50 protein-coding genes, 1 tRNA gene and 1 pseudogene (1 of these 52 only partly in view) are annotated in these 57671 nt (G+C 39.0%); 21 read left to right on the forward strand and 31 right to left on the reverse strand.

Going from position 1 to position 57671, the window contains the following annotated elements; translation table 11 throughout:
- The 4 genes and pseudogenes from B1C82_RS16750 to B1C82_RS16765 all read left to right on the forward strand — a co-directional run.
- Positions 1-710 (forward strand): annotated as a pseudogene (locus tag B1C82_RS16750) (methyl-accepting chemotaxis protein) (its annotated part extends 1972 nt beyond the left edge of the window); the annotation flags it as partial.
- 75 nt (positions 711-785) lie between these two features.
- On the forward strand, positions 786-1295 hold the full coding sequence (locus tag B1C82_RS16755; RefSeq protein WP_086448745.1) for a chemotaxis protein CheW: 510 nt from the start codon (positions 786-788) through the stop codon (positions 1293-1295).
- Position 1296: 1 nt separating this feature from the next.
- Entirely contained in the window at positions 1297-1788 is a 492-nt protein-coding gene (locus B1C82_RS16760; RefSeq protein WP_086448746.1) for a chemotaxis protein CheD, read from the forward strand.
- A gap of 6 nt (positions 1789-1794) precedes the next feature.
- A complete protein-coding gene (locus tag B1C82_RS16765; protein WP_086448747.1) occupies positions 1795-2823 on the forward strand; it encodes a protein-glutamate methylesterase/protein-glutamine glutaminase in 1029 nt (342 codons plus the stop codon).
- A 30-nt stretch (positions 2824-2853) separates the two neighbouring features.
- Here B1C82_RS16765 and B1C82_RS16770 read toward each other — a convergent pair whose 3' ends face one another.
- The 5 genes from B1C82_RS16770 to B1C82_RS16790 form a co-directional block, all read right to left on the reverse strand.
- Entirely contained in the window at positions 2854-5595 is a 2742-nt protein-coding gene (locus B1C82_RS16770) for an ATP-binding protein (RefSeq protein ID WP_086448748.1), read from the reverse strand.
- A 6-nt stretch (positions 5596-5601) separates the two neighbouring features.
- Positions 5602-7254, reverse strand: a complete 1653-nt coding sequence (locus tag B1C82_RS16775) for an acyl-CoA carboxylase subunit beta (protein ID WP_086448749.1) — start codon at positions 7252-7254, stop codon at positions 5602-5604.
- 129 nt (positions 7255-7383) lie between these two features.
- Positions 7384-7713 (reverse strand): STAS domain-containing protein, encoded by a 330-nt coding sequence (locus tag B1C82_RS16780; RefSeq protein ID WP_086448750.1) that lies wholly within the window; start codon positions 7711-7713, stop codon positions 7384-7386.
- Between the two features lie 13 nt (positions 7714-7726).
- Positions 7727-10408: a SpoIIE family protein phosphatase gene (locus B1C82_RS16785; RefSeq protein ID WP_411550335.1), complete on the reverse strand. Its 2682-nt coding sequence runs from the start codon at positions 10406-10408 to the stop codon at positions 7727-7729.
- Between the two features lie 96 nt (positions 10409-10504).
- Entirely contained in the window at positions 10505-10810 is a 306-nt protein-coding gene (locus B1C82_RS16790; protein WP_086448752.1) for a hypothetical protein, read from the reverse strand.
- 62 nt (positions 10811-10872) lie between these two features.
- Between B1C82_RS16790 and B1C82_RS16795 the strand changes: the two genes are divergently transcribed.
- The 4 genes from B1C82_RS16795 to B1C82_RS16810 all read left to right on the forward strand — a co-directional run bounded on the left by B1C82_RS16795 (position 10873) and on the right by B1C82_RS16810 (position 15640).
- Positions 10873-10948: transfer RNA gene (locus tag B1C82_RS16795), tRNA-Ala, on the forward strand.
- Positions 10949-11001: 53 nt separating this feature from the next.
- Complete coding sequence (locus B1C82_RS16800; RefSeq protein ID WP_086448753.1) at positions 11002-11688, forward strand: hypothetical protein; 687 nt, start codon at positions 11002-11004, stop codon at positions 11686-11688.
- 3 nt (positions 11689-11691) lie between these two features.
- A complete protein-coding gene (gene def, locus B1C82_RS16805) occupies positions 11692-12222 on the forward strand; it encodes a peptide deformylase (RefSeq protein ID WP_086448754.1) in 531 nt (176 codons plus the stop codon).
- Between the two features lie 40 nt (positions 12223-12262).
- A complete protein-coding gene (locus tag B1C82_RS16810) occupies positions 12263-15640 on the forward strand; it encodes an efflux RND transporter permease subunit (RefSeq protein WP_086448755.1) in 3378 nt (1125 codons plus the stop codon).
- A 22-nt stretch (positions 15641-15662) separates the two neighbouring features.
- Here B1C82_RS16810 and B1C82_RS16815 read toward each other — a convergent pair whose 3' ends face one another.
- Both B1C82_RS16815 and tyrS read right to left on the reverse strand, forming a co-directional pair.
- Positions 15663-16862, reverse strand: a complete 1200-nt coding sequence (locus tag B1C82_RS16815; RefSeq protein ID WP_086448756.1) for a polysaccharide deacetylase family protein — start codon at positions 16860-16862, stop codon at positions 15663-15665.
- A gap of 13 nt (positions 16863-16875) precedes the next feature.
- Entirely contained in the window at positions 16876-18093 is a 1218-nt protein-coding gene (gene tyrS, locus B1C82_RS16820) for a tyrosine--tRNA ligase (RefSeq protein ID WP_086448757.1), read from the reverse strand.
- A gap of 62 nt (positions 18094-18155) precedes the next feature.
- On the opposite strand from tyrS, the gene B1C82_RS16825 reads away from it, so the two are divergent.
- A complete protein-coding gene (locus B1C82_RS16825) occupies positions 18156-19763 on the forward strand; it encodes a glycerol-3-phosphate dehydrogenase/oxidase (RefSeq protein ID WP_086448758.1) in 1608 nt (535 codons plus the stop codon).
- 136 nt (positions 19764-19899) lie between these two features.
- Here B1C82_RS16825 and rpoD read toward each other — a convergent pair whose 3' ends face one another.
- From rpoD to B1C82_RS16860, 7 genes are all read right to left on the reverse strand, one after another.
- Entirely contained in the window at positions 19900-21666 is a 1767-nt protein-coding gene (gene rpoD, locus B1C82_RS16830) for an RNA polymerase sigma factor RpoD (RefSeq protein WP_086448759.1), read from the reverse strand.
- Positions 21667-21681: 15 nt separating this feature from the next.
- Positions 21682-23472 (reverse strand): DNA primase, encoded by a 1791-nt coding sequence (gene dnaG / locus B1C82_RS16835; protein ID WP_086448760.1) that lies wholly within the window; start codon positions 23470-23472, stop codon positions 21682-21684.
- Positions 23473-23483: 11 nt separating this feature from the next.
- Positions 23484-23933, reverse strand: a complete 450-nt coding sequence (locus B1C82_RS16840) for a GatB/YqeY domain-containing protein (RefSeq protein ID WP_086448761.1) — start codon at positions 23931-23933, stop codon at positions 23484-23486.
- 39 nt (positions 23934-23972) lie between these two features.
- Positions 23973-24182 carry a 30S ribosomal protein S21 gene (gene rpsU, locus B1C82_RS16845; RefSeq protein WP_008591132.1) on the reverse strand — a complete coding sequence of 70 codons (210 nt, stop codon included), beginning with the start codon at positions 24180-24182 and terminating at the stop codon, positions 23973-23975.
- A gap of 201 nt (positions 24183-24383) precedes the next feature.
- Positions 24384-24848, reverse strand: a complete 465-nt coding sequence (locus B1C82_RS16850) for a DUF6789 family protein (RefSeq protein WP_086448762.1) — start codon at positions 24846-24848, stop codon at positions 24384-24386.
- A 67-nt stretch (positions 24849-24915) separates the two neighbouring features.
- Positions 24916-25131, reverse strand: coding sequence for a hypothetical protein (locus tag B1C82_RS16855; protein WP_086449339.1), 216 nt, complete (start codon positions 25129-25131; stop codon positions 24916-24918).
- 263 nt (positions 25132-25394) lie between these two features.
- Complete coding sequence (locus tag B1C82_RS16860) at positions 25395-25817, reverse strand: hypothetical protein (RefSeq protein WP_086448763.1); 423 nt, start codon at positions 25815-25817, stop codon at positions 25395-25397.
- Between the two features lie 117 nt (positions 25818-25934).
- On the opposite strand from B1C82_RS16860, the gene fbp reads away from it, so the two are divergent.
- Together fbp and B1C82_RS16870 are read left to right on the forward strand one after the other, a co-directional pair.
- Entirely contained in the window at positions 25935-26957 is a 1023-nt protein-coding gene (gene fbp / locus B1C82_RS16865; protein ID WP_086448764.1) for a class 1 fructose-bisphosphatase, read from the forward strand.
- Positions 26958-27275: 318 nt separating this feature from the next.
- A complete protein-coding gene (locus B1C82_RS16870; RefSeq protein ID WP_086449340.1) occupies positions 27276-28928 on the forward strand; it encodes a thiol-activated cytolysin family protein in 1653 nt (550 codons plus the stop codon).
- Between the two features lie 56 nt (positions 28929-28984).
- Here the strand turns inward: B1C82_RS16870 and galE are convergent, their stop codons facing one another.
- Together galE and B1C82_RS16880 are read right to left on the reverse strand one after the other, a co-directional pair.
- A complete protein-coding gene (gene galE / locus B1C82_RS16875) occupies positions 28985-29956 on the reverse strand; it encodes a UDP-glucose 4-epimerase GalE (RefSeq protein WP_086448765.1) in 972 nt (323 codons plus the stop codon).
- A 56-nt stretch (positions 29957-30012) separates the two neighbouring features.
- Positions 30013-30573 (reverse strand): ion transporter, encoded by a 561-nt coding sequence (locus tag B1C82_RS16880; RefSeq protein ID WP_086448766.1) that lies wholly within the window; start codon positions 30571-30573, stop codon positions 30013-30015.
- Positions 30574-30704: 131 nt separating this feature from the next.
- On the opposite strand from B1C82_RS16880, the gene B1C82_RS16885 reads away from it, so the two are divergent.
- Together B1C82_RS16885 and B1C82_RS16890 are read left to right on the forward strand one after the other, a co-directional pair.
- Positions 30705-30914, forward strand: coding sequence for a YgaP family membrane protein (locus B1C82_RS16885; protein ID WP_086448767.1), 210 nt, complete (start codon positions 30705-30707; stop codon positions 30912-30914).
- A 71-nt stretch (positions 30915-30985) separates the two neighbouring features.
- A complete protein-coding gene (locus B1C82_RS16890; RefSeq protein WP_086448768.1) occupies positions 30986-33502 on the forward strand; it encodes a cation-translocating P-type ATPase in 2517 nt (838 codons plus the stop codon).
- 23 nt (positions 33503-33525) lie between these two features.
- Here B1C82_RS16890 and B1C82_RS16895 read toward each other — a convergent pair whose 3' ends face one another.
- Entirely contained in the window at positions 33526-34242 is a 717-nt protein-coding gene (locus B1C82_RS16895; protein WP_157894147.1) for an SH3 domain-containing protein, read from the reverse strand.
- 438 nt (positions 34243-34680) lie between these two features.
- On the opposite strand from B1C82_RS16895, the gene B1C82_RS16900 reads away from it, so the two are divergent.
- Both B1C82_RS16900 and B1C82_RS16905 read left to right on the forward strand, forming a co-directional pair.
- Positions 34681-35457: a helix-turn-helix transcriptional regulator gene (locus tag B1C82_RS16900; RefSeq protein ID WP_086448770.1), complete on the forward strand. Its 777-nt coding sequence runs from the start codon at positions 34681-34683 to the stop codon at positions 35455-35457.
- 68 nt (positions 35458-35525) lie between these two features.
- Entirely contained in the window at positions 35526-35840 is a 315-nt protein-coding gene (locus B1C82_RS16905) for an antibiotic biosynthesis monooxygenase family protein (protein ID WP_086448771.1), read from the forward strand.
- A 63-nt stretch (positions 35841-35903) separates the two neighbouring features.
- Here B1C82_RS16905 and B1C82_RS16910 read toward each other — a convergent pair whose 3' ends face one another.
- The 3 genes from B1C82_RS16910 to B1C82_RS16920 all read right to left on the reverse strand — a co-directional run bounded on the left by B1C82_RS16910 (position 35904) and on the right by B1C82_RS16920 (position 38682).
- On the reverse strand, positions 35904-36860 hold the full coding sequence (locus B1C82_RS16910; RefSeq protein WP_086448772.1) for a cytochrome c: 957 nt from the start codon (positions 36858-36860) through the stop codon (positions 35904-35906).
- A gap of 48 nt (positions 36861-36908) precedes the next feature.
- Positions 36909-37883, reverse strand: a complete 975-nt coding sequence (locus tag B1C82_RS16915; protein WP_086448773.1) for an NAD(P)-dependent alcohol dehydrogenase — start codon at positions 37881-37883, stop codon at positions 36909-36911.
- 142 nt (positions 37884-38025) lie between these two features.
- Positions 38026-38682, reverse strand: coding sequence for a hypothetical protein (locus B1C82_RS16920; protein ID WP_234008381.1), 657 nt, complete (start codon positions 38680-38682; stop codon positions 38026-38028).
- 163 nt (positions 38683-38845) lie between these two features.
- Here B1C82_RS16920 and B1C82_RS16925 point away from each other — a divergent pair, with 163 nt between their 5' ends.
- Complete coding sequence (locus B1C82_RS16925; protein WP_086448775.1) at positions 38846-39211, forward strand: TIGR04452 family lipoprotein; 366 nt, start codon at positions 38846-38848, stop codon at positions 39209-39211.
- Positions 39212-39310: 99 nt separating this feature from the next.
- On the opposite strand, the gene B1C82_RS16930 is transcribed toward B1C82_RS16925, so the two are convergent.
- The 6 genes from B1C82_RS16930 to mgtE all read right to left on the reverse strand — a co-directional run bounded on the left by B1C82_RS16930 (position 39311) and on the right by mgtE (position 44141).
- Positions 39311-39781, reverse strand: coding sequence for a hypothetical protein (locus B1C82_RS16930; protein WP_157894148.1), 471 nt, complete (start codon positions 39779-39781; stop codon positions 39311-39313).
- A 235-nt stretch (positions 39782-40016) separates the two neighbouring features.
- Complete coding sequence (locus B1C82_RS16935; protein WP_086448777.1) at positions 40017-40508, reverse strand: hypothetical protein; 492 nt, start codon at positions 40506-40508, stop codon at positions 40017-40019.
- Between the two features lie 372 nt (positions 40509-40880).
- Positions 40881-41060 (reverse strand): hypothetical protein, encoded by a 180-nt coding sequence (locus tag B1C82_RS20600; protein WP_157894149.1) that lies wholly within the window; start codon positions 41058-41060, stop codon positions 40881-40883.
- Positions 41061-41362: 302 nt separating this feature from the next.
- Positions 41363-41899: a hypothetical protein gene (locus B1C82_RS16945; RefSeq protein ID WP_234008380.1), complete on the reverse strand. Its 537-nt coding sequence runs from the start codon at positions 41897-41899 to the stop codon at positions 41363-41365.
- Between the two features lie 156 nt (positions 41900-42055).
- Positions 42056-42697, reverse strand: coding sequence for an LA_2219 family laminin/E-cadherin/plasminogen-binding protein (locus tag B1C82_RS16950; RefSeq protein WP_086448779.1), 642 nt, complete (start codon positions 42695-42697; stop codon positions 42056-42058).
- A 49-nt stretch (positions 42698-42746) separates the two neighbouring features.
- A complete protein-coding gene (mgtE, locus tag B1C82_RS16955; protein WP_086448780.1) occupies positions 42747-44141 on the reverse strand; it encodes a magnesium transporter in 1395 nt (464 codons plus the stop codon).
- Positions 44142-44278: 137 nt separating this feature from the next.
- On the opposite strand from mgtE, the gene B1C82_RS16960 reads away from it, so the two are divergent.
- Positions 44279-45310 carry an OmpA/MotB family protein gene (locus tag B1C82_RS16960; protein ID WP_086448781.1) on the forward strand — a complete coding sequence of 344 codons (1032 nt, stop codon included), beginning with the start codon at positions 44279-44281 and terminating at the stop codon, positions 45308-45310.
- 14 nt (positions 45311-45324) lie between these two features.
- Positions 45325-46338, forward strand: a complete 1014-nt coding sequence (locus B1C82_RS16965) for a cation diffusion facilitator family transporter (protein ID WP_086448782.1) — start codon at positions 45325-45327, stop codon at positions 46336-46338.
- Here B1C82_RS16965 and B1C82_RS16970 read toward each other — a convergent pair.
- Both B1C82_RS16970 and uvrA read right to left on the reverse strand, forming a co-directional pair.
- Positions 46335-47390 carry an acyl-CoA dehydrogenase family protein gene (locus B1C82_RS16970; protein ID WP_086448783.1) on the reverse strand — a complete coding sequence of 352 codons (1056 nt, stop codon included), beginning with the start codon at positions 47388-47390 and terminating at the stop codon, positions 46335-46337. The genes B1C82_RS16965 and B1C82_RS16970 overlap by 4 nt on opposite strands.
- 11 nt (positions 47391-47401) lie before the next feature.
- On the reverse strand, positions 47402-50236 hold the full coding sequence (gene uvrA, locus B1C82_RS16975) for an excinuclease ABC subunit UvrA (RefSeq protein WP_086448784.1): 2835 nt from the start codon (positions 50234-50236) through the stop codon (positions 47402-47404).
- A 128-nt stretch (positions 50237-50364) separates the two neighbouring features.
- Here uvrA and B1C82_RS16980 point away from each other — a divergent pair, with 128 nt between their 5' ends.
- Positions 50365-52077 carry a S49 family peptidase gene (locus B1C82_RS16980; RefSeq protein ID WP_086448785.1) on the forward strand — a complete coding sequence of 571 codons (1713 nt, stop codon included), beginning with the start codon at positions 50365-50367 and terminating at the stop codon, positions 52075-52077.
- A 120-nt stretch (positions 52078-52197) separates the two neighbouring features.
- Here the strand turns inward: B1C82_RS16980 and B1C82_RS16985 are convergent, their stop codons facing one another.
- Both B1C82_RS16985 and B1C82_RS16990 read right to left on the reverse strand, forming a co-directional pair.
- A complete protein-coding gene (locus B1C82_RS16985; protein WP_086448786.1) occupies positions 52198-53133 on the reverse strand; it encodes an L-threonylcarbamoyladenylate synthase in 936 nt (311 codons plus the stop codon).
- Positions 53120-54706, reverse strand: coding sequence for a glycosyl hydrolase family 18 protein (locus B1C82_RS16990; RefSeq protein WP_086448787.1), 1587 nt, complete (start codon positions 54704-54706; stop codon positions 53120-53122). Before B1C82_RS16990 ends, B1C82_RS16985 begins: the two co-directional genes overlap by 14 nt.
- A gap of 152 nt (positions 54707-54858) precedes the next feature.
- On the opposite strand from B1C82_RS16990, the gene B1C82_RS16995 reads away from it, so the two are divergent.
- Positions 54859-55572 carry a queuosine precursor transporter gene (locus tag B1C82_RS16995; protein ID WP_086449341.1) on the forward strand — a complete coding sequence of 238 codons (714 nt, stop codon included), beginning with the start codon at positions 54859-54861 and terminating at the stop codon, positions 55570-55572.
- Between the two features lie 139 nt (positions 55573-55711).
- On the opposite strand, the gene B1C82_RS17000 is transcribed toward B1C82_RS16995, so the two are convergent.
- On the reverse strand, positions 55712-56059 hold the full coding sequence (locus B1C82_RS17000) for a hypothetical protein (protein ID WP_086448788.1): 348 nt from the start codon (positions 56057-56059) through the stop codon (positions 55712-55714).
- Between the two features lie 91 nt (positions 56060-56150).
- Here B1C82_RS17000 and B1C82_RS17005 point away from each other — a divergent pair, with 91 nt between their 5' ends.
- The gene (locus B1C82_RS17005; protein ID WP_086448789.1) at positions 56151-57668 is read left to right on the forward strand and encodes a 2-isopropylmalate synthase; all 1518 of its coding nucleotides are present in this window, start codon (positions 56151-56153) and stop codon (positions 57666-57668) included.
- Positions 57669-57671 lie beyond the last annotated feature (3 nt).

Raw genomic sequence — 57671 nt, forward strand, 5'->3', positions numbered from 1 at the left:
CTGCTGGAGAAGTGTCTTCTACTGCAAATTCACTTAGCCAAGGTGCATCTGAACAAGCTGCTTCCGTGGAAGAGACTACTTCTTCTTTAGAAGAAATGACTGCTTCTATCGATCAAAACGCAAGCAATTCAAAACAGACTGAACAAATAGCTAGCCAATCTTCAAAGGATGCTGAAGAAGGAGGAAAGTCAGTTACAGAAACAGTGACTGCAATGAAACAGATCGCAGAAAAGATCTCGATCATTGAAGACATTGCTTACCAGACTAACCTACTCGCTTTGAACGCTGCGATTGAAGCAGCGAGAGCCGGAGAACATGGAAGAGGATTCGCAGTAGTAGCTTCTGAGGTTAGGAAATTAGCAGAAAGAAGCCAAAAGTCTGCGAATGAAATATCTAGTCTTGCAGTATCTTCCGTAGCAATCGCAGAAAAAGCAGGAAAACTTATCAGCGAGATCGTTCCGAATATCAGAAAAACTGCTGATTTGGTACAAGAGATAACCGCTTCTAGCGAAGAACAAGCCTCCGGTGTAGTTGAGATCAATAAAGCAATGGGACAGTTGGATCAGGTTTCGCAACAAAATGCTTCTGCTTCTGAGGAATTAGCAGCGATTGCAGAAGAGATGAATAGTCAGGCGGAATCTTTAAGAGAATCTGTATTATTCTTCCGATTGAGCAAAGAATCTCAGGTGAGAGAAACTTCAGGCAATGGATCTAAAAGTTTGGCAGCTGTAAGGACAGTAAGTGTTCCTGACAAACCTAAGTTTGAAAAATACTGAGGTTTGACTGTGAGCACTTTCGAAGACAACCAGTATTTGACCTTTAAGATCGGAGAGGAAACTTTCGGAATAGGACTTTTAAACGTAAAAGAGATCTTAGAATATACTCATGTGACGACTGTTCCTATGATGCCCTCTTTTATTCCGGGGGTAATCAACCTAAGAGGAAACGTGGTCCCAGTTTTGGATGTATGCGATAAGTTTTTCAAAAAGAAACATTCGCCGGACAAAAGGACCTGCATCGTGATTGTAGAAGTTCCTGAATCAGTAAACGGGGCGAGAATGGATATAGGTCTGATCGTAGAGGCAGTATATGAAGTTTTGAGCATTCCTTCTTCTGAAATTGAACCTCCTCCTACATTTGGCTCAAGGATCCGTGTGGATTTTTTAGCAGGTATGGCGAGACAATCGAGTGGATTCATTCTTTTACTTAACCTTCTTCGCTTATTAACTGTAGAAGAATTAACGGCAATAGAGGAAACAAGGGATGAAGCGGCTAACGCAGTTACCGCGGGCTAAAATGGAACCTGAGATAGTTAAGGATATTTTTTTACAGCCTGGAGGTTTTTACTGGGGTGAGAATGGAATTCGTATCCGTACTCTTTTGGGCTCCTGTGTTGCATTATGTTTTTGGCATCCTTATTCTAAGGTAGGAGGAATGGCTCATATTATGCTGCCTAAAAGACCTTCTCATATTCCTGAACCTCATCCTAAATATGCGGATGACGCCTTGGAATCTTTTTTACAACAATTTCAGAAATTAGGAGAACGGCCCGGCAGGTTCGTATGTAAAATTTTTGGCGGAGCTTCTATGTTTTCTCCTGAGGAAGATGCATTGGAAGAGGTAAAAAAGATTGTAGAAATAGGCGAAAAGAATGTGGAGTCTGTCTTAGATTTGGTCCGTAAGGCAAATATAGACCTCACTGCTTCCAATACCGGAGGTAAATCCCACCGAAAAATATATTTCTCTCTTTGGGATGGAGAAGTATATATGGAAAATCCAAAAAATTAGTATAACATGATATACGTATATATTATCGACGATTCTGCAGTAGTCCGATCTGTACTCAAGCAGGTTTTGGAAATGAATTCTGATATAAAAGTAATTGGATCTTCTCCTGATCCTGTATTTGCTTTAGAAAAATTGGGAAAGTCAGAAAGGTGGCCAGACGTAATCGTTTTGGATATTGAAATGCCGAGAATGGATGGTATAAGCTTTTTAAAAAAAATCATGCAAACCCACCCCACCCCAGTTTTAATATGTTCCTCTCTTGCAGAAGAATCTTCTGAAACAGCTTGGGTCGCTTTGAAAGAAGGTGCGGTTGGAATCGTAACTAAACCGAAAATTGGTCTAAAAGATTTTTTAGAAGATTCTTCAGTTTATTTGGGAGAATGTATTCGTTCTGCATCCATTTCGAAATTAAAACATCAGATTTCTTCACCTTCTCCGAAAACAAACGGACTTGATTTTACGAAAATTGCAACTACGGATAGGATCGTTGCAATCGGGACCTCAACCGGCGGAACGATCGCGTTGGAGGATATTCTCACATCTCTTCCTGCAAATAGTCCTGGCATAGTAATTGTTCAGCATATGCCTGAAAAATTTACAGAAGCTTTTGCAAATCGTTTAGATAAGATGTGTAAGATCACTGTAAAAGAAGCTAAAGATGGAGATAGAATCCAAGAAGGGATAGCACTCATTGCTCCAGGAAATAAACATATGGAAGTCGTGGGAAGTGGAGCCCAATTTATCGTTAGAATTACAGATGGACCACTCGTAAATCGTCATAGACCTTCGGTAGACGTATTATTCCATTCTGTAGCGAAACATGTGGGACGTAATGCAAAAGCATTCTTGCTTACAGGTATGGGAGCGGATGGAGCTGCAGGTCTTCTGGAAATCAGACAAGCAGGCGGAAGAACAATTGCACAAGATGAAGCTAGTTCCGTTGTATTTGGAATGCCAAGAGAAGCGATAGAGAGAGGAGCAGCGGAAAAAATACTTTCCTTAGGAGATGTTCCTTCAGAGATTCTCGCCGGTTAAGTTCCAACGAGAATCTTAGAAGTTTTGAATTTATAGAAGTGAAAAAGTTACCTTATTCTTTCTATCCTGGATCTCTTCCGGTGTTTCGATCTTAACGACCTCATCCGGAACGATCTTAAAGATTGTCTGACCTTTTTGGATGATCTTTCCATCACTGTCTTGCAAAACTACATTCTTGATAGTTCCAGAGAATGGAGCAGTGATCTTATTGAACATCTTCATTACTTCTACAATGAATAAAGGTTGGCCTGCTTTAAAATGTTCGCCTTCTTGTACCATTGGAGGAAGATCAGGAGCTTCCTTAGAGTAGAACATTCCGCCCATTGGAGAAACAATCTCGTCTGAACTTGCCTTAGGAGCAGGTGCCAAAAATTTAATGAACGCATCTCTTGTTTCTGCTTTCTTAAATTCCTCAGGAATCACTGGCTCTAAGTTCTCGTCTACTCCCAGTTTATAGAAACCGGATTTATTTCCAAGATTCGGAATAATTTTAAGTAATTCTAATCCGATCTGGAATCCTTTATGAGAAGAGATCGCATTTGCCCAAACACCCGCATCTACACCTGCAGGAGCTTTACCTGCAAATACAGAATCCCAGTCAGCAGAATCCGCTTTTTTACCGGTCAGCTTCTCAAGTTCTTTATAAAATGCTAATGCAGATTGTAAAACTTGCTGGTCATGATCCCAAATCTGTTCAGAAGGAGATTGGTGTAATTCACCTTCCATATGCAGATAATAATAAAGATCATAAAGAATATGAATTGGATTTCGTACCCAAACCACCTGGTCTTTTTCGATCTTCCAGGAAACATTCTCGTGATAACCTAAGAATCCTGCCAAAACGTGAGCATCAGCAAGTAGTTCACCAAGAGGTCTTGTAATTAAGGTAAGTTTGCGAGAAAGAACTTTTTTTCCTTCTGCAGGAGCATTAGATAGGACCTTTGTCCAAGCAACTTCAAGATCAATATCCTTGCCTAGACTTTCTAATGCGCCTACTGCAGCAAGATAAGAGATCATAAATGCTGTAGAAGGTTTGAATAATGGATCTTTTCCTAGGATCCAATGGATCAAACCATAATGAACAAGCAAATTAGTCTGTAGATCTTGACCTCTAAGCTCTGTCTTTCTTAAGATATTACCTAATTTACGAAGGTTATCTTCTCTACTGGTTCCGTAAGTGATTAAAAGTGCGATGTTGGAATCATAAGCACCAGCTACTTTATAATGTACGAACAGACCAGTATCCGGATTCGTAACAGAAATCCCTTGGTCGTCTCTGATCTCTTCCGGTAAAGGTTTCGACCAACTTAAAATTACACCACCAGCGTGAGGTTGGATTGCTTTATTGGTAGCATTGATCCGGACTTCTGCTCCAGAAATATTTCTAACAACACGTTCCGGTTTAGGTAATCTTTTCCCGTGAAGAGCAATAAGTGCCATCGCTTCGATCAGGCTGTCTACGATAAAGAATTCTGATTTGTTCTCAGGATTGGTAAACTTCAAAGAGTAAACCATCTCAGTAACTCTATGTTCTACCTGGATCCTGGTGTTCATCTCCATAAAGAAGTGATTGGTCCCTTCTACAATCAACTCGAAGGTAGAAACACTATTTAATGCAACAGCTTGACCAAATCTTTCGGACTGTTCTTCCATTTCTTTCAGAACTTGAAGGTCTGCCTTCATGATCTCGGCTTTTTTAGGAGAAGTTTTTTCTAAAATCGCGATCTCATTTTGTAAAAGTTCCTGAGTAAGAGAGATCTCCAAAAGTTTCTGTTCGTGCATCTGAACGGAACAGTCCCTTCCACCTAAAGCCAAACACCATTCTCCGTTGCCGATCAACTGGATCTCGTTATGTCTGGTCTTTTCGATATTTAATTCTATCAAAAAGTTTCTGTTAGAACCTGGAGCTGTTACTTTAGATTCTGATAATATTTCTTGTACTGCAGTCTTTACCTCATCCGGTTTGGAAACTACCCTCTGGCCTTTTCCACCGCCACCGCCCACGTATTTGAAACGAATACGATTGCTTGGGTATTTTTTCCAGATCTCTGCAGTTTCAATTTCAGCTTGAGCCTGTAATTCAGGAATAGTAACTAACTCTACAATTTTCTCGTAACCAGCATATAATAATGCTTCCGCGTTTTCTTCTATAGATATGGAAGAATCGTAAGTGTAGTTTAATCCTTTTTCTTTCGCAAGAGCAACTAATGCTTTTTCGTCTTTTGCTTTTTTAAGAAGACAAGTTGCGGAGATCGTATCCACACCTGGGGTTACGGAAACATTCAATTTACGAGCAAGTTTTTTTGCCTCGTCTTTAGAACCTGCTTGGTGAGCTACATGAGAAGAAGGTCCCATGAAAGTAATTCCGCTCTCTTCGATTGCCTCGATAAACTCGGCATCTTCCGCCATAAATCCGTAACCTGCAAAGATATGAGTGTACCCGTTATCTTTTGCGATTTGGATGATCTGTTTGATCCTTGCAGCCTTTTCTTCTGCGCCAGCTCCCATATAATCTGGAACGCGGTGGATATTAGATGGGAATCTGAAATCTCTAAGTTCCGGAGCGAGTGCCATCGGATAAACAACTGAATCTTTTTCTGAAAGTAAGATACCGTATTCTCTGATCCCAATCTGGTCGAAAATTTCCATTGCCTCTTTTCGAACTGGTCCTCTACAAACGATCAAACATTTGATCGTTTCTAAGGAGAAAGAATGGATCCAAGGAGATGTAGATTCGCGAAATGTAATGCGCCGATTTTGGTAGTCGATCATCTGTGTTTACTCGAATTCCCTTTGAGGTCCGGACATTGGTCCAGGTTTGTAGTGTCGGATTAAATAATCTAGATTTTTGAAGAGTATGTTTCTGGTTGTTCCAGGGAGAACGATCCTTGAAACGGAACCTAAAGACAATGCTTCCTTAGGGTTCATGAGTTCCTTCTCATATTTCTGAGAGAGAAGCTGTAGTTTTTTGTCCCTGGTCGCAGCTGCATCCTTTTCAGATGCACCATTCTTCAGATTTTCCTTATATTCTTTTTGGATAGCGTTGATTTCGTCTTTGTAAACGTAATCCTTACCAGCAGGTCCCATTACCGCAATCCTTGCAGTCGGAAGTGCAAAAACCATATCCGCACCAGTATGGTAAGAGTTAAAACTTGCGTAAGCTCCACCGAATGCGTTTCTGATAATTAGAGTTAATCTTGGAGTGCGAATATCGATGATCGCATCCAGAAGTTTTCTTCCTTCGAGTACGATACCGTGTTGTTCCTGTTCTTTTCCTGGTAAAAAACCAGTGGTATCTTCTAAGAAAATTAAAGGAATATTATATACGTTACAGAAACGGATAAATCTGGTCCCTTTTCTTGCTGCGCCTATATCGATCTGACCGGAAGAAACCGCAGAGTTATTCGCAACAAATCCTACCACATGTCCTCCCAATCTACCGAATGCGGTGACTAGGTTTCTGGATCTTTGAGGTTGGATCTCGAAGTATTGTCCATGATCACAAATATTCTGGATATATAATGTGATATCGAATGGAGTATTCATCCCCGTAGGAGAATTGAAAGTCTTTTTGAATAAGATCTCTTCTTCGTAGATGAATCTATCTGTAGGATCGGAAGTTGGATGGAAAGGTGCAGCACTTGCATTATTATCAGGAATATAAGATAAAAGTCTGAGTGCTGTTCTTAAAGCTCCTAACTCATCGTTAGTTACTAAGTCAACTACCCCGCTTTGTCCGTGAACCTTTGGTCCGCCCAGATCGTCCGCGCTGATGTCCTCGCCCAAAACTGATTTAACAACTCCTGGTCCTGTCAATCCGAAGAATGTATTCTCCGGTTGGATCATGAAGGAACCTTGTCTTGGAAGATAAGCTCCACCACCTGCGTTAAATCCGAACATGAGCATTAAGCTTGGAACCACACCACTGATCTTTCTGAGTGCGGTGAATGCTTCGGAATATCCGTCCAGTCCACCTACTCCTGCAGGAACATATGCACCTGCTGAGTCATTCATTCCGATCAGAGGGATACCATGTTCCCCTGCCATATAGATAAGTCTTGCGAGTTTGTTTCCGTTAGTAGCATCCATGGACCCCGCTCTGAGAGTGAAGTCATGTCCGTAGATTGCTACGTCCCTTCCGTTGATGTTTAAAATACCTGTGATTAAGGAAGCCCCATCTAAGTTTTTTCCCCAGTTTTGGTAGAGAATATTGGGCTCTGAATTGGTAAGGACTTTGATCCTTTCCCAAACAGTCATTCTTCCTTTAGAATGTTGTACTAGGATCCTATCCGTTCCACCTCCTTGCAGAGGTTTTTCCAATAACTCTTTGCCCATTGCATTGGCATCGTCGTAAATACTGGAAACGGGTTGGGATTCCGATGGATCAGAAGATTGAAACGGATTATTTATAGAGTACGCTTGTTCCGACATACGGTACACAGTTTTTAGAGAAAGGCCAGGGAGGAAAGCTTAAAAATATTGAAAGAAGAAGGAAAGGAAATCGAAAACGAGGACCCCGCCGAGTTAATAGATTAAAAAACGGCGGTTAGGTAAACGGGCTTATTGGAGGCTAGAATCTACAGTATCATAGATCTTAAAAAGTGAATCCATATCTATAATCTCGAAAACCTTACGAACGGCCGGGCGTAAAGCAGCAAGTTTGAGTTGGATCTCTCTTTCTTTACAGACTCTTAAGGAACCAACAATGACTCTTAAACCTGCGGAAGAAACGAATTCCACGTTGGACATATCTAAGACGATATTGGGCTCTGTAGCTTTGCGGATATGATCCATGAACGCCTGTTCTATCCGATGAGTGTTATGAACATCCATATTACCTATAAGATGGATCACTCTAGAGTTCCCTTTTATTTCTACCGTCAGTTCCATTTTGCCCCCATCGTCAGCGGAAAAATTTTTGGAGAGTGAGTATGTTTCTTCCCTCTTCCATTTTGTAATCCACCACGTCCATCAATGTCTCTATCAGATACACACCGAATCCGCCTTTTCTTTTTCCGGAGAGATTTTCCTCTATGGACGGGTCTTTCACATTCGTTCTGTCGAATCCTTTTCCGGAATCAGTCAGCACGATCGTGATAGAATCTTCAGTGAACCGAATTTTACAATCGAATTTCGGATTTCTGAGCAGAGTATCTTTGTAACCGTGCATTACGATATTCGTAGCCGCCTCATCCCCCGCTAAAAGAATATCATCTCTTAAAAAATCTGGCAGATTTCTGACTTTGATCGCATCATATATAAATTCTCGGAAGATAGGAATTTGACCTGTATTCGCATCAAAAGTCCTGAAAAATTGAAAATCGTTATTGTACTTCAATAGAAGTACAGTGAAATCGTCAAAAGGTTCCTTTCCTAAAGAGAAGGAACGAATAGTCGCATACAATTCTTCCACTATTTTTTGTGCAGGAAGATGCCTTCTGGATTTGATCTCTTCTATCATTCTTTCCAGACCGAATTCATTTCCTTGAGCGTCTTTTTCTTCTACAGCTCCGTCGGTATAGAGAACAAAAATATCTCCCGGTTTGACTGTGAAATTTCCACCCTTGTATTTTGCAGTCGGGATTACACCAAGTGGTGGTCCTTGCCCTTTTAATAATTCGTATGAGCCATCTTCTTTGATCCATACCTGGTCATTATGACCAGCGGATGCATATTCAATCGTAAACAAGGAAGGATTATAATGAATAAAGAATGCGGTGACGAACATTCCAAAATGAGAATCTTCGAAAATTAACTCGTTTCCTTGTCTTAAAATTTCTTCCGGACTTAGATCATGGTTTCTAGCAAGGGTTCGGATGATAGAAGAGCTCATAGCCATAAATAGAGCAGCAGGCAGACTTTTTCCGGAAACATCTGCGATCAAAAATGAATATTGGCCATCGCTGTATTGGTAATAATCGTAAAAATCCCCAGATACATCTTTAGCTGGAACAGAAAGAATCCCCAGATCAAAATTGGAATGAAATACTTTTTCTGAAGGAAGAATATTCTGTTGGATCTTCCGAGTAATTTCCATCTCCTGTTGGATCGCTTTTTTCTCCAACATCTCGTTTCTCAAACGGAAAGCTTCGAATCCCTTTGTAAATTGGGAAGCCATTGTCTGCAATAATCGGAAATCTGAATCCTGATACGAAAGTTTATCCTTTCTATCAGCAACAGTCAAGGCCCCGTATGGTTCTCCGCTGGATAAGAATAATGGAACAATAATATATGAACCTTTTAAATATCTCCTATCCAATTCATGAGGGAATGGTTGATCCAAAATATCCCTCTTTAGAACAGGAAGACCTTCTTTGATACTAGAAAGGACTTGGGTTCCTAAAATTTCTTCTTCTAATACCCTATCGATCTTTTCCGCTTTTCCATCATAATAAGCACAGTTGATGAAATTTTCTTTGGTAAGGCTATATAAGAAGATCCCTGCCACACTAGCATCCAGTTCTCTGATGATGAGTCGGATGGATTTTCGAACTAGACCTAATCTGTTTGTAGAGAGACTAACTGCTTGGGATAGATCAAATAAAGACTCTAATTCGGATACTTTTTTGCGAAGATCCTTGTTTGCATTCTCTAGGTTTTGAAGAAGTCCAGTCTTTTGGATCGCTAACGCAGAAGTTCCTGAAAAACTTAAAAAAAGTTCCAGATCTTCTCCGGTAAACTTCTCTCTGTCAACTGTATTAATCGCTTCAATTACACCTATGACTTCGTCGTTTGCAACTAAGGGAGCCGCCATAATATTTCGAGTTGTGAATTGAGAAGCCTTATCCACTTCTTTATAAACTCGATCATCATTTTGAGCGTCATTGATGATCATCGGTTTACGTTCTCGAACTACTAGACCTGCCACTCCCTTTCCAACAGGAACTTGCATCTTAGTGACAGCTTCGCTTTTTTCTCCCAGCACTGTGTGGAAGTAGAGATATTCCTTTGATTCATCCAATAGAAGAACACTACATGCTTCCGTTCTAAATACAGTCTTAGACGAAAGCATGATCGCTTCTAATAATTGAGAAAGATCTAACGAAGAATTGATTAATCCAGAAACACGAATCACTTCAGTAAGTAGGAAGTCGAAACGTTCCGATTGTCTTTTTGCTTGTGCAGCTTCTAATACTAACTGGGTTGTTGCGAGTAAGGAAAGAGTGACTAAGGAAGCGTCACCGGAGACATGAGATTCTTTTAATAATCTCCCCACTGTTTTGCATGTTGTACGAAGAAGTTCAAAATCAGTTTTAGAAAAACGATCTGCAGTTGTCTTTCCCTGCAATACTAATACTGCATAACTTGCTCGTTTAGCTTGGACACTCGAATCCAGATCATCTACCTTTAATCGAACAACTAAAAGCGGATAATTGCTGGGAGATTTTGCCCAAGGAGGTGTCTTACCCCTTTCTAAAAGTAGATCTTTTCCGGATTGTGAAAAAGCCCAATGAGCAGCTTCGATCAATTCTTTTTCGTTACGACCTGAGATTTGCCGAATATTCGCAGACTCTGTTGTGGAAAATATACCTCCCAGATCAGCATGAGTGAGTGCAATCGCCTCTCTCAAAAAACTATCAAAGATAGAGGAGACCCCTAAACCTTCTTCTAAAAAGAAGGAACCGTCACTTCGACTTCTGAGTAGGGTCTCCTGTTTTTTTATCTGGGTCAAGGTCGGAAATTAGGATTGGAATTTAAGGGATTCTTCCCTTAATCTTTTATTCGCGTGTTCAAGTTCTTTGATACGGTTCATTGCAGAAATTAATTCATCTCTGGATAAGTTAGTCACGATTGAAGTAGCATCGAAAGCTTCTTTAACATCTTTTAATTCTTGTCCTGAGTATTGAATGATTGTTTCGTACATACGAATGATCTCATCCGCATTTTCTAATTCTTGCTCGTTCAATCTCAAAACTTTTTCATAACCTTTGATGATATCGTTTTGGATTTTTATTTTTTTCTGTAGCTCCTCGACGGAATCGCTCATCCGATTGCTCCTAAAATAATATATATTGACAGCATGCCCAAAGACCCCAACTTGGAATCAGAGGGGATGTAGCTCAGTTGGGAGAGCATTTGAATGGCATTCAAAAGGTCGGGGGTTCGATTCCCCTCGTCTCCACCACACCATCGCCGAACCTAATAGATAGTTTCTTTTCCTAATCACTGTCAAGACTAATGCGAGAGAATCATTGGACTTTTACCAGCCGGGGAAATCCCAAAAAAGACGAGGTGCTTTGGCTCCGGGACCCCTTACATTCTTTTGATAGGTCCTTTACCCCGGAACTTTCTTCCGATTATTATCTAACTGTGGCAGAAGGTCCTGAAAAGTTCTCAGGATTTTCGAACGAAGATATTCTGGAATTTCTTAGAAGAAGAAAGAAGAAACAAATTCTAATTGCGGAAGGATTTTCCGCGAGATTGATCTGGCCTCTTCTAACCCAACCTAATGAGAAAATAGTTTCTGCATTTCTGATTTTTCCAAATCCGTTGCCTGTGTCTGGATTTTCAGCTTCTATCTTAGAAAAAACGGATTGGTTTTTAAGGAATTTGACCCAGATCCCAAAATTCTTTTTCGATCCATTCGGTTTCGAAAAGCTTTGGAATGGACTAGAAAAAGAGGATCTCTATTCTCAAAAGGCAAAATGTCCTCTTGGAATCCTTCTTCCTAGAACTGTAGGCCCCTTAGAAACCCAGGCGGAAGTATTACAAAACATTTCCGTTGGAACTTCGGTGTTTAGATGGGAAGCTCAAAATCCAAGATTTTCAGAACCGACCACTGGAATGCTGTCTAAAATCCTAGAACCATTCTTAAAATCTGGTGGGCAAAAACCGGTGAAGGATAGCTCTAGGACAAGGTTCTGAAAAATGTCAGTACGTAAAATTCTCAAAATCGGCGATCCACTACTAAGAAAAACCAGTGATGATGTTCATCCTGACGAGCTGGGAACCAAAGAGTTCAAAAAACTGATCAGGGATATGTTTGATACAATGCGACATGCAGACGGCGTGGGCCTTGCTGCACCTCAGATCGGTATCATGAAGAAGATTGTGGTAGTCGGTTCCGACCCCGAAGATGACAGCCCATCTAGAGTTCCTGAAAGGATACTTATCAATCCTGAGATCAAACCAATCACTGACTCAGTCGACGGTAACTGGGAAGGTTGTCTTTCTGTTCCGGGTATGAGGGGTTATGTAGAAAGACCCAATAAGATCCAACTGAAATGGATGGATGAAAAAGGAAATACCCACGATGAAACAATCGAGGGATATTCCGCAATCGTATACCAACATGAATGCGATCACCTGCACGGAGTTTTGTACGTTGATAGATTAAAAAGTACAAAAATGTTCGGGTTCAACGACTCCATGGAACTAAGCGGTCCTATTCTGGACTAAGTAAAACTTCTCCCCTAAACCTTTTAAGCAGAATATCCTTATGAAAAGTATCATCGAATATTTCCTCTCGAAAAGTATCTTCGTAAACCTACTCACAGCAATTATCATTTTATGGGGAGGCTGTAAAGCGATTGAAATGAATCGCGAAGCTTTTCCAAACATTAATTTTGATATTGTATCTGTTTCCACTATATACTTAGGCGCTTCTCCTCAAGAGGTAGAAAAGTTAGTCACGAATCCTTTAGAAAAAGCGATTAAAGAAGTGGATGGAATCAAAGAATATAGATCCGCATCTATCGAGGGTAGATCAGGGATTGTAATTACTTTGGATCCCGACACAAAGGATACCCAAAAAGTGGTGGATGATATCAAATCCGCCATAGACCGAGTGGAAGATCTTCCGGAAGAAGCAGAGGATCCTGTAGTAACGGAGATCACGACTGCGAGGACTCCAGTGATTGAAGTTTCTATCACACTGAAAGATGATGATGGATCAGTCGAGGCGGAGAAGAAGTTACGCGCTCAGGCGAAAATAGTAGAACAAGCCCTTTTAGATATTTCAGGAGTAGCAAAGGTTTCTCGTAGAGGTTGGAGAGAAACCGAAATGCAAGTAGATATTCTTCCGGATAAACTATTTGGATTCTATCTCACAGGCCAGGATGTAATTGGCGCATTAAGAAATCGTAACGTAAATGTTCCAGGCGGTAATGTTACAGGTTTAGATAAAGAGATTATTCTTAGAACGATTGGCGAATTTGACAGCCCTGAAGAGATTTCCAAGGTTCATGTTAGAGGAAATGAGATAGGGAACGCGATTCGTGTCCAAGATATTGCCAGAGTATCTGAAGGTTTAAGAGAAGCGGATTATATTGAGAATGTAAACGGCACTAAAACTGTAGCGCTTACCGTTTTAAAGCGCCAAAGTGCAGATGCGATTAAGATAGTAGACAATGTAAAATCTACCGTCGAAAAATTCCGTAAAGGGTCTCCTGAATTCCAATACGCATTCGTAAATGATCTTTCTAAGTATATTCGACGTAGATTAAACGTTTTAATTTCTAACGCTGCATTCGGGATGATTTTAGTTACAGGATCTCTCTTCTTCTTTTTAGGATGGAGAGTCGCACTCATGACTGCTCTTGGGATTCCTGTTTCTTTCGGTGCTACATTCATTCTCATGAACCAATTTGGGATGACCTTAAATCTGATCTCTATGTTCGGATTGGTTTTGGTTGTGGGTATCCTTGTAGATGATGCGATCATTATCTGTGAAAACGTATATAGATATATTGAAGAAGGACTTCCTCCTTACGAAGCGACATTAAAGGGGACCTTGGAAGTGGTTTCTCCAGTGACTGCAACTGTTACTACAACGATTGCAGCGTTTGCCCCTCTTCTGTTTATGCCTGGAATTTTTGGTAAGTTCGTATTTAGCATTCCACTCGTAGTGATTATCGCGCTTTGCGCCTCTCTCGCAGAAGCATTCTTTATTCTTCCAAACCATTTATATGATATCAATAAAGGTGGAGTAAAATCTGGAGAAATTAAAGAAGAATCAGGATGGTTTGCTAAATTTAGGAACACCAAGTATGTTCCTGCACTTCGATTCGCTTTAAACAATCCTTGGAAGATGACCGTAGGTATCGTTTTTTTACTGATCGCAAGCTTTATTATCCAATTTTTATTCTCTAAGTTTAAGTTATTTCCAGGTTCAGTAGACCAATTCTACGTAAAGGTAACAGCTAAAACAGGAGCAAGTTTAAATGAAACATATCGTTATCTCGAGGTAATAGAAAGAGAGCTCGCGAAAGTACCTCCGGAAGATATAGAAAATTATGCAACTCGTGTAGGCATTATCCAAGCAAATCCAAATGATCCTTTTACTAAAAGGGGAAAACATTACGGAATGGCGATGGCTTATTTAACAGCGGAAGAGAACCGGAAAAAATGCCATAAAACAGACGATATCATCCAGAAACTCAGGAGAAAAACTCTTTGGTTACTCAATGAAACTTCTCGCAAAATAGAAGAAGAAAAGATCCAAAAAGAAGCGGATGAAGCCAAAAATCCATGTGATATTCCTGAGCCGGTGGTCATCCCCGAAGAATTTGAATCTCTTAGAGGGAAGCTTGTTTCATTAGAATATGAAAAGGTTTCTGGAGGGCCTCCTGTAGGAAAACCTGTTGCGATTGAGATCAGAGGTGATAGTTATGAAACTCTCCTCAAAATTGCATCTGAATACAAATCAGTACTTGGAAAAGTAAAAGGAGTCACTGATATTGCTGACGACTTCAATGAAGGTAAAGACGAAGTTCGAATTCGAGTCAGCGAATCATTAGCTTCGACTGCTGGAGTTTCCGTATTTAGAGTTGCACAGGCAATCAATACCGCATTCCAAGGAACAGTTTCGACAAAAATTAAAAGAACGGACGAAGAAGTAGAAGTAAAGGTTCGCTTTCCTGAATCTTACAGAAAATCAGTAGATAGTTTAAACCATGTCTATGTTTCAAATTCAATTGGTAAAATGATCCCTGTATCTCGCTTGGTAACCATGCAAAAACTTCCAGGCGTTTCTAATATCAATCATTTGGATGGAAAACGTTTAGTGACTGTTACCGCAAACTTAGCGGGAGGAAAACAAGCAAACTCCAGAGAAGCAAATTCTTCAGCCAAAACATTAGCAGAACAAGAAAAGATCATAGATAAGTATCCAGGTTATATGGTCCGTTTCGGCGGTGAAAATAAGGACACGGAAGAATCAATGGGTTCCCTTGGCGGGAAATTCGGATTGGCTTTGCTTATCATGTATGTCATCATTGCTTCTCAATTTGGATCGATCCTTCAACCATTTGTGATAGGAAGTGCCATCCCCTTTTCCTTTATAGGAGTGATCTTGGCATTTGTGACTCACGGTGAATCTTTCGGATTTTTAGCAATGCTTGGAATTGTTGGCCTTGCGGGAGTAGTAGTAAATGACTCAATTGTACTTGTGGATTTCGCAAACACTTTACGCAAAGAAAATCCAAATAAAGACATTAAAGAAATCTTAATTGATACAGGAAACTTAAGACTAAGAGCAGTAACCTTAACGACTGTAACCACGGTACTAGGACTTTTACCGACTGCTTATGGTATTGGTGGTTACGATCCTTTCTTAGTTCCTATGGCATTGGCTTTCGGTTGGGGACTAGCTTTTGCAAGTATAATCACCCTGATCATGGTACCGGTCTTCTATTTGCATATGTATCATTTCCAAAACTGGCTTTCAGTTAAATGGAAAAACTTTAAAGCTTGGATAGGCCGAACCTTTGCTCGTAAAAAAAGTCTTCAGGCAGGAACAGTATATTTCCCAAGCTCTGAATATTTAAGTGAGCCTGGACCAGCTCCAACAAATAATAAAGGTAAAAATAAGAAGTAAGATCAAAACGAAAGGCGGGAAATTAATCCTGCTTTTCGTTCAATACTTCCGGAACGGTTACGAATTTATAACCTTTGTTTAACATTGCCTGTATAAAATCAGGAAGAATATAAATCAATTTTTCAGATTGTCTAGGCGAACCTAAGTGCATCAAAATAATTGCACCATTCATTCCATTTTTGTCTGCAGCTTCCCAGCGATATAAAAAATCCAACATCTCTTCTTTGGTTTTATAATGTGGGTTCTGTACTAGTTTAGTTTTTCCAGTCGCGGTATCTTTTTTGGTGATGTACTTCTTATAGACAAAGTCAGGAACATCTAAAGAACCTACGGTATTATTACTCCAGAAAATATGATTCTCATAACCTTGGGTTGCATACACATCCAAGATGATCGGATCCACTGCTCCATACGGTAATCTATAATATTTAGTAAGATTAAGTCCTGTAATAGTTTTAAATTTATCCTCAACAGAGGTTAATTCTTCCAAAAGGAGATTGAAATCCGGGATCTCGTCAGCCACATAGCTCAAGAGCGCTCTTTTTCTAAGAGAGGATTCCTTTAAGCTTCTAGGTAAATTAAAATGACTCCAGGTGTGATTTCCGAAAACTACCCTTCCATCCAATGCGGCCAATTTTTTAAGATAAACCAAATTAGTTTTCGAGAATAAAGATCCGCCTTTTTTAGCTGGATTCTCATTCGAAACGAATAAGGTTACCTTGATCGGGAATCGCATCATAAATTCATAAAGTATTTGTAGATCTTCCCCAGTTCCTAAATCGAAGGTAAGAGAGATTTCCTTAAAATTCGGATTTCCTCTACTGATATTCTTACCGGTTCCCGGATTAGGAATGATAGCTTGGAGAGAACTTAGATTTTTATTTACTTCTTCACTTAAATCACCGTCCGGAACGTCATCCAAGATTGACGACTTGAAACGAAGAACTTCTTCTTCTCTTTGTTGTTCTTCTAATCTTAAACTTGTAATGTCTTCCGAAAGTACAGAGATGACCTCATTCTGTTTTTGGACGGTATTCTGAAGAGAATCTAATCTTCTTGCTAAAGCAAAAACAGTGGTGATGCTTAAGATAAGAAAGAAGAATACAGAAGAACCGATGCGGATCTGACGAAATTTTTTTTCCAGGACTTCGGATTCTACTTCGTTGTCCTGGATCTCTTTGATCGTCTTGGATAATACTGTCGATTCTTCTTCGCTGAGCATGTTCTGATTTCGGTCAACTGACCAGACGGATGAATTTTCCTTTTTTGCCTTGGCGAATCAAGTATTCTGCGTTTTTACTTACAGTAAATTTTTCATCCGAAAGTTTCTCCTCGTTGACATAAATCCCCCCGGACTTGATTAACCTTCTCGCTTCCGAGGTAGAAGGAACAAATCCCAGTTTGGCGAGGACCCAGATGAGCTGAGGAGTTTCGGATTCTTGGAAAAACTCGGGACCTAATTTTGTCTCCGGAATATTCTCCGGGATAGCTCTGGCCTTAGGATTATGGACCTTGTTCCATTCTTCAATCGCTTCCGAATTTGCATCCGAAGATGAAAATTGATCCATAATCAATTTTGCAAGTTCTGTTTTAACTTCTTTAGGATGAAGTCCTCCTGACTCGATTCCCTTTTTACGCTCAGAAACTGATTCCATAGGGAGATCGGTAAGTAATTCAAAATAATTCCACATCAGTTCGTCTGAGATCGACATTAGTTTGCCGAACATGTCGATTGGCTCTTCTGTAATACCTACGTAATTTCCAAGCGACTTGGACATTTTTTTGACCCCGTCCAGACCAACAAGAAGTGGCAGAGTGATCACACATTGGGCCTCTTTTCCGTATTCTCGCTGTAATTCTCTACCTACTAATAGGTTGAATTTTTGGTCTGTTCCACCAAGTTCAACGTCTGCTTCCATTTCTACGGAATCGTAACCTTGGACAAGTGGGTAAAGGAACTCAATCAGGGAGATTGGCTGCCCTCCCTTATATCTTTTGCTGAAATCATCTCTTTCTAAAATTTGGGCTACGCTATATTTAGAAGTAAGGACAAGAACGTCTTCGAAATTCATCCCCGAACACCAGCGGGAATTATATACAATCTTGGTCTTCTCTTTATCCAAAACCTTAAAAACTTGGCTTTGGTAGGTTTCTGAGTTTTTGAGAACTTCTTCTTTGGAGAGTCTTTTTCTGGTTTCTGATTTTCCTGTAGGATCTCCGATCATAGCTGTAAAATCCCCTAGAAGGAAATTCACCTCGTGTCCTAGGTCCTGGAAATGCCTCAATTTTCTAAGTAAAACGAAATGCCCCAGATGAAGGTCTGGAGCTGTTGGGTCGAAACCGGCTTTGATTTTTAAGGACTTTTTTTTAGTAAGTTTGGAGGTAAGTTCCGCTTCGCTGATCAGATCGACTGTCCCGCGTCGTATCAATTCGATTTGTTTTTTAGGTTCCATTTGGCTCTTTTATTGCAATTTCACCCGGCGAAATCAGCCTGTAAAGCAGGAAGACCTTGTACATGCAAAAACACGATCGTAAAAGCCGGTTTGAAAAATTAAAAGAAGAGCAATTCGACCTTCTGATTTTGGGGGGTGGAGCCACTGGAGCCGGAGCCGCCCTGGATGCTAGCCTTAGAGGACTCAAAGTTGCACTTTTAGAAAAATCTGATTTTTCTTCTGGAACTTCTTCTCGTTCCACGAAACTAATTCACGGCGGGGTGCGTTACCTCGCCCAATTCCATTTCAAATTGATCCACGAGGCTTTGACTGAAAGACAAAGGCTTCTGGAAAACGCGCCTCACCTGGTCAAACCTCTTCCGTTCATACTTCCTACATACAAACTTTACGAAAAACCGTATTATAGTATTGGAATGACAATGTACGATATCCTAGCTTGGAAAGGAAATCTGCCTTCTCACAAAAGAGTTTCCAAAGAAGAAGTAGAAAAAGATTTTCCAGCTCTCCAAACCAAAGGACTAACCGGTGGGATCTTGTATTATGATTCTCAATTCAATGATGCAAGACTGAACGTAAATCTGGCACGCGCCGCATCCAAAGAAGGGGCACTCGTCCTAAATCAAACTGAACTACTATCTTTCCAGAAGAAGGACGGAAAAATTACAGGCGGGAAAGTAAAAGATCTACTTAGCGGAGAAATTTATAACGTAAAGGCAAAAGTTGTAGTGAACGCAACGGGACCTTGGGTGGATGATGTCCGTTTAAAAGACGATCCAAGAACATACCGCGTACTTTCTCCAAGCCAAGGTATCCATTTGGTTTTTAAAAAGGAAACCATTCCATGTAATACTGCACTCATCATTCCTAAAACAAAAGACGGACGAGTCGTATTCATCATTCCTTGGGAAGAACATGTTATCTTAGGAACTACAGATACTCCTATTCACGAAGTAAGCCAAGATCCACTTCCATTGGAATCTGAAGTTGAGTTCCTTCTACAAACAGGTTCAGACTATTTAACCTCGCCACTACAAAGAAAAGATATTATTTCAGTATTCTCCGGGATCAGACCTCTTATTTCTCCGGAAGGAAACCAAGATACAAAAAGTATCTCCAGAGAAGAAGTAATCTTAGTTTCTTCTTCAGGACTTATAACCATGGGTGGGGGGAAATGGTCCACTTATAGAAAGATGGCGGAAGATCTGATCGATAGAGTCTTGAAAGAAGGCGGATTAGAAGAATTCGGCACAAGCAGAACTGCAAAATACGCTTTCCCAGGAAAAGTAGGATACTCTGAAGACTTGTACAAAGAGATCCAAAAAATGTATAAGGTAAGTGAAGTTTCCGCAAAACGACTCCAAAACTTTTATGGGGGAGAAGTTTTTATCATCCTTGGGAAAAAGCCAACTCTTCTCATAAAAGGTCTCGAGTATTTCCAAGAAGAAGTAGAATGGTTTGCAAAAGAAGAATTTGCACTAACGGTTACGGACGTTCTTGCGAGAAGATTCAGAATTCAATTTTTGGATTTGAAATTAGCTGCAAAACTAGCTACACCGGTTTCTCAAATCTTAGCTAAACAGCTTGGCTGGAAAGAAGCGGTAAGGAAAGAAAAAGAAGCAGAGGCTTTGGGGTTAATAGAATCTCTAAGAGCTACTTACAACGGTAAATAAGAGACGCGAAGATAAAAGAGGCGCAGCGCTTTTTATCCACGCAGAGGCACGGAGGCGCAGAGTTTATTTATTTTGCTAAATTCTCTCTGCGGCTCTGCGTGCAAAAACCTTTGCGTCTCTCTAAACTCTGCGGCTCTTAATCGATGTAATCTCTTAACTTCTTAGAACGAGATGGGTGTCTTAGCCTTCGAAGTGCTTTTGCTTCGATCTGGCGAATCCTTTCCCTGGTTACCTTAAACTGATAACCAACCTCTTCTAAGGTTTGAGGATAACCATCATCCAAACCAAATCGCATACGAATTACTTTCTGTTCCCTTGCAGGAAGAGTATGTAAAACCTGACGGATCTGTTCTGCTAAGATACTGGAAGCTGCGGAATTCACAGGAGATTCCACATCTTTGTCCTCGATGAAGTCACCGAGTTCAGAATCTTCTTCGGAACCAACTGGGATTTCTAGAGAGATTGGCTCTCTTGCGACGTTTTTAACTGCTTTTACTTTTTGAACAGGCCAGCCTAAACGTTCTGCAATTTCTTCATTGGAAGGATCGCGACCAAATTCTTGTACGAATAAACGAGTCTCACGGATTACCTTATTCACTTGTTCAATCATGTGAACAGGAACACGGATCGTTCTTGCTTGGTCGGAAATTGCACGAGTGATCGCCTGACGGATCCACCAAGTAGCATAAGTGGAGAATTTATATCCTTTCTTATACTCGAATTTATCTACTGCTTTTATAAGACCGATATTTCCTTCTTGGATTAAATCGAAGAAATGCATTCCTCGGTTTGCATAACGTTTAGCAATGGAAACCACAAGTCTTAGGTTTGCTTTTACAAGTTCCTTTTTGGCTTGAGCGATCTCTCTCTCACCTTTAATGATCTTTTCGCCCCAGTCCTTAATCTCTTGGACAGAAGAACCTGCTTCCTGTTCCATACGACGAAGTTTACGCTCGTTATTACGAATATCTTTGATAACTTCTCGAACCTCGTCTATAGAGACCCCCATCATCTTTTCGATATCTTCTAACTTTTCATTCTTCTCGATAAAACGGTTGAACGCTTTAATATCTTTTACGTCGTAACCGTATTGAGCTTTGATTTTTAAGAAATGACGATCGATCTCCTTGATCCGGAAGACCATAGACTTGATCTTTTGAGAGATTTTCTGGATCTCTTTTTGAGAAACACCAAGTTCACGAACTGCTGTATCAATGATACCTTTGGAGATATCAATTTTCTCTTTGAACTCTTTGAACTTTTTAGAGTTCTCTGAGTATTTGCGGATCCTAGATTGAGCTTCTTGTAAAACTTTTTCTTGTTCTTGGATAACGGAGATGTTTTTGAAGAAAAGTTCTTCTAACTTCTTCGCTTCTTCCGCGTTCATCGCGTACATCTTGTCTACTCGAACAAGATCATACACCTTAGTCTTTTTACTGCGGATCTTAGGAAGAAGTTTGATGAAGTTCGCTCTAAGGATAGAAGAGCCTAAGATAGTTTCTTCTATGATCTTCTCGCCTTTCTCTATCTTTTTCGCGAGGAATACTTCCGTTTCTCCGGAGATCAAATTTACTTTTCCGATCTCTTTTAAGTAAAGACGGATTGGGTCTTCGGAACCACCTGCTGAAGATGCTGTTTCTTTCTTTTTACGAGCAGGTTTTACCGGAAGAGCCGGATCATCTTTAGGCAGGATAGAAGTAGCCGGCTCCAAAGATTTTCTAGTATATTCTTCTACGATCTCTATTCCCATCTCATGAAGAAGAGTGAATACATCGTCAATCTTCTCTGAGTTTAAGATCTTATCCGGAAGTATCTCATTGATCTCATCGTAGGAAATTTCGCTATTAGCTTTTCCTATCGCGATGATCTTCTGCACTTCCGGCATGCTTTGTAGATTTTCCATTCTGCGGTCCCCTATCTATCTTACGCCCGAGTTTTCATTACGGATAAATTCCAATAATTTTGATTTCTCGGTCTTATAATATGCCAGTTTAGTAAAATGTTCGGGATCATCCAAAGGTGAACCCGAATCCAACTCTTCCATTCTCTTATCGATCACGAAAAGTTTCTGTTGATTTAATAATCCTTTAAACACCTTTACGGAATCTTCAGGACTCATATCCGCTTCTGAGATCAGAAAAGGAGCTATGGATTCTTTAAATTCGTTTGGGATCTCTGAAGAAATAACGGAAGCGGGAGAAACTTCTTCTTCGCTTGCGTATCTCGTATATATAAAGTCCCATAAAAACGCACTTTTAGAGTCCAAGAATTCCAACCCGGATAATTCTTCGGAAAAACGGAATAAATGATTAGCCTTCACGAGTAAGGCAATGATCTCTCTTTCACATTTTTCGGCAGGATTTGGGCCTGATACACGTTTAGCGGATTTATCCTTATTATTATCGGACCCTGGAGAGGCAAACTTGGCTCCTCCGCCCTTATAATCTCGCAAAACTGCGTCCATACTGATCCCGAGCCTTCTCGCCCCGAGACCCAAAAAAAACTCCTTGTCGGAGTCCCGATTGAACCCTTTCAAAAATTGGTAAAGATTGTCCAAAGCCCTTCTTTTCTTTTCAGGAAGAGCACGAGAATCCGCCTTATCCAAAAGTTCTTCCACCACAAAGGAAGAAGCAGGGATTTGATTTTCCAAAAGTTTATGCAATTCTTGGCGGTTCAATTCCTTAGAAAGATCGAAAGGATCCTTTCCTTCTGGCAATAATATAACAAAACAATCCAGACCTTCTTTCAGGCAAAGTTCAGCTGCATGAAGCGCTCCCTTTCTACCCGCAGAGTCCCCGTCCAAAACCAGAAGAAATTTGTCAGAGAACTTCTTCATGGTACGGATATGATTTTCAGTCACAGCTGTTCCCATACACGCGACAGTATTTTCGAGACCCTTATCTACGAGACCGATCACATCCAAATATCCCTCCACTAAAATTGAGGTTCTGGATTTTTGGATGGATTCTTTTGCCTGGTGAAGATGATAAAACGTTCTTCCCTTATCAAATATAGAAGAAGCAGGACTATTTACATATTTAGACTCTTTTCCTGGGCCTAAAATTCTTCCTGAAAATGCGATTACTCTGCCAGAAAGGTCAAAAACAGGGAACATGATCCGGTCTCTGAAAAAATCGTAAGGCTCCTTACCTTTCTCTGATTCACGGATGAGGCCTACTTCTAAAGCGGCCTTGATCTCTTCTTTTGTATTAAAAACTTTTCCGGATAAATGGTTAAAGCCGCCTGGAGCATAACCAAGCTGAAATGATTTTTGGATCTCTTCTCCAAGTCCTCTGGAGTTTAAATAATCTCTTGCAGCGAGCCCTTGCGGTCCGCGCAGATTTTCTTGGAAAAAATTAAGAGCCTTCTTATTTACTTTGTATAGAAGTTCAGTTCTTTCTACTTCTTCCTTTGCTTTTTCCTGGATAGGAATGCCTGAATACTCAGAAAGAATTTCTTTTGCTCTTTGGAAATCTACTCTTTCGTAACTCATTACGAATTGGAATAGATCTCCAGATGCTTTACATCCGAAACAATGATAGAATTGTTTATCTATGGAAACATTAAAAGAAGGAGATTTTTCTTGGTGGAATGGACATAGGCCCACCATGTTTCTCCCTCTTTTTTGTAAGGGTACAAATCGACTAATAAAACTTTCGATGGGAACTTCCCTACGAATACGGTCGATAAATTCCCTTTGGAACTGCAAGGTATACCCGCTTAGGAAAGTTTAGATTTTACGATCGCAGAAACCTTTGATCCGTCTATGTTCGCGCCTTTAAACTCCGCCATAACTTTTCCCATAACCTTTCCTATGTCTTTGGGTCCGGAAGCTCCGAGTTCTACGACGAATTTTTCTACAGCGGCAATGATTTGATCTTCAGGCACATCAGGTGGAAGATATGATTTTAAAACTTCAGCTTCACCCTTTTCTTTATCCGCTAGATCATTACGATTCGCTTTTTCGTACATCTGGATTGCATCAGTACGTTTTACATACCCACGTTTGATCAAGACAATGACTTGTTCATCGCTTAATTCTTGGGCTCCGTTTTTCGTAAGCTCGTATTGGATATCAGCCTTGAGTAGGCGTAAGGTGGAGAGAAGAGGCTCCTGTTTTGCTTTCATAGCCTCTTTCAGGTCGGTATTAATTTTTAATTGCAGGGACATGCCCGTTCCCTTATTCTCTTAAGAACCTAAGACCGGGGATTAACCGCGGTCTTTACGGGAGAAGAGACGTTTTTTCTTTTCTAATTTGCGTTTTGCGGATTCTAAAGCCTTTTTCTTTTTGATGCTCGGCTTTTCGTAGAATTCACGTCTTTTGATCTCGCTCATGATTCCGGCATTAGCACAATCTCTCTTAAAACGTTTGAGAGCGGATTCGATGGACTCGCCTTCCTTTACAATGATTCCTACCATTCGGTGGAGTTCTCCTGTTTGGATTGTTTTAGGACCGGATAAACAATATCGCGAAAAAACGATACCGACCACTGAAATAAACAGAGGTCCGGAGTCTGGGGACAAAGTACCCCGTATTTACTAATTTCTGTTGACCGGGTGGGAAGTCAAGGTCATTTGGCCAGTTTTCTGTCTCAAAACCTATAAAACCCTAAAATGACCTTATATGGTCAAAATGGAAGTCCAGTTATACCCATACAAACCAAGTATGACTCCAAGCCCCACTCCGTAAACCAAATGCCCGAATACGTGAGCTGCTGCAACGCTGATCCCTGCTTCTCTAAACTGTTCTAAAGGGTGATTCCTGGCCACTAGTACCACTAAAAGGAAACCTACCAGGTAACCATGGAAGAATCCTACTGCTCCCCCTGTTACAATAGAAGCGATCAGAATATGAGGAGCCAAACTGATCAGAAATGCATAAGGAAATGCAAATATAAGCCCTACGAGAATATGAGTAATTATCCCAGGAACTAATGCCTTACTCATATCTCTAGTAAAAAAACTTCCTACGGCTCGGATCATATCTGCATTTACAGATCCTGCGTAATGAATGGACCACATAGAAAGGGACATACAAATGGTTCCGATAAATCCGGCCACGAAGATCAATCCTATTGCTTCCATAATTCCTCCGCTCGCGGGGAAGAATTGTAATCTAAAAAATTAGGCCGGACAAGAACTAAAGAATGGTTTAAGCAGCAAAAAAATCTGCTTTTTGGATGGAAGAAATTTCGATTTCTGCTTCTATTCCGAAGTCACCGTTTTTAATCACCACATCGCCATTCATTTTTCTATTTTTATCTAACTCGATCACGGTTCCGTCTTTTAAGGTGAGAATGATATCTATTCCGCGGTAATTGATATAACGTTCCAGAGTCGCCTTAAATTGTTTCGCTCTATCTTTCATCTTCTCCCCCATAACGTTTTAATTTACGGTACAACCGTTCATTTTCACGAGAGAGTTTTTTATTCGCACCGAATTAATTTTTCACGCAGAGGACTGGGGTAAAAAAGAAGAAGGTACACAAGCGAGTAGTACTTCCTCTGTGTCTTCGCGACTCTGCGTGCCAATTTTAATATTTTAATATCACGCAGAGCCGCAAAGACGCAGAGAACTTATTTAGCATAACTGGCTTTATACTCCGTGTGAAAAAGCTTTGCGTGGAAGGTTTAGAAATGTGCCTTGAGAAGTCTTTCGTAGACTGGTTGAAAAGAATCTAGAGGTTCTGTGATCTCTAAAAAACGGATCTCATAGTCGATGATCAGATGGTTTACTTGAAAAATGACTTCGTCAAACCTACTCTTTACAATATCCAATCTGCAATCAGGGCAAAAAGTTAAGAAGGATCTCGAATTCAAAACGTACAATTTATCGTATGGACGAAGATGTGCCTGGATGACTGATTTTAATTCTTCTAAAATTTCTCCAGACTTTTGTTCTCCAAGTAGTTTGAAATATTGAGATAAGTCTTGGAAATAAAAATGGGTCAGAACCATTTCTGTGCTAAGTGAATTTTTAACATCACGCAAAAACTGGTTCGTAAATTCTTCGAACACGTCCGGAATAGGCTCTCTTTGGTTCGTTGTTTCCATCTCTTTTAGGAATATCGACCGGATAACCTATGAAAAATCCAATTTTTTCAGGCTTGTCAACCTGCCTAGGAGCGATTTTATATCCGGTATAGCTAAAAAGCATAAGGAGAAACCGCTGTGAGCGCCCACCCTACCCAATTAATGAGTCTTTCCCAATATTTAATCGAGGAACAACTCAAACTTCCCCAAGCAACTGGGGATTTCACTGCACTCATGAGCCATCTCGTATACGCCGCAAAAGTTGTTTCTAGAGAAGTAAGAAAAGCTGGTCTTTTAGAAAATATTTTAGGGGCAACAGAACAAACGAATGTCCAGGGCGAAACAGTCATGAAACTGGACGAATACGCGGATAAAATTTTTACTCATACACTCACCCGTTGTGGACACTTATGTGTAATGGGAAGCGAAGAACAAGAGGATGTAATTACGATCCCAACAGGATATAAGATCGGAAAATATACGATCGCTATAGATCCTTTAGATGGTTCTTCTAATATTGATGCGAATGTTTCTATAGGTACTATTTTTTCAGTTCATTTGAGAACTTCTCCTCAGGGAACTCCTGGAACGAAGGAAGATCTTTTACAAAAAGGATCTAAACAAAGAGCAGCAGGATATATCGTTTACGGATCTTCTACAATGTTAGTACTTTGTGTTGGAAAGGGAGTCTCCGGTTTTACATTAGATCCATCCTGCGGAGAATTTATATTATCTCACCCTGAGATGAAAATGCCTGAATCTGGCGGAATCTACTCCATCAATGAAGGGAACTACGATTATTGGTCGGACGAAGTTAAGAATTATATCCGAAACATCAAATCTATCGAGGGCGGGCGTAAACCTCAGTCACTCCGTTATATTGGTTCTCTTGTGGCTGACTTCCACAGAAACCTTTTAAAAGGTGGAATCTTCTTATACCCGAACGATACTAAATCTTCTAAATATCCAAAAGGCAAACTTAGACTTCTTTATGAAGTTGCTCCTATGGCATTGATCGCAGAACAAGCAGGTGGAATGGCAGTTACTGTTGAAGGTAAAAGAATTCTAGATCTGGAGCCGGAAAAACTTCACGAAAGAACTACATTCGTAGTTGGTTCCAAAAATGAAGTGGAGCATTTCTTAACCTTTATAAAAAAATAATATACCGTCGCGGATCTTCTTATTCTGCTTCGCAGGCAGAAGGTCCGCTAACAGTTCATCTTCTAAGCTTTTAAAACTCTCCTTTTAATCTAATTTTCCCTTAAAGATTGTGCTAAAAATAAGCGCTTAAATCCTACTTATATTTTTAACCATCTCTTACTTTGCACCAAGAAGACTTACATCTCACTTGGAATTCTTCTTATATATTATGTTTTAATAATAAATAAAAATCTCATGATTTTATTTTAGCGCTTGCTACAATAATTTGGGCAGATAAATCTGTGGGCATTGAAATAGAAACAAGGTATTTTGAAAGAAATGAAGATAGTGAAAAATTGGATCAAACCTTCTGTAGCCGTGGTTTTAACTGCAGGATACTTAATGAGTTGTTCCCCAAACAAATCCAACTTAAGCGGACTATTGGGCCTTTTAGGAGGCTCAGGCTCTTCTAAACATGTCGAGGAAACTGGCCCTGGAGCGGTTAAAATCGCAGATGCGGGCTCATTACATACAGAGCAGTCATATGGGCAGGCCCTCTCTTCTTCCAGCAAAGAGGCGATTACTCCTTTTCCTGCGGGTATCCCGGTCCCGGATTCTAAGACTGGGCATTATTCCTGTACCACTACAAAGTGGGGAGCTTCTGAAGTAAGAAGTCTAGTAGATAGAGCAATTTTGAACCAAGGTTCTGAGGTTCTTTATCCTGGTGCCGTATTGCAAGGTAAGTTTTTGGAAGCGGGAGGTTATACTCCAGTTACCATTCCAAGATCAGGTGGTAAAATTTTCCTTACCGGTTTGAAACTTTCTCCTAACGCAATCTATTCTAAAGAATTAGCACAAATCAGCGCATCAAATATCCAACAAGGTATTCAGGACATTCTATCTACAGATGTTGTAGGAACTGCAGCAGATGCTTCTTTCAGCGTTGAGCAAGTTTATAACGAAAATCATCTTCTATTCAATCTTGGATTGGATGCTCGTTTTTCAGATGTTGGCCTAAAAGTTAGCCTTGGAATCGATAATTTGGGTAAAAAGAACTATATTCTGATGAAGTTTACTCAGAAGTTCTACGACGTAAATTTCGAAGATCCTACTCTTTCTACCTCGGTTTTCAGAGATGGTGCTAATTTCCAAGATCCGGAAGGACAGATCGCTGCAAACAACCCTCCATTATATGTTTCTAAAGTTTCTTACGGAAGAGCTGTTTATTTCCTTTTGGAATCTGAATACACTGCTCTCCAAGTTAAAACAGCATTAGAAGTTGCTTGGGATCCGGGAATTCTTTCTGCTGTCTCGCCTGTTCCTCCAATCGGCGGAGAAGTTTCCGTAACTCATGAGCAGGTATTAGACAGGACCAGGATCGCATATTTTGTAAGAGGTGGAAATGCTGGTTTAGCTTTGGCTCCGATCAGCGCCGCTGATTCGGCTACCCCTGGAAGTATGTATCAGGCGATCCGTAATTTCTTAGCAAACCCGGAAGCTGCAAATTACTCTGCGGCTAACCCTGGAGTTCCGATTGCTTATACTTTAAACTATCTTAAGGACAGATCTGTTGCTAAGATGAGTTATACTACTGTGTATGACCAAAGAGATTGTGAAGCTACTTATTCTGAAAATCCTCAGGTGTTCACTGCAAAACTTGGAAAAGTGGACGACAAGGTTCGTTTCCTCATGGACGGACAAGAGTTTTTCTCCACGAATCCAGAAGCTGATGTTTATACAGGACCTGAGATCAATTTGAATAATGCAATGAGTGTTGGTTCAGAGCATGAATTTACTGTGGAACTGATCAACTCAAACTGTTTTGGAACTGCTTTAGATATAGAACTGAAGTTAAATGGAACAGTATTAAGAACCCGTAATCTAAATAGAAGTATAAGCACCTGCGGAAAGCAGTTAACTTATAAATATAAATTGAATAAGATTACTGGAGCTTGGTCCATTATCGAAGAGAACGAAACGGCAGAAATGTAATCACTATTACCGATCTTTCTGGCTTCTTCTCTTTTCGGGGAAGAAGCCTTTTCTTTTTAATGGGAATGGTTTTTATGAAATTCCCAGGCGCTGGAAACTATATCCTCTATTTTTGCAAATTTAGGTTCCCAACCTAAAATCTTTTTCGCTTTTGTATTATCCGCGATAAGTTTAGCAGGGTCCCCTTCTCTTCTCGGGCCAATTTTGTAAGGAATCTCTACCCCTGAAACCTTCTCCACTGTTTTGATAATTTCTAAGATGGAGAACCCTTGTCCTGTTCCCAGATTGAAAAAGTCAGATACCCCACCTTTTTTTAGATATTCCAATCCAAGATGATGTGCCTGAGCAAGATCCATCACATGGATATAATCTCTAACTGCAGTCCCGTCATTGGTATCGTAGTCATTTCCATTCACTGTGAGAGACTCTCTTTTTCCTAAAGCTTTTTCGATTACGATAGGAAGTAAATGAGTTTCTGGATCATGCTCTTCTCCGATATCAAGATCTGATCCGGAGGCATTAAAATATCTAAGTGCTACAAACTTTAGGTCGTAAGCATGAGAATAGTCCGTTAAAATTTTTTCGATCATCAGTTTGGATTGTCCATATGGATTGATCGGGTCTTGAGGTGTGGTTTCCATAATTGGAACTTCTGTAACAGCACCATAAGTAGCACAGGTAGAAGAAAATATGAAATATTTGACTCCATGATTCTTCATTGCTTCCAAAAGCTGGAGAGTTCCCATCACATTATTAATATAATATTTTTGTGGATCAGTAACTGATTCTCCTACATACGCTAACGCAGCAAAATGAATGACAGCTTCGAATTCGTGTTCTGAAAACACACGATCCAAGTCCGCTTTATTTAATAGATCTCCCTTGAAAAACTTTCCCCATTTGACTGCTTTCTCATGACCGTTGGAAAGATTATCGAATACAACAGTTTCCACGCCTAATTTGTGGAGATATTTATTCATATGGGAGCCAATATATCCAGCTCCACCAGTAATCAGGATTTTTTTCATAAAGCTTTTACATGTATTTCAAAAGGATCGAAATTGTAAAAGGGAATTTGAGCTCTTCAAGTATCGTCTCCCTTCTTAAATGAGGAGCCAGTTAAGGATTCCTTCAGACTTATAAAGTCAGAAAGAATAAAGATGATCGTGATGAAGGATAAAATTGCTTCGAAAATGACTAAGATCTCCGCCTCAGTACTTTCCGGGATAATTTTTATTATTCCGATATTCGTGAAGATCATAAGGCTAAAATAAAAAAATTTGAAAAATAAAGCAGGATAATCCAAGTTTTGCGGAATTCCTGAAAAGGAACTTATATCCATTTTATAGACACAAAGAAAATCAAACCCGAAAGACAGAACGATTACGCTGATATTGAAAGCAATAAATACCAGAAATTCATAATATTTCAGATCCAAATTGGAAAATTCGGAAATCCTTCTGAATCCCTTAATAAAGAAGTAACAAGATTTAAAACCAGCAAGGATCAATATCAGATATTTGATTTCTAATCCCGAAAATTCGATTTCGTCCAGATAGATCAGGGATATTCCTAAGGATAAAATCAATATATACTCTATGGATGTCTTTAATATAGTTTTTATAATATAACGATCGATTTTCATAATACTCCCGATTTTAGAGACTTTTTGATATTTATCAGCATACCAGAACGGGTATATATACGTCCAATTATTGACAAAGACTTAAAAGGGTAGAATATTTCTACAAAAGAAATGGTCAATAGGTGTTCGATATGAGATTCATAAATTCAAACTTTTGGGACAGGGCATTTAGAGTGATCGTAGGTACATCATTGATTACCTGGGCATTCTACATTGAAGAAATGTATAAGATCGGGATTTTTGCAGTCGGCTTCGTGATTTTAGCTACCGGGATCGTCGGATGGTGTCCTATTTATACGTTATTTGGATGGAACACTCGTACACATTCCCATAAATCCTAGGAGATTCCTTTATTCTATTTCGGTAAGAAAAATCTTGTCATAAACAATCGGATCATAGTTATTTTATATCTATGCCCCATACCAAAGAGATTGTTTATAAAGGTCTAAGTTCCCAGGAAGCTTCCGAACTTCTTCTTAAGTTTGGACCAAACGAATCCAAACTTAAGAAAACATCTTTTTGGAGGATCAGTCTTTCTATCCTCGCAGAGCCTATGCTCGCCCTATTATTGGCCTGCGGTTTTATTTACGCGTTATTAGGTGATTTAGAAGAAGCCGTCACTCTTTCTATCGCAGTGGTCGCTGTTATTTCCCTTACCATCTACCAAAAGAACAAATCCGAAAAAGCTTTGGAGTCTCTTCGGAAACTTTCCCCTTTGAGAGCCAAGGTAATCCGAGAGGGAAAAAAAATTGAAATAGATTCTTCGTTCATAGTACCTGGAGATCTGGTTTTTCTATCAGAAGGAGATAAGGTCCCTGCTGACGGTTACATATTAGATGGATTAAATCTACACTCTGACGAGTCCCTTTTTACTGGTGAATCCGTTCCAGTTTTAAAAGTAGAAACAGATCCAAATAATCCGGGACCATATTCAGACTCTCAAAAAGTATATTCCGGAACAAAGATAGTCTCCGGAGAAGCTATCATTAAAGTATTATTCACCGGAGACTCCACTTCTATAGGCGCCATTGGAAAGGAAATGAGTGAAATTTCCGAATCCGAAAGTCCTCTCCAAAAGGAAGCCAAAAGATTCACTACATTCTTCTTTTTAGGAGCCTTAGTAGTATCTGTTTTTCTAATTTATGGACTTGGGACACGAAATGGAAATTGGATACAGGCAGTTTTAGCTGCACTTACATTCTTAATGGCAGTATTGCCTGAAGAAATACCAGTTGTTCTAAGCATTTTCTTCTCTTTAGGGGCCTGGAGAATTTCCAAAAGTGGAGTTTTGACAAGAAAGCTAAATTCGATTGAGTCATTGGGAGCTGCCACAGTCTTATGCGTCGATAAAACAGGAACCTTAACTGAAAACCAAATGAAAGTTCGAGGTTTAGTTTCTTCCGTGGAGAATTCCTTATTTGAATTTAAATCTCTCGAAGTGGCGGAAGAATTTCATCTGCTCTTGGAATTTTCGATTCTTGCTTCTAAAAAAGATCCTTTTGATCCAATGGAGAAAGCAATCCAAGAATTAGGAATAAAACTTCTTTATGATACAGAACATCTTCATTCCGATTGGAGATTAGAAAAAGAATATCCACTTTCTCCTAAATTACTCGCGCTAAGTTACGCATGGAATTCAGAAGAGCCTGGGACATTTGTGATCGGGACCAAGGGTGCTCCAGAAGCGATATTCGATCTTTGTCATTTTTCAGAAGAGAAAACCACTCATTGGGAGAGGATCACCGAAAATTACTCATTGCAAGGATATAGAGCAATCGGGGTCGCAAGGTCAAGGATCGTAAATTCTTCTCTCCCAGAAAATCAACACGATCTTGAATTCGAATTTTTAGGTCTGATTCTACTGGAAGATCCTATTAGAGAGACTGTGCCTTCTTCCGTTTCTGAATGTATTCAAGCTGGAATCAGAGTAATAATTATCACTGGAGACCACGCAGGAACAGCAAAAGCAGTAGCTTCCAAGATCGGATTGGCAGATCATAATGAAAGTATAACGGGCGACGAATTAGAAAAACTTACTGAAGAAGAGTTAAATTCTAAATTAGATACAGTTGGAATTTTTTCCAGGATCAAGCCTGCACAAAAATTGAAAATTGTCAGAGCATTCCAGAAAAAAGGTGAAATAGTAGCGATGACTGGAGACGGGGTAAACGATGCTCTAGCTCTCCAAGCAGCACATATTGGGATCTCAATGGGGAAACGAGGAACGGATGTAGCAAGAGAAGCCTCAGACCTTGTATTATTAGATGATAATTTTTCCTCCATAGTGAAGTCCGTATTCTTAGGACGGAGGATCTACGAAAATATACAAAAAAGTATCTCTTATATTATAGCAGTTCATATTCCGATTATAGGAATGTCCCTATTGCCTGCTTTTACGGGGGATCCTATCTTCTTCTTTCCTGCACATATTTTAGTCTTAGAGTTGATTATAGATCCTACATGTTCGATTGTTTTTGAGTCTTTGGATTTGGAAAAAGGAGATCGCTATTCTAGTCCCAGAAGACAGAATTCTAGTCTAATGACCTTTTCTCGTTTCTTTCTTTCATTTATGCAGGGAGCAATCGTTCTGATTACTTTATTCGCATTGTATTTCTGGATGAAAGAGAAAGGAATCAGCGAAGACCAAATCAGATCCTTCGGTTTTATCTTTTTAGTTGTATCCAATTTCAGTTTAATGCTTACGAATTTGACTCATAAAGGTGGAATTATTTCCATCCTAAGATCCCTACATTCAAACGTATTTTGGATCTTCTCTTTTGCTACTTTGGCATTGATAGCAAGTTTCCAATTCGAATTCAGTCTTAGATTATTCGGATTTCAGAAAATACCTACCGATTGGGTGTTCTTCTCAATCGGATTAGGACTTATCTCCGGCCTCGTTTGGGAAATTAGAAAGATCCGATCATAAAAGTTTGGAAATTTTTACCTGACTTATATTTTACAATCTAGATCGGTTTTTAAGTTTCCGGATCCCGAATTTTCCGTATATGCGGCTTTAATACTAAACCCAAATACCTCGCAGGATATCTTTTTCTCTATCTCAAGATTCTGGTCCTTGTCAAAGGTTGAATAATACACTTGGACATACAATTTATCATAATCATTCTCCGGATCTGAAAAGGAAATTTGGGTCCGGCAGGGACGACCTTCCAGTGAACAATTCGCTTTTTTAAAATCGATTCCATTCCATTGAATTTTTATATTCTTCTTCCTAGATTTAACTTCGAAACTATTCTCTCGAACCAAATCCTTGAAACTTTTCTCCGCAAGTCTCAGATCGAATTCTCCATTTCGCAGATAACCGCTTTCTACCCAACCGATGGAATCATCGCATCGAACTTTTACCCAATTTGTTCCGCCTTCACCCGGATAATCGCCTGGGTGTTGGTATTTCGGATCTTCGCTTAAAATCGTAACCACGGAATTAAACGGAATTTGTCGGTAGATTTTTGAATCTTCAATCGGTTTTTCAAAGAGCGAGATACCAGATTTAGCACCGACCCTTTTCTTCATTCCTAAGATCCAACGATAAGAAGATAAATAGATCTCCTGACCGCCTAGTAAAACTTTATAATAATATCTAAAATCGGTTGAGTTAGGACCCGGCTCTGCTTTTAGCAATTCTCCATTAGCGTCCGTTAGGAACATTAATCTTCGTCTGCCTTCGAAAAACTTTTCCGTAATTTCTGACGTATTCGGATCATATATAAAAAATGAAGCATCCTCCATATAAATAACCGGGCAAGAATTTGAATCCCTACAATCGTCGTATTTTTTACAATTCGAAATGATTAAAATTATAGAAAGGAAAAAGACATTCAGAAAAGCTATAGTAAACTTAGTAAAACTCATAACTGATTGATAAAAGCTATGGAAAATTTTTTTCAACCTTGTACTCCCTACTTAAGCTCGTAAGTAATTTACTTTAAAATTATCAAGTTTCACAAGATTATGCATCAATATATTTATCATATATATTTATTTAAACAGAGCTTCCATAAAGTTAAAAATATTCGAAACAGTGATAATTGCCCATCATTACTAAGAATCTATAATTTTTATCCTAAACCAGTTTAACGTTATTTTATGAAAGTAGAGACATTTTTACCTAGTAAGAATTTACAGCCATATATACGTCACTTCCTAATCATAGAAAGTGTTAGCGGCATGCAGAATAAAATTCTACCCGGATCTTCTTTGGTTCTATCCTTTAGAATTAATGGGAAGATCAGCCATAAGGAAGAGAATAAAGACAAAATACTGCCCCCTTCCGGGATAACTGGGCTTAGACGGTTTCCTAGACTGATAGAATATTCAAAAAAATCTTCTACTCTATTGGTAATTTTTAAAGAAGGTGGAGCTTCTAGTTTTATTAGGGAACCGCTCCACCATCTATTCGAAACGAATCTTTCTTTGGATCATTTGATCTCTCCCCAAAAGGTCTCAGAGATAGAAGAGAAACTTTTTCAGACAAAAACATATTTAGAAAAAATCTCGGTACTAGAAAAATTTCTCGCCTCGGAATGGATAGGAAACAAGTCAGATAATTTAATTTTAGATTCGATTCAAAAAATCAGAAGATTTAAAGGAAATCTAAAAATCAGAGATATACTCAAAGGAATGCCGATCAGCAGAGATTCTTATGAAAAAAGATTTAGAGAATCGATCGGAACCAGCCCTAAACAATTTTCTAATCTGGTAAGGATGAGAAACCTAATAGATTCATATTCGCTCAATACATCCCTTACGCAAGCCGCTCAGGAAGCTGGATATTTCGATCAAGCTCATTTTATCAAAGATTTCAAAACATTTACTGGGCAAACTCCGAAACAATTCTTCAAACTTTCCACCCCATATTGGTAAAATTCTGAATTTTTACAATTTTTGGTCTTGCGAATCGCTTATTCTATCTCCGAAAGGAGAGCAAGAACATGCAAAAAGTTTTAATAGATACATTCATAGTTCCTAAAAAGGCAGAGGAAGAATTCTTTATTCGAGTAAAAGTAAATCGAAATCTGATCAAAACTCTTCCGGGCTTTATCCAAGATTCTGCTTATATCAGAGAAATAAACAAAGATGAGTTCCAGTTTGTAACGGTAGCTATCTGGGAAAATGAAGATGCTATTTCAAATGCGAAAAAGGAAGTATTGGCATCTTACCAAAAAGAAGGTTTTGATATGCCAGGCATGTTAGAAAGACTCGGGATCTCTATTGAAAGGGGAATTTTCGAAACTGCTCTGAATTGAGATGTATTGAACAAGGACGAATCAAGAAGGGAGAATTTCTCCCTTCTTCTGATAGAGCCGAAACTAGTTATTAATTTTATTTTTAATAGCCGGAACAGTTTGCAAATAAGCGAACATGGCTGCAAGATCTTCCTCAGTCATTCCTGCATACATTGTCCAAGGCATAATTGTTTGGAATTCTCCCTCTTTTATAGAGTGGGGTTTATATTTAGGAAGTTCCATACTCTTAAATCTTTTTACAAACCGAGCTTCCGTCCAGCTACCCAATCCTGTTTCTCGATCAGGAGTTAAATTTGCAGAAATAATTTTAGTTCCATTGCCTAATGGAAATTCAAAACCACCTGCTAGTTCCATTCCGGCAATTGGTTTTCCTTTATCTTGCTTTGTATGACACTCGGTGCAAGCAGCAGCAACAAATAGATACTTCCCATAAGCAACCTTGTCCGTTTTATCAGGAAGTTTACCGAATTTTGCAGGACTAGGAATTGTTCTTAAGATCAAGTTAAACGGAAAATCAGGGTTAGAGCTAGGATTTTTCTTTTCTATAGGTTTCAAACTTCTTAAATAGGAAACGATAGAAATAAGATCTTCTTTATCCATTTGCCCATATGCGGGGTGAGGCATAACTGGAAATAACGCATTTCCTTCTTTATTGATCCCACTGGAAATCGCTCTTAAAACTTCTCCGTCAGTCCATTTTCCTAATGCACTTGGAGTAATATTTGGTGCGACGAAAGAGCCAGGAAAACCAAGCTTTTGATCAAAAACTTCTCCGCCTTCTCCCAATGTTTCCGGTATCAATGGACCGGAAAATTTTGACCATTCTCGGATAGAATGGCAATCCATACAGGCGGATACGTGATTGGCGAGATACTGCCCTCTTTGTATTCTTTTTGGATCGTTGCCAGCTGAAATTTCAGGAGCAGGTTCTGCATTTGGAAATTTTAAATATAAAAGTCCAATCCCGAAAACCGGTATTAGGATAATCAATATTCCAATAAGCTTGAAAATTTTCTTCATTCACAATTCCTTTTATCTTTCTATTTTTTCTAATCAATCAACATAGATTTATGATACTGATATGATTACTTTACCAGCAGCATGGCCTTGTTCAACGTACTGGATAGCTTTTGGAACTTCTTCCAATTTGTATCGCTTATCAATAACCGATTTTATCTTACCCGATCTCATTAGTTCAGATAAAAAAATAAGATCCTTTTGATTCGGCTCAGAAGAAGCAGCGATAATCTTTTGGCTGCCTCTTAAGGAGATGAAAGGCCCCAAAAGTAAGGCTTGGAATAACTGAGCGGAGCCTCCCCCAGCCATTACATATCTCCCTTTTGGAATTAAAGCACTCTTGTAATCTGAAAGAGAACGATAACCATTCACGCCAACTATTAGGTCGTATTTTTTTCCGTTTTGAATGAAGTCTTCCTTGGTATAGTCAATTACCTGATCGGCTCCAAGTGACATTGCCTGAGCAATTTTAGAAGTGCTACAAACAGCAGTAACATGTGCTCCGAAATACTTTGCGAGCTGTATCGCAAATGTTCCGACACCTCCTGATGCTCCATTTATCAGAACTTTTTGCCCCTCTTCTATCTTACCGAAATCTCTTAAAGAATGTAAAGCGGTCATTCCGGCCAAAGGTAAAGCAGCTATCTCTTCGAAAGATATATTAGAAGGTTTTAAAACAAATTCATCTTCTCTACCACATTTATATTCAGCGAATGCACCGAATCCACTTGCAAAAACATCTCCAAACACTTCGTCACCCGGACGGAACTTAGTTACATTCTCTCCGACCGCTTCCACAGTTCCGGCAACATCGGCACCCAATACTGAAATTTTTTTAGGTTTAAAAAGACCCGCGTAAAAGCGAACTAAAAAAGGATCTGCCTTCATCATACGCCAATCTGCAGCATTCACAGAAGCTGCTTTGACTCTTACAAGGACCTCATTATCCTTTGGAGTAGGTTTTTGAACTTCTTTATATTGAAGCACATCAGAAGAGCCATACTTCTCGTATACAATTGCTTTCATTCGTAGATCCCTGTTTCTAAAAATTCAGAAGCAGTGGTCAAGAAATAAAGGAGAGATGATTTAGTTTTATTCTAAGTTATAAAATAATTTCGTAATAAATTATAGGGACATTAGGAATAAATCCTTGCTCTACTTTAAATACTTAGCAGGGAAAATCTGCTTCTCCTGGCGGAGTTTTTTCGATTTGAAAATCCAAATCAATTATTTGTTCACCAAGGAAATAGTAGGAGGAAGGCCAATTGTAAAAAACTTTTATTTGTTTAAGATTTTCTGCGGACTTTTTTTCACCGGCAGATGCTTTTATTCTTATAGAATGTCCTTCTGGCAAATCGATTTTTTTTTGAATGTATCCTCGCCTTCCTTTATCGTAATCGAATATCATAAATGTAAACTCGTTTACTCCTGATGGCATAGGGATTTGATATTCACAGCCAAATAAAAATTCCTCCCTTCTAAAACTAGTAAAAAATTGCCAAACTATGTTTTTATCAAGTCCATCGTTTTTATTTCTAAAGTATTCTTGGGAAGGATTTACTGGATATGAAAGGCCTTTTGCCCAGCCTGTCGCATCAGAATCCTTTGATCGTACGTAAAAAAAGAAGGAGCGACTATTTTTATTAATTTGGCTTTGATCAGCTAAAGTGGATTTAGCATAATCCTCTATCTTAAGAATTAAAAATGTATTTTTTTGATTTTTTATAGGAAAGCTTCTTCCTGGTCCAGTAAACCCTGCAGCGGGCGAACAATTATCCAGAATAATTAAAAGCAGAATATTAATCAAAAAACAATACTTAGTCACTTTATCCTCCCCGAATTTATACATTTGGGATATTCAAACTCAACACGATCTCTATATTTGTTTAAAGAACATTATATTAAAATATTATATAATTTGATAGTATATATTGTAAAAACATAAAAATCAGTAGCCACTTTATTTAATTACTAAAAACTGAATACTTATGCTTACGTATAATTTACTAAGATTCCTTCTAATCATATTTTTGATGTTGTCAAATTGCATTGCTTTAGATACGTTAGGTCTATCTTATGATAGAATCAAAGGTGACGAAGTTGCCTCAAAGTTGGCGGATGCTGCAATAACGACTGACTTAGTTAATTCTACTATACTCATTGGCCAACCGACGATATCAATAACTGCAATTTTCTCTTCTGTCATTGCAGGCATTGATGTGAAAAAGTATTACAAAAAATCAGAAGTCGATGACTGTATTAATGACATTCGCGGTTTTAAGGGTTTTCTATTAGGATCTACAATAACGGTAGCAACTTCCTGTAAACTTTCTCCCGATGGGCCTTTGCTGTAAGTATATCAATCTAGTGATATATGTAAGCCGGGATCAAATATATTATTGCACAAAGCAGAGTATCTTAGCCAGACAATAGCGTATTGAAAATTAGCTAAACTATTCAAATTTACATAGATTAATTTCTTCAGAAACAGCATTTTTTTCAACAGCAGCTTTTAATCCGAGTCGATTTCTCAACAAATTCTCGCTTCCCCTTATTGGGTCGACAGTAGGGTTGATAGATAATTCTTTGATATAGATTGTCAAACGAAGAGATTCATTGGCCATTAGGTTTGCAGTTGTTTCCAAATGCGTATAAAACCCGCCAGATACTCTATACGCGCCTAAATGAATCTCATATAAATTTTCACCTTCTGGAATTGGAATACTTAATTCGCAACCAGCAGGAAATATATAATGCAAATTAGAAAACCAAAGATTCCAAAAGTTTAAATTGCGATCTGGGTTGATCAAGATCCTTTTGTTCATTATAGATTCTTTATCTTCTTTCAAAATTGAAAGATAGAATTTGCTAATATCTATTTTTTCATTGCCGTCGGAAATTTCGTTAGGGAGAACTACTTTCATAAAGTTTCCTTTTGGATTTTCTATTTTATGCGGAAGTCTCCTCCAATAGGGTTCTTGAATTGGTGAACAATTAACTATACCGATGAAAACGGTAAGATGAAAATAAATTGCATAAAACATGATCTTCATTCAAAAATTGGCCTCACAAGTTTTGTATTTTTACGCTACAGAGAATTGACAGATTTGATCTTTGTTTTTTAAGCCTATCGTCTGTTCAGCCGACTTCAAAAAAAATTCACATATTCTTAATATCACAAAGTTTAAATGGATCAGAACTTGGATTTTGTTCTATTGTATAGATTATCTCATACCGATCATAGGCATTTCTTGACTTTTCATGCCTTTCAGAAAACGGCTTGGTTTCTATATCCAGAATCGCTTTTTCCTTAAAACTTAAGCGAATAGAATGATTTGGAGGAAGATCGATTTCCTTTTCCAATTTTCCAGAAAATTCTGTTCTTGTGCTACCAAAGGCAAACTTATACAAAGTTTTGCCTGCATTTGTTGGCATTCGGTATTCACATCCTTCTAAAAAGACGAAACGTATATCCGATCTAAGCTGATATGGTAAATCTTCAGTTTTTCGATAGAATGTAATCCAATATTCTTCTTCGGGATTAACTGTAGAAGGCAAACCCAAAAGTGGATTTGTATCTCCAAAAAAAACAAATAAGTTATATGTAGATAAGTCGTCACTATGATTAGCTCCGTTTACTTCTTTAGGCATAAACTTAAATCTGATATAAGTATTTTGGAAATTATCAATAGCCTTGTGACGGTAGTAAGTCTTAAAACCATAGCGCATTCCTATACAACTTTGAAGAAAAAGAATTAGGATAAATACCCAAGAATACGAAAATCGCATATTATAAACTGCCGCCACAAGCTATAAAGTTCGTTACACACTTACAATGAATCATATGGGCAATCATGAAACCGATCGTCACTCGAAGTAGGCTCTATAACGTATTTCATCTTTACTCTGTTGTGTATTCGATTCTGTAGCTCTTGTGATATCCCATTTGGTTTCAAATAAGGAGGGTCTTCTATATAAAACGATATAACAATAGACTGATTTTCCATTAAATTTTTGAGTAATTCAGATATTTGAGAAGAAACCATCTGGATATCTATCTGCTTTGATTTCATAAGTATATTCACCTTTCGAGATCGGTAAAATCAATTGGCAGTCGTTTTTAAAATGAAATTGTTTTAGGCCAGTCCATAAAGTATGAAATCCTAATTTGCGTTCATGATTAATTAGTAACCTTCTTTTCAATATGGTGTCTTTTTCCTCTTGAAAGATATGAGTTAAATAGCTTTCTATTTGGATTTTTTCTCGAGAACCACTAAGCTCTGAGGGTAGATATAATTTTAGATAGTTTCCTTTTGAATTTTGAATCGGATAATATGGCAAAAGCCTCCAATAGAATATATTTCCAAGACAATTACAGAATAGAAGTAAAGAAAATGATATAAGATTACTTTTTATTATACACCTATGCATGTATTTACTGCCGGCTGATTAAAACTTACATTTTTCGTAGTTACTTTCTAAAAAGCTACTTTCTACATTATCCGTTAAAGTAACCAAGGTATGACTTGCATTGGCCTGTCGCTCGTCCCAATTCTTTGGCTCTGGGAAAGGAAATCCTTTATAATGAAGAGTAATTCTAAGAGATTGGTTTTCCGAAAGGTTGACATATTCAGATATTTGAGTAGTATACCCATACAAATATTCCCGAGATGGACTTCATATTTATTTTCTCCGCTAGAAACAGGAAAAACTAATTCACATCCTGCTGGAAATCTGAATTGTTCGTGATTGTTCCAAAGCTTGAAAAAATTCAACCCTCTATCTGGATTAATTAAAACCATTCTTTCAAATACAGTCTCTTTTTCTTCTCGGAGTACTGCTACCATATATTCCTTATATGTAAGCTTTTGAGAATTGTCAGAAAATTCCTTTGGTAAATTTATTCTAATAAAATTATTTTTCGAATCAAAAACTGGATTTGGCATATGTTGCCAATAAAAGATATTTCCTCTACAGTCTTGCAACAATCCAAAAAAGAATATTACAAATAAACAAACTATCATTGATTTACTGATTTTCACAAATTCCCTCTGCACGTATTTTTCGATGCGTTAGTTACTAAGTGGAGAGAGAAGATCGGAGTGATTGAGGAACGAGAAGAGGAAGAAAGGCCAGATGGTCTGAATTCTCGATATTCATCGAGAATTCAGACTGATGTGCGGATTGTAAAGAAAAAATTACCTCTTCTTCACTTCTCCTTTTAGCTCTTCTTTAACCGTGTCTCTAGTGGTATTGGATTTATTTTCCAATTTAATTGTATAATGGATTTGATATTTAGTAACTACCGGCTTCTCTTCCGAATGTTCCATGGACCAACGAGTCACATCATTCTGGATGATTTTAGCCAAATTATTAATTCTAGGAACTCTCGTATTAAAACGGATTGTTTCTACAGCACCTGTATTTCCGTTCAAGATCACTAAGATAATCCCATCATCATTAAAATTAATTCTATTATATTTTACTAATTCTTCGCTAATGAGAGCATCCCCGCCCTTATCTACTTTTCTGCGAATGTATTTGGATCCTCTAATCTGACGAACTTGATAGGACTCGCTTGTTATATGCACTCTGAAATATTCTGAGCTATCTTTGGACTGACTTTGGAAAGAAATAGGATCAGTGGTGCTGATCTTCACTTCTCTGCCTTCTTCGTCTATGATCTCTTCGTTGTCTCCCGCTGGATTTGGAAGGATCTCGCCTTTAGGAGTTTCCGGAGTATGGGACGGTCCTCCAGAGCTAATACAAGAAATAAATGATAAACAATATAGCACCGCAAAACCGGCTAAAAAAGTTCGGAAAACCGAAACGCGAAACATTGGCCTCTCCTATCCAAGGAAATTTATAAATATATGCGAAATATTCCAACTATACCAAATATTGCAAGAACAGTGTGGCAAGTCCTAAGAAACAGAAGAAGCCGAACACGTCCGTAGTAGTTGTTACAAATATGGAAGACGCAATTGCAGGATCAATCCCAACCACTTTTAATAGCATTGGAATACAAGCCCCTACGATGGCTGCTACGATCAGGTTCGCAAGCATCGCAAAAAATATAACAATCGCAAGTGCAAGTTTTCCCGTATAAAAAAACACAACGATCCCTGTGATCGCTCCTATCGTAAGTCCATTAATCAGACCTATAATGCCCTCTTTCCTAAAACCTACAGTCCAGTTTGCCTGGCTCAAGTCTCCAGTAGCGATATTTCTAACTACCACAGTAATGGATTGGGTTCCCGCATTCCCCCCCATTCCCGCCACTATTGGCATAAGACTAGCAAGTAATACGAACGATTGGATCGTGTCTTGGAAAAGTGCAACTGTAGATGCGGCAACCACTGCCGTTCCCAGATTGATCACAAGCCAGGTCAATCTTCGTCGGATAGAGTCCCAGATAGAAGTATTCAATCTTTCTTCTTCTGAAACTCCCCCCATCCTCAAGATGTCCTCGGAAGCTTCTTCCTGAACGATATCTAAGATATCATCTACTGTGATCCTACCGATGATCCGATCCAGATCATCCACTACAGCAGCGGAAACCAGGTCGTATTTTCGAAATATTCGAGCTACTTCTTCCTGGTCTGTATCATAATGAATGGAGAATACTTCTTCTTTTACAAGTCTGCTTGCCTTTTGGTTGAGAGGTGCGAGGAAAAGATCCTTGAGTTTAATAAATCCTTTTAAATGATTCTCTGAGTCAGTTACATAGAGAAGATAGATATCATCTGTCTCTTTGGCCACTCTTCTCAATTTGATAATCGCTTTTCTGACAGTGTCAGTCTCATATGCGGAGGCGAACTCAGTCGTCATCAAACGCCCCGCAGTGTATTCTCTAAAATTTAGCTGCTTTCGGATCTGAGAGGAATCTTCCCGATCCAAGGAGTTCAAAATTTCCTCAGCCTTAGCCTTTGGGATCTCTGAAATCAGATTGGTAACGTCGTCTGGTTCCAGATTTTCGACGATAGGAGAAATCTCCTTCATATTCAGACGGGAGATCAAATCTGCCTGTAAATCCTCATCGAACTCGACTAAAATCTCAGACTGCTGTTCAGAATCGCAGAGTTTAAATACGTAGAATGCTTCGTCAATACCCAGCTTTTCCAGGACTTCGGCAATATCCGCTGGGTGATTGGAAGAAGTGAAACTGAGTAGGAACTTATTGTCCTTATTTTCTATCTTTTCTAGGAAGGAATCCATCCAATCTGCAGATTGCGGATTTGCCTTCAGGGAAGAAGTTTCCTTAGTGCTGTTTGTTTCGTCCATTTGGCGTCCCTCCCCCTATGACAGAATCCTGATGGAATTTATCGGTTCAATGAATTTACTGATTTTTGGTACAAGAGTTTTTCATTTGACTGGGGGCTCGCAGCCTTAGAATAGAACCTAGTTTCCAATTTCAGACCATGAAACCATTTCTTTTTCGACTTACTCCCGTTCTTCTATTCCTATTTTCTTTGCCGATATTTTCGGACGCATTTTATTTCCCTTGGGAATACAATAAACTCTATAATGAGAACGCAACTCTCAGAATTGAGTTAGATTCTCTAAGACTTCGGTATAGAAACGAGACTGAAAACGCTAAAAAAGAAAAACTTAGTTTGGATGCCAGGATCCAAAATCTGGAAGAACAGCTCTCAGGCGAAAAATCCTTTAGAGAGAAGGACAGAGAACTTTCTGCAGAACTGATCAGGGCCCTAGAAAACCAGATCGCACTACTAAAAACCAAAAGCGGAAATAAAGAAAAAGAACTCATCGAAGAGAACGAAAGGCAATCCAAAAAATATCAGGATTTGATCTCTGAATTAAAATCAGAACTTGAAAAAGAAAGATTTAATTGCATCCGCAAAATGGACGAACTCAAAAGAGAATATGAGTCCAAAATTGCAGGACTGGAAGCAAGGATCAAAGAATTAGAAGATAATCTTTCTAAACTCAAAAATCTGAATGAAGATCAAAAAAGAGAACTGAATCGTTTAGCGGAACAAGCAAACGAGTTAGAATCTAAACTTTCAGGTGAGATTGCTAAGGGACAGATACGAGTAAAACGTTTTCATAATAGATTAGTCATTAATATAGACGACCAAATCTCTTTTGACTCAGGTTCAGCAGATTTGAAAAAGCAGATTTTTCCTGCATTAGACAAAATCAAAGAGATTTTGGTAAAATATCCAGGTAACCTCATTATTGTAGAAGGTCATACGGATAATATCCCTATACGAACCAAAAAGTTTAATGATAACTGGCAGCTGTCTACTGAAAGAGCTCTTTCCGTAGTTCGATTTTTATTAGAGAGTAAAAATCTCGATGCAAGAAATTTCTCTGTAGCTGGCTACGGGGAACACCAACCTATCGTTTCAAACGATACTCCAGAAAATCGTTCTTTGAATAGAAGAGTGGATATAGTTTTAGAACCGCAAAGCGGTAAGAGTCACTAAGGCTTCTTTCAACTTTGGAAAAAGATTCTCACACATCATCTAATATAGAACCTTTCGCAAGACAGGCAATCCTTCGTCCGAAAAGAAAAGATGCATTACGTAGCCTAGTTTTTGCATTCTTTCTTTCTATCTTAATCTTTTCTTGGGAAATATTCGGATCCGCTCAGAGTAAAAGTTTAGCACTTCTCGCAGATGCTGGACACGTAATTTCAGACTCGTTTGCATTTTTGCTAAGTATATTTGCAGTTTTAGTCTCTGACAAAAAGCCGAATGCAAAAATGAATTTCGGATTCTTTAGGGTAGAAGTTTTTGCAGCATTTCTAAATTCGATTCTAATCTCAGGAATTTCAATTTTTATCATATACGAAGCAGTTCAAAGATTCCGTCACCAGGAAGAAATAATAATTGAATCCATGTTGGTTTTCAGCTTAGGGACAATCGGTCTAAATCTGATCTCTGTTTGGCTTTTGAAAAGAATTTCCGCGGATAATATCAATCTGAGAACTGCTTATCTTCATGTTCTAAATGATCTATTCGGAACAATCGCTGTTTTAGTCGGAGCAATTCTGATTAGAATATTCGCTTGGACCTGGATCGATCCGTTGCTCAGTTTGATTCTTTCACTTTTTATCTTAAGAGCTGCAGCTGTAATCTTAAAAGAAAGCCTTATGATCCTTCTTGAATCTTCTCCTACGTTTGATGAATGGGACCATTTAAAAAAAGATCTATTACAAATTAAAGGAGTTGATTCACTCTTATCTACACATACTTGGACTTTGACCAAAGGGATCCATGCTTGTGCGTTTAGAGTTCAGATCACGAATGGCTCTGATCATAAAAAAATCTTAAAAGAAGCATATGAACTCTTAAGGGGAGAATGGAAATTCGAACAGATCTATCTACAATTAGAAGATCCTACTACCACTCATGCCATCGACGGCATTATCGCTAAGACTCTACATGATATTGATTCTGAAGAATGGGGACATCATCACCATACTCACGATCATCCTGCGCATCATCACTAAAGATTTCCGAATTTTCTCCAGCTTTTAGACTGTTTCAGTCTATTCTTGATATATACAGGACTTCTGGCTGGATGGATTGTGCAGAATAATCCTAGATCAGGATATTCTTTTTTATAATCAAAGTTCGGAATGGATTCTAAAATAGAGATACATTCATCTAAGATCGCTTCGTATCCGTAAGGATGATCCTCTTCTATTTTATAATTCAGATCTCTATCTTTTTTGTCCGAAATCTCTAAACATTTTCCGTATAGAAGTCCACTTAGGTCCCATAGTTTTCCCAAAACGGAAAATCTTTCTCTGGACTCACTTCCCTGGCTCAGGTCAGATACAATCTTACGAATTGCTCCGCAGAATAAAACAGCCGCAGACAACATTTCAGAAAGATGTATATCCGCACCTAATTTAGTATAATCTTCTATAAAATGATAATGAGAAGGTAATCTGAAATTTTCTCCGGTAATCTTGCAATGAGTAGCTTCTCTTGCAACATCCAGATATACTTCCTCAATTTTTAAACCAGGGAAATCTCTTGGGACAAAGAATACTCCGAAACGATTTAACTCTTCTTCTTTGGCTACGACTAAATACCCTTCAGCATCTGCTCCGTTGGTCACGAATCCTTTATGGAAATTTAATTCAATTTCTCCACTTGGAAGTATTTTAGCAGTAGATTTTAAATTTGTAAGTTTTCCCATCCAACCTGGCTCGCTTACTCCGAGTCCCAAAATCCCAAGGCCATTTACCAATCGGTCCTGGAGTTCTAATGTTAAACTTTTGGCTTCTTTTTTGATAGAAGCTCCTTCTTCGGAACCAATTACTAATTTCAGGATTTTTCCGGCCACATTTGTTTGGGCCATCAACCCAACTCCCACACCTATCCCATGGGGAAAGGAAGGAATTAATATTAATTTTTCATGAAATGCTCTAAATCCGCCATCTTTTAAGGGGTTCAGCAATCCTGCTTTTGCGATATCAGGCAAAGAGGATTTATAAACGGATCTAAATTCTCCCGGAGGAAAGGAAGAAAGTTTATCTCTTAATTCTTTCATTGGAGAAAAATTTAACCCGCCTTCTTCCCTGGATTTCCTAATACTTTTTTCAGATATTGACCTGTGAAAGACTCTTTGACCTTTGCAATCTCTGTTGGAGTTCCTTCAGCGATAATTTTTCCGCCTCCGTCTCCTCCTTCAGGCCCTAGGTCAATGATCCAATCTGCTTGTTTGATCACGTCCAGATTATGCTCAATAACTATCATCGAATTTCCACGATCTACAAGTGTATGTAAAACAGTCATTAAATGTCGAACATCCTCGAAATGAAGTCCGGTGGTAGGTTCATCCAGGATATATAATGTTTTTCCTGTCGGTCTTTTGGATAATTCAGTTGCCAGTTTGATCCTTTGTGCTTCTCCACCAGAGAATGTAGTCGCAGGCTGCCCTAATTTGATATAACCAAGACCAACTTCTCCTAAGGTTTCCAATTTTCTTTTTAGTGCAGGAATATTTTCAAAGAATGAAACAGAGTCTTCGACAGTCATTTCCAAGATCTCGTAGATATTTTTACCTTTATAACGAACTTCTAATGTTTCTTGGTTATAACGTTTTCCTTTACATACATCACAGGTTACATATACGTCCGGCAAGAAGTGCATCTCAATTTTTAGGATACCATCGCCTTCGCAGGTTTCACATCTTCCCCCGCTTACGTTAAAACTGAATCTTCCAGGAGAATATCCTCTGAGTTTGGATTCTTCTAACCCCGCAAACATATCGCGAACTACAGTGAATAATCCTGTATAAGTTGCAGGATTGGACCTAGGAGTTCTACCGATCGGAGATTGGTCTATATTGATAATCTTATCTATTTCTTCCAGACCTGTAATCTTCTCGTGTTTTCCCCAAACGGTCCTCATTTTCATTACTTTATGAGCCGCTGCATTATATAAAATATCATTGATCAGAGTGGACTTACCGGAACCTGAAACACCAGTCACTACGATGAGTTTCCCAAGAGGGATTTCCACACTTACGTTTTTAAGATTATTTTCTTTCGCGTTTACTATCTTTAGTTTTTTACCGTTACCTGGTCGGACAGTTTTAGGAACTGGGATAAATTCTTTACCTGATAGAAATTTACCTGTAAGAGAGTTTTTGTCTTTGGAAACTTCTGCTGGAGTTCCAGAACAAACAATTGTGCCACCATGAACGCCTGCTCCCGGTCCCATATCGATGAGCCAGTCAGCTTCTTCCATGGTTTCTTGGTCATGTTCAACTACCAAAACAGTGTTTCCAAGATCTCTTAGTTCTTTGAGAGTATTTACTAATTTAGTATTATCTCTTTGGTGAAGTCCAATAGAAGGTTCATCTAAAATATATAATACACCTTGGAGTCGCGATCCAATTTGAGTAGCAAGCCTGATCCTTTGGGCTTCTCCGCCGGAAAGTGTTCCAGCAGCACGTTCCAAACTTAAGTAACCTACTCCCACATCATTCAAGAATGTAAGTCTTTGTTGGATTTCTTTCAAGATTGGCCTTGCGATTACTTCTTCACTGCCTTTAGGCTTCATGGATTTTACAAAGTCCAAGCCTTTCTCTACACTAAAAGCGGAGAATTTATCTATTGTCAGACCATTTACTTCTACATGTAGGCTGACAGGTTTCAGACGTTTTCCTTCGCAGGCGGGACAATGATGATTTGTCATATATCCTTCTAACTGCTGGCGTCTTGCTTCCGAACCTTCTTTGTATCTTCTTTTTAGATTAGGGATCACACCTTCGAATTCTCGACTGAATTCATAGTGAGATTTTTCATTTCTAAAATCGTAATCAATTTTGAGATTTTTATCTCCGTAAAGGATCGTATCTCGAACTTTTTTAGGAAGATCCTTCCAAGGAATATTATAATCGAATTTTAATTTTTTCGCCAAAGAGTGAACTGTTGTCAAAAACCAATAACTATTACTCTTAGCTCCTGCCCATGCTTCTATACAACCTTCCACCAGAGAAAGTTCTGCATCCGTAATTAATAGATCCTCATCGAATTCTAAAAGACTTCCAAGGCCGTCGCAAGTCACGCAGGCACCAAAAGGAGAGTTAAATGAAAATAATCTGGGGGAAAGTTCAGGTAAAGATTCTTCCGGGTGATTTGGACAGGAAAGTTTTTGAGAGAATGTATGGTCCTTCTTCCCATCATCGAGTAGAAGAATTCCTTCTGATTGTTTCAGAGCAGTTTCAACTGAGTCTGTCAAACGAGAACGGATCCCGTCCTTGATTACAAGACGATCCACAACTATCTCAATTGTTGCTTTAAAACTTTTTTTAAGAACAATCTCTTCATCAAGAGTTTTGATCTCACCATTCAGACGAATTCTATTGAAACCATCCTTACGGATCTTCTCTAAAACATCTTTATGCTCTCCCTTCTTCCCGGAGACAATCGGAGCTAAAATTTGTATCTTAGTTCCTTCTGGAAAATTTAAGATCCTCTCTGTAATTTGATCAATGGAAAGAGATTGGATTGGAGTTCCACAAATTGGACAATGAGGTTTTCCAACTCTTGCGTAAAGAAGACGCAAGTAGTCATAAATCTCTGTCACAGTTCCTACAGTAGATCTAGGGTTACGGTGTGTAGTTTTTTGTTCTATCGAAATTGCAGGAGAAAGTCCTTCGATCAGATCCAGATCAGGTTTTTCCATCTGGCCTAAAAATTGTCTAGCGTAAGCAGAGAGACTTTCTACATATCTCCTCTGTCCTTCTGCATAGATCGTATCGAAAGCGAGAGAAGATTTACCTGAACCTGAAAGGCCAGTGATCACCACAAGTTTGTCCCGTGGAATATCTACATTGATATTTTTAAGATTATGCTCCCGAGCTCCTCGGATGCGGATATGATCCAAACGAATAACCCTCTCTCAGGTTTCAGATAAATTCTGGAAAGCCAGGCTGAAAAGCGGTTTTCCTTCCGTAATTTTACGTTTTCCGGAATAAATGTCCGTTTTACTTTGGTCGCCAAAAGGAATTTTCAATGTTTAGAATTATATTCTCTCTTGTATTTTTACCGATCCGGATTTTGTTCCAAGGATTTAGGATTTTGTCCTGGAGCATCCGCAAGGGAGATCATTTCTATTTAGAAATTCCTTCTTCATTCTCCTTTGATAAAAAATCTTTCTTTGTCAAATTACTCGTCTCAAAAGAAGAAGCTCCCTTCTTGGTAGATTTTTTATTAGGCTTGAAGGCTTTGACTAAGGTCCCAGGTTTGAAAAAAGTTTCTTTCCATATTTCCAATCCAGAGTATGGATTTGGAGAAGTTTGGAATATCTGCGAAGCAATCCAGGTCCTGAATGAAAAAGGAATTGAGACTTCCGGATTTTGTTTAGGCGGAGGAACTAAAGCATTACTATTACTCTCCCAATGTAAATACAGATATTCCTCTTCAGCTTCAGAATTTTTCCCTATACTTCCCTCCGCTGAACCATATTTTTTCGGAGCTGCAGCAAAAAAATTCGGTGTTGGTGTAGAAACTTATGCAAGCGGTGCATTTAAATCATTCGGTGAGACATTCCAAAGAACATCCTTCTCCGCCCCTGCTCGTAAAAATTTAGAAGCATTGCTAACAGATTATAAAGATCTACTTACAAAGGGATTTAAAAAATCGTCCAATTTGGATCTGAAAATTTTAGAAGAACCAATTATCAGTTCTGAAAAACTCAAGAAGATCGGATTTATCACTGAGTTTGTAGAAGAAGATGAATTCGAAGAAAACTATTTATTCGAAAATTATAAAAAAGAGAAAGAAACGGACAAACCGAAATACAAAAAGTTAAGCACTAAAGGTTTCAGATTATATCATAAAAAATCCAATTTTTCAATTATCTCCAAATCAGTTCCGATCGTTGTTGTTCTTCCCGTCCAGGGAAACATCCTACCTGATTTAGGAAGAGAAGAAGATTTCAGATCAAGACAAGTTTCTTTCAGATACTACCAAGAAATTTTTAAGGACTTAAAAGAAGATCCTAAGGTCGCAGCAGTTATTTTAGAAATGAACTCTCCCGGGGGAAGCGCACTGGTTTCTGAACTTCTCTATAGAGAGATCAAAAAACTCGCAGAGAAAAAACCGGTCATCACATACGTATTGAATGTGGCAGCTTCCGGTGGTTATTACCTTTCTTGTGCTACTCAAAAAATTCATGGAACACCCTATTCAATCGTTGGCTCCATAGGCGCTGTTATGATGAGATTCGAATTGAAAAAACTCTACGATAAATTTGGAGTCCAAAAGGAAAGGATCGGATTTTACCCACACAGGGATATTCTATCAGAATATGGAAAACTTTCTCCTAAGTCGGAACAGTTTCTAAAAAAAGAAGTCTTAAGATCCAGAGATTTATTCTATAAGAGAGTGATTGAATCCAGAAAGACTAGTTTCCAAGAATTAGAAAAGAATTATGGAGAAGGTCGTATCTTCTCCGGAGAGACCTTCCGTAAATCTGGGTTCTTGGATTCCTGCGATTCTTTTTTAGATACATTACAAAATCTGAAACAAGAACTTAAATCCAAAAAGATAGACGTGCGATATCTTCCAGGAACTTACAGTTGGAAAGACTTAGTCCAAGACTTAAAACCAGGCATGCAATTCGGGAAATTTTCTTTCTTATCTAAATTGAATGCAGAGAAGAAGGCAAATCCTATGGAAGTGCTACATCTGTCCGAGATCGCTCAAGAGCTTTCGAACCTATAAGCTGCATTTGGCACGCAGAGGCGCTAAGGCACAGAGGGGTTTTAATAGTTTTCTCTGAGTGATTTTCTATAAAATCTAATAAACTCGAAACTCTCGGCGGCTCCGCGACTCTGCGTGAAATTAATGTTCTTGGGCCTTTAAGATCCGGTTCAAGAGTGCTTCTCTGCCGGAAGTGTCTGCTGGTGGAAAACAGTAAATTTTAGAAATCCTCAAACGATCGCAGTCCCTAAAGAAAGAGTATAAATTTTTCATATACTCAGAGTTGTTTCGAAGATCCAAAGCAAATTTCCAACCTCTGGTTAGACCTATGCCTATAGCAGCTGATTCTCTATCTGGAGTTTGGCTTTCTGTGAAATAAACTTTCGCATTTGGGGAATAATGTCTATATTTCTGTCCTGGGCTAGAAGGAGTTTCTCCTTCTTTCAGCTGGTAATAATCTTCCAAATCCGGAACATATTTTTGCAATTCTGCCCAACTAAAATATCCAGGACGAAGAAGTTTAGGAGGAGAAATGGAGAAGTCCACAACTGTAGATTCTAAACCTATCTCAGGTTCATCACCTTTTAAAATCAAATCCACCAAACCATCAAATTCAGAGATCGCATCATCCAATCTTGTAATAGATGGTTGTCCTGAAAGATTTGCAGAAGGAGCAGAAACAGGTCCTCCAAAGTAGGAAAGCATTTCTAAAGCTTTGGGATGAGAAGGAACTCTTACAGCAATCGTAGTAAGTCCTGTAGAAAAAACTGATTTATCTACCTTCTTTAAGACCAAGCTTAACGGTCCAGGCATACAGTGCCTAATTAAAATTTTCGCGAATTCTGGAACTTCTCCGATATCCGGAATGAGAGCAGGATTCCCAAGATGAACAATGAGAGGATTATCCGCAGGACGATTTTTAATTTTATAAATTTCTAAACAAGCGGAGATATTTCTGGAATCCGCACCAAGACCATATACCGTCTCGGTAGGAAATAGAACGATCCCTCCCTCTTTCAGAACTTTTGCTGCGAGAGAAGGATCTTCTGTGATGATTGTAGCTTTATTTTTTGACAAGATCCTCGTTGTTCTTGGCTTCCTCTTGCCCTTCTTCCGGCGGAGCTTGTTTTACATCCGGAGTTGGAACTACAGGTTCTTTTGCCTTTGGAACTGGCGGAAGTTTATTTGTTACCAATAACTCAAGGTAATCGTTGATTCCTGGATCATTATCCTTTAATAACTGCCAAAAAGAGAATCCACCAATATCATAAGATCTTAATAGAGTCATTTTTTCTTCAAAAGCTTTTCTGTTCATGAAAAATGCGACTCGATCGCAACCTTCCGATTTGTACCAGATACTTGGATCTTCGTAAGTTTTACCTTCATGAACCCAGCTGAATTTAGAAAGATTTGTCCAAGAACCTGAGTTCTTATTATCTGCTAAAACTTGACTGATATTTGTAGGTTGTTTAGTTACACCAAGTTGCTGACGTTTTAATGCGTCAGACCAATATACAGATTTGATCTTTGCGTTACAATTTAGAGCCCAATCATACCCGTAAGTCGGGATAGCCATATATAATTTTTTAGCAGGAACTCTTTCCTTCGCGTAAGTAATAATATTTCTGATCCAAACATTCGGAGCCTGAGGTCCAGGTCCTGGGTTTCTATACTTACGAGGATGAAGTTCGTAGGCCATTACCTTTACACGATCTGCATGTTTCGCTAAAAAAGCGTAATCGTGAGTCATTGGACCTCTCCAATTCTCAGCAAAGTCCATATTAATTTTTTCTTTTAAACCCTTACATGCTTTTAGACTGGATTTTTTAGCGGCAGTCTTTGGGTGGACTGCAACAGAAAGAAGTTTTCCACGTTTGTGGATCTCTTTAGAAAGAAGTACGATGAACTCTTCAAACTTCTCCTTCTTCTCGCAGCTCATTCCTTCGTAGTCTATATCGATACCGTCAAAGCCGTAAGTATCTACTTCATAAAGTATATTCTGGATATGTTTATCTCTAATATCGTTACGACCATTCAGACCTATATTTTCAGCGATCTTCTCATTCTTATTTTCCCAACGGAAAATTGTAGGAATGATCTTAACTTTTGGATTTAGAGATTTAAGTTCTGCAACACGTGCATGTTTTTGAGCAGATCCCCAAAGAGAATAAAGATCACCGTTATTTGTCTCTCTTCCTTTGAATCCATAGATAAATGGATGGATTTCATTGTATAGATGAACTGTTCGTTTCATCGCTTCATAATCTGAGAACCAGGTAGAAGCTCTAAAAGCAGGATCGTCTTCGATCTCAGGGAGTGAAGAACTTACAGTGCCTGTGGTTCCATCTGATTCGGAAGAAGTTGTGTTGGAATTCCACCATTTCTTCCAAGATTCCCAGGCTCCCTCTGTCGGAGCAAGGTCTGATTTGAGAGCAGTATTTTGGAATGCTACCTGCTCTGTTTCAGTTTGGACAGAAGCAGTTTTAGGACCCGCTTTCAAGGCCTGGAGTCCTAAATAAAAAGAAATTCCGGAAAGCAATAACCAGGTCAGACTCACTAGGCTTGTTTGCCATAGAGGCTGCTTTTTTGCTTGGTATGGGACTGGGCGGATCAAGTCCTCTGGGGTGTAAGGTTCATCGTTTGGATTCATTTGAGCTCTATATATTTATCGAATCGCGGGGGCCAAAAGTAAAGCACCGACTGTCTTCCAATGATTTATAGATAGTCTGCCTGTCAAACGTTTGTAGGAATCTCATCTGTTCTTTGATTGACAGAGACTTAATTCACAAGATTTTTCCTCAGATGCAGTTTCACCGGCCCTTCAAACTATTTTTCGTTTTAGGTTCCATCTTCATAACCTTCCTTTTGATGGCAGAGGTAACTGGCTCTAAATGGTTCCAAGTGGAGCTCGGCAGCAAAGCATTAACCATGACCTTGGGTGTAATTCCCTTCCCAATCACATTTATCGTAACGGACCTTCTAAATGAGTATTACGGAAGAAGAGGTGTAAGATATCTTACCTTAGTTGGAATGGTGATGATCGTTTTGGCATTCTTTCTCCTTCAATTGGACATGGCCATTCCTGCCGCTGGAAATTCACCTGTGGACGATCACTCCTTTCAGGTAGTATTCTTTAATACAGGGCAAGTAATTACAGGCTCCATAGTTGCCTACTTAATTGGGCAGCTTGTGGATATCCAAGTCTTCCATTTGATCCGCAAGAAGACCAAAAACAAACTTCTTTGGTTGAGAGCCACAGGTTCTACAATCTTCTCCCAGTTACTGGATTCTTATGTCGTTATCTTTGTGGCTTATTGGGGAACTTATGAATTCCAAACACTGAATGCGATCTCATACACAAACTTCTTTTATAAAATCTTCATTGCGATCGGGATTACACCTCTCATCTATCTGGCCCATTACTGGATCGAAAAATATCTAGGGGAAGATGCTCACAAAATGGCAGAGGCTGCCTTGAAAGAAGGAAAGGAAGAAATCCAACCCTATCCAGGTTAGTTTCGCACAGAGCGCACGAAGAACACAGAGAAATTAAGGTTAAAAATCATGCCCTTTAATCCTCTCTGCGGCTCCGTGTCTCTGTGTGAAAATTTTAAGAGTTTAAATCTCACACAGAGGCGCAAAGACGCGGAGGATTTTAATACCAGTACAACCAAATCCGGTTTTTCCAAGGGTCTAGATAAGAAGAATATTTTTCAGTCCCGGATTCTTTCGTAAAGCCAACCTCTAAAAGTCTAGATTCGAAAGATGTGACCTGGGTCCTTGCAATCTTCCAGACTAAGGTTCCGGGAGTCACTGGACATTCTTCTGTTTCTTTACTAAAGATCACTCTTTGGTTTTCTAAAAAGAGAAGTTCCGCATGCCCCGGGCTAGATACCTGGACTTCTCCGCCGAAAAGATTTGAGTAAAGTTTTACCGACTTAGAACAATCCACTGCTTTTAAGACAGCTCCATAGAGACTGAAAGAGTCTTTCTCTAAATCCAAGTCTAACCTCCGAAAGCCAAAACCTGGTATTTATTAGGTTTACGGCCCGATTCAGACTATAATTTTGGAGTTAGGGAAGTTTTCCAAGCATATGAACTCAAATTTGGATTTTGTTCGGATTTTCGATACCACTCTCCGTGATGGAGAACAATGCCCAGGTGCGGCAATGAGCGAGAATGAGAAGATAGAGATCGCGCTCCAACTCGCTAAAATGAATGTGGATGTGATCGAAGCAGGTTTTCCAGTTTCTTCCCCGGTCCAATTCCAAGCAGTCCAAAGAATTTCCAGAGAAGTCGAAGGTCCAATCATCGCGGCACTCGCAAGAGCGGTCCGCCCTGATTTAGAAGCTGCCGCCAAAGCAATCATTCCCGCTAAAAAAAGAAGAATTCATACTTTTATAGCATCTTCTCCCATCCATATGAAATTTAAACTGGGAAAGGAGCCTTCTGAAGTTTTGAAAATGGCTGTGGAAGCAGTCAAGATCTGTAGAGACCATGTAGACAATATTGAATTTTCTCCGGAAGACGCAACTCGGTCCGAGCCGGAGTTCTTACGAGAACTTTGTGAAGCAGTAATAGAAGCCGGCGCAACTACAATCAATATTCCGGATACCGTAGGATATACAACACCTTACGAATACGGTGAATTATTTAAATTTCTAATACAGAATGTAAAAGGAAGTGAGAAGGCAATCTTCTCCGCACATTGCCATAATGATCTAGGCCTTGCTACTTCCAATAGTCTTGCTGCTATCTTAAACGGAGCAAGACAGGTAGAATGTACTGTAAACGGTATCGGAGAAAGAGCCGGCAATACTGCAATGGAAGAAGTGGTCATGGCACTTCGTACTCGTAAGGACAAATTCGGAATACAAACCAGGATCCAAACCGAAGAGATCGCAAAAGCTTCTTATCTAGTAAAAACAATCACTGGAATGGTAGTACAGCCAAATAAGGCTATTGTAGGCGCAAACGCATTTGCTCATGAGTCAGGAATTCACCAAGACGGTGTTTTGAAAAATAGAGAAACTTATGAGATCATGACTCCCGAGAGTGTTGGGATCCATTCCAATCGTATGGTACTCGGAAGACATAGCGGAAGAGCCGGATTTAAAGACAGGATCGTTCGTTTAGGATTCAGTCCTCATGCAGAAGAATTAGAAGCAGCTTACCAAAGATTTTTAGAGATCGCAGATCGTAAAAAGGAAATTTTTGACGAAGATATTCGTGCTTTATTCGCCGACGAATCCAGAAAATCTTCCAAAGATAAATATGTATTAGAAAGTTTTCATGTAACTACTGGAACTAAAAGTACACCTACTGCAAGTATCCGACTTTCCATCGAAGGAAATCTAAAAGAAGAATCTGCAACGGGTGACGGTCCGGTAGATTCTATCTTCAAAGCCATCCAAAAAGCAACTATCTCCGATGTGGAACTCATTAAGCTTGTGATCTCTCCAGTAACAGAAGGACAAGACGCATTGGCAGAAGCTTCCGTTACTTTAGAAAAACATGGAGAAAGAGTCGTAGGAAAAGCAAGCTCCACTGATATTATTGAGGCTTGTTCTCAAGCGTATATCTCTGCATTAAATCGTTTTTCTATGAATTGAAAC

Source organism: Leptospira venezuelensis (assembly GCF_002150035.1).
Lineage (GTDB): Bacteria > Spirochaetota > Leptospiria > Leptospirales > Leptospiraceae > Leptospira_B > Leptospira_B venezuelensis.

Excerpts from the sequence above, each read along its gene's own strand:
- B1C82_RS16860 (WP_086448763.1), bottom strand. The coding sequence starts at position 25,817 with ATGGAAACAACGAACCAAAGAGAGCCTATTCCGGACGTGTTCGAAGAA.
- B1C82_RS16895 (WP_157894147.1), bottom strand. The coding sequence starts at position 34,242 with ATGTTCCTAACGGACGCTAATGGAGAATTGCTAAAAGCAGAGCCGGGT.
- rpsU (WP_008591132.1), bottom strand. The coding sequence starts at position 24,182 with ATGGTAGGAATCATTGTAAAGGAAGGCGAGTCCATCGAATCCGCTCTC.
- rpoD (WP_086448759.1), bottom strand. The coding sequence starts at position 21,666 with ATGGAAAATCTACAAAGCATGCCGGAAGTGCAGAAGATCATCGCGATA.
- B1C82_RS16800 (WP_086448753.1), top strand. The coding sequence starts at position 11,002 with ATGCGAGAGAATCATTGGACTTTTACCAGCCGGGGAAATCCCAAAAAA.
- B1C82_RS17005 (WP_086448789.1), top strand. The coding sequence starts at position 56,151 with ATGAACTCAAATTTGGATTTTGTTCGGATTTTCGATACCACTCTCCGT.
- B1C82_RS16925 (WP_086448775.1), top strand. The coding sequence starts at position 38,846 with ATGCTTACGTATAATTTACTAAGATTCCTTCTAATCATATTTTTGATG.
- def (WP_086448754.1), top strand. The coding sequence starts at position 11,692 with ATGTCAGTACGTAAAATTCTCAAAATCGGCGATCCACTACTAAGAAAA.
- B1C82_RS16825 (WP_086448758.1), top strand. The coding sequence starts at position 18,156 with ATGCAAAAACACGATCGTAAAAGCCGGTTTGAAAAATTAAAAGAAGAG.
- B1C82_RS16760 (WP_086448746.1), top strand. The coding sequence starts at position 1,297 with ATGGAACCTGAGATAGTTAAGGATATTTTTTTACAGCCTGGAGGTTTT.
- B1C82_RS16915 (WP_086448773.1), bottom strand. The coding sequence starts at position 37,883 with ATGAAAGCAATTGTATACGAGAAGTATGGCTCTTCTGATGTGCTTCAA.
- B1C82_RS16970 (WP_086448783.1), bottom strand. The coding sequence starts at position 47,390 with ATGAAAGAATTAAGAGATAAACTTTCTTCCTTTCCTCCGGGAGAATTT.
- B1C82_RS16870 (WP_086449340.1), top strand. The coding sequence starts at position 27,276 with ATGAAGATAGTGAAAAATTGGATCAAACCTTCTGTAGCCGTGGTTTTA.
- B1C82_RS16950 (WP_086448779.1), bottom strand. The coding sequence starts at position 42,697 with ATGTTTCGCGTTTCGGTTTTCCGAACTTTTTTAGCCGGTTTTGCGGTG.
- B1C82_RS16840 (WP_086448761.1), bottom strand. The coding sequence starts at position 23,933 with ATGTCCCTGCAATTAAAAATTAATACCGACCTGAAAGAGGCTATGAAA.
- B1C82_RS16905 (WP_086448771.1), top strand. The coding sequence starts at position 35,526 with ATGCAAAAAGTTTTAATAGATACATTCATAGTTCCTAAAAAGGCAGAG.
- B1C82_RS16995 (WP_086449341.1), top strand. The coding sequence starts at position 54,859 with ATGCAGTTTCACCGGCCCTTCAAACTATTTTTCGTTTTAGGTTCCATC.
- B1C82_RS16765 (WP_086448747.1), top strand. The coding sequence starts at position 1,795 with ATGATATACGTATATATTATCGACGATTCTGCAGTAGTCCGATCTGTA.
- B1C82_RS16885 (WP_086448767.1), top strand. The coding sequence starts at position 30,705 with ATGAGATTCATAAATTCAAACTTTTGGGACAGGGCATTTAGAGTGATC.
- B1C82_RS16890 (WP_086448768.1), top strand. The coding sequence starts at position 30,986 with ATGCCCCATACCAAAGAGATTGTTTATAAAGGTCTAAGTTCCCAGGAA.
- B1C82_RS16980 (WP_086448785.1), top strand. The coding sequence starts at position 50,365 with ATGTTTAGAATTATATTCTCTCTTGTATTTTTACCGATCCGGATTTTG.
- B1C82_RS16910 (WP_086448772.1), bottom strand. The coding sequence starts at position 36,860 with ATGAAGAAAATTTTCAAGCTTATTGGAATATTGATTATCCTAATACCG.
- B1C82_RS16960 (WP_086448781.1), top strand. The coding sequence starts at position 44,279 with ATGAAACCATTTCTTTTTCGACTTACTCCCGTTCTTCTATTCCTATTT.
- galE (WP_086448765.1), bottom strand. The coding sequence starts at position 29,956 with ATGAAAAAAATCCTGATTACTGGTGGAGCTGGATATATTGGCTCCCAT.
- B1C82_RS16810 (WP_086448755.1), top strand. The coding sequence starts at position 12,263 with ATGAAAAGTATCATCGAATATTTCCTCTCGAAAAGTATCTTCGTAAAC.
- B1C82_RS16855 (WP_086449339.1), bottom strand. The coding sequence starts at position 25,131 with ATGAAAGATAGAGCGAAACAATTTAAGGCGACTCTGGAACGTTATATC.
- B1C82_RS16935 (WP_086448777.1), bottom strand. The coding sequence starts at position 40,508 with ATGCCTAAAGAAGTAAACGGAGCTAATCATAGTGACGACTTATCTACA.
- mgtE (WP_086448780.1), bottom strand. The coding sequence starts at position 44,141 with ATGGACGAAACAAACAGCACTAAGGAAACTTCTTCCCTGAAGGCAAAT.
- B1C82_RS16780 (WP_086448750.1), bottom strand. The coding sequence starts at position 7,713 with ATGGAACTGACGGTAGAAATAAAAGGGAACTCTAGAGTGATCCATCTT.
- B1C82_RS16880 (WP_086448766.1), bottom strand. The coding sequence starts at position 30,573 with ATGAAAATCGATCGTTATATTATAAAAACTATATTAAAGACATCCATA.
- B1C82_RS16990 (WP_086448787.1), bottom strand. The coding sequence starts at position 54,706 with ATGAATCCAAACGATGAACCTTACACCCCAGAGGACTTGATCCGCCCA.
- B1C82_RS16775 (WP_086448749.1), bottom strand. The coding sequence starts at position 7,254 with ATGTCGGAACAAGCGTACTCTATAAATAATCCGTTTCAATCTTCTGAT.
- B1C82_RS16930 (WP_157894148.1), bottom strand. The coding sequence starts at position 39,781 with ATGAAAGTAGTTCTCCCTAACGAAATTTCCGACGGCAATGAAAAAATA.
- B1C82_RS16790 (WP_086448752.1), bottom strand. The coding sequence starts at position 10,810 with ATGAGCGATTCCGTCGAGGAGCTACAGAAAAAAATAAAAATCCAAAAC.
- B1C82_RS16850 (WP_086448762.1), bottom strand. The coding sequence starts at position 24,848 with ATGGAAGCAATAGGATTGATCTTCGTGGCCGGATTTATCGGAACCATT.
- B1C82_RS16900 (WP_086448770.1), top strand. The coding sequence starts at position 34,681 with ATGAAAGTAGAGACATTTTTACCTAGTAAGAATTTACAGCCATATATA.
- B1C82_RS16815 (WP_086448756.1), bottom strand. The coding sequence starts at position 16,862 with ATGCTCAGCGAAGAAGAATCGACAGTATTATCCAAGACGATCAAAGAG.
- B1C82_RS16770 (WP_086448748.1), bottom strand. The coding sequence starts at position 5,595 with ATGATCGACTACCAAAATCGGCGCATTACATTTCGCGAATCTACATCT.
- tyrS (WP_086448757.1), bottom strand. The coding sequence starts at position 18,093 with ATGGAACCTAAAAAACAAATCGAATTGATACGACGCGGGACAGTCGAT.